The sequence below is a fragment of the Asticcacaulis sp. DW145 genome, assembly GCF_037101385.1.
In the GTDB taxonomy this organism is placed as follows: Bacteria; Pseudomonadota; Alphaproteobacteria; order Caulobacterales; family Caulobacteraceae; genus Asticcacaulis; species Asticcacaulis currens.
In genome coordinates this window covers 819403-875208 of sequence record NZ_AP029024.1, presented here as the reverse complement: position 1 = coordinate 875208, position 55806 = coordinate 819403, and the positions used below count along the sequence as shown (strand labels likewise).

Below are 55806 nucleotides of genomic sequence, written 5' to 3'. Positions count from 1 at the left end.
GCTCGACTGGGCGAAGGCAAATGACCTCTATGTGATACTCGATCTGCACGCCGCGCCGGGCGGTCAGGGTAACGACATCAACATTTCCGACCGTGACCCGACCAAACCGTCACTGTGGCAGGACCCGGCGCATCAGGCCAAGATGGTCTCCCTTTGGCGGAAGCTGGCCGATCGTTATAAGGATGAGCCATATATTGCCGGATACGACATTCTGAATGAGCCCAACTGGGGCTTTGCCGACGCGTCGGACCGGAATGGCTGTCAGGAAAAGGGCAACGCGCCTTTGCGTGAGCTCATGGTGCGCACGACAAAGGCCATCCGCGAGGTCGATCAGCGGCACATCATCATTATCGAAGGCAATTGCTGGGGCAACAATTATGCGGGCGTGCTCGATGGCGGCCTGTGGGATCCCAACATGGTGCTGAGCTTCCACAAATACTGGAACTTTACGACGCGCGATACCCTGACGACTATTCTGACCCTGCGCGACAGGTATCAAGTGCCCGTGTGGCTGGGAGAGTCCGGTGAAAACGCCAACACCTGGTTTTCCGAAACCATCCGGCTGGTTGAAAGCGAAGGGATAGGCTGGGCGTGGTGGCCGCTGAAAAAGATCGGCTACAACAACCCCCTGCAGATCAAACCGAACGCCGGCTATCTCAAGTTGCTCGACTACTGGGCGGGTAAGGGGTCAAAGCCTTCCGCCGCAGAGGCGGAGGCCGCGCTGATGCAACTGGCGACACAGGATGTGGCCTACGCCCATAACCTGCAACGTCCGGACGTTGTCGACGCCCTGTTCCGTGCCGCACATTCAGACGAAAGCGTGCCGTTCCGATCGCATTACCTGCTCGCAAAAGGCGGCAGCCTCCCCGCGGCAGATTTCGATATGGGCCGCAACGGCATCGCTTATTGGGACACCACCGCCGCCAACCTGTACGTCTCAACGGGTGGAAAAGGCGTAACTTGGAACCCGCTACAGGCCTATCGCAATGACGGCGTGCAACTGGGGCAGGACAAGACCGGGCTCTATGTCACGCAGATGGTCGCGGGCGAGTGGCTGAAATACAGCTTCGTGGCCCAGCAGAGCGGACGCTATACCCTTAGCCTTGACGCCGAAGGCGGTGTCTTTGACATTTCGGTCAATGGCGGCCCGGCGGTTAAGGCCCCCGTCACCGTACCGCTGAAGGCCGGGTCCAACAGCGTGGTGGTGCGCATCGTCAAACCTGGGTCTAGGCTGCGTCGTCTGGTGTTTACAAAACGGTGAGGCTGATGCGGATGGTTGCCCCCTAAGACGTCGCACCCCACTCGCACGCAAAACCGCGCCGCTTCGCTTGAAGTGGCGCGGTTTATTTTTGTCTATGGCGTGGTTCAGTCGCGGCGCGACAACAGAAGCCCGATGACCACACCGGCGGCGGCGGCAATGGCCACCGAGGTACCGGGATGACGGCGGATCTGACGCCGCACAACCTTGGTCTTGTCCTCGGCCTCATCACGCGCCTCTTCCAGAATAACCTGAAGGCGGTCGATGCTGCCATTGATCTTGTCGCGGGTGTCCTGTGACACCTTCAGCTTGTCTTCGAGATATTCCAGCGCGTCGGTGATCGAGCGCGTGGTCTTTTCGGCAAGGGCTTCTGCAGGGGCTTTGTCGGCCATGAGCGGTCTCCTGTGGCTGGACTATAGATATAGGCTTTCCGTCGAAATATTGCATCCCACAAGAGGGTGAAAATACGGCAACCAAGATAAGGCTTCGGCAAAAAATAAGGCCCCGGTTTGCCCCGGGACCTTAGTCTTTTCTGATCTGTAAATGGAGATCAGTATTTGACGCGCAGAGTCACGCCGTAGGTACGCGGCTGGCCCATAAAGGCGTCGTAGGTGTTGGAGTCCAGCGCCTGGTTATAATAGGTGCCGTTGGGCTGCACCGTGGACTGGAAGCCGTTGCCTTGCAGCGGGGCGTTGATGACGACCTGCTTATAGGTTTCGTCGGTCAGGTTCTGCGCCCAGAATTCCAGCGTCCAGGCCTGATCCGGTGCCCCGATGCCGAAGCGGGCATTGAGCAGTGTATAGCCGTCCTGCATCTTGTACGGGATCAGGTCAGAGCCGGTATTGTATTCCGAGGAATATTTCGCGGCGATATTACCCGAAGCTCGCAGGTTTTCGGCGATATTGCCCGACCAGGTGACGGCCAGCGAGCCCGTCAATTCCGGGGCGAAGGACATACGCGCCCCCGGCAGAAGCGACAGTTGCGGGAAGCGCGCCGGATTGGACAGATCGGACGCCTTGAAGCTGCCGTACTTGGTGTCGGCATAGGCGATACCGCCCTGCACCGACAGGCCACGGATCGGCGTGGACCAGTAGATGTCGGCATCGACGCCCTTCGACTTCAGTTCCGGGATCGACTCGACCACGAAGGCCGTACCGAGGAAGGTGTTGAGCTGGAAGTCCTGATAGGTTTGGTCAAAGGCGGTGATGTTGAACAGCAGCTTGTTGTTCATCATCGAGGTCTTCAGACCCAGTTCGTAGGAATCCACCGTCTCCGGCTTGAAGTAGAGCGTGGAATCCGGCGTGATACCGGTCTGGGCGCGGTCGAGGTTGTAGCCGCCGCCCTTATAGCCACGCGCATAAGAGGCGTAGGCCATGACATTTTCGTTGAAGCGATAGGCGCCCTTCAGCGTGCCCGACCACTCCTTCTCGGTCACTTCGTTGGAGACGCGACGGTTATTAAAGGCCGCATTGCCCCAGAAGGTACACATATTGCCGACCACGGTCGGACGGGCGGCCGCCGGGATGGTTGCCCAGGCCCCGACCGGGGCATTCCCCAGCAGGCCCGAGCGGCCCAGAGCCGACGCACAGCCGACGCCGCCATCGGAATTGGTGTAGATCGCCGTCATCTTCTTGGTTTCCTGCGTGTAGCGCAGGCCCAGAGTGACTTCAAACTGATCAGTAAACTTGTAGCCATTGTTGGTGAACAGGGCGAGCGACTTCGACTCCTGCGTATAGTAGTCGAGCGCGCCCTGACCCGGCGTGTAGGAGGTGCCCGGCGCACGGCCCGTCAGGACCGAGACGGTCGGCGTCGTGGTGGGCAGGCCCAGCGCCTGAGCCAGCAGGATCGACAGATAGGTTTCGTACTGCGTGCCATAGACGTAGGAGTCGGTACGCTTCAGGTCTTCATCGGCATAGAAGGCCCCGACCAGCCAGTTCAGCTTGTCCGTCGCCCCCGCCAGACGCAGTTCCTGCGAGAAGGTGTCGAAATTGGCTTTGAAGTCGCCATTGTCGCGGCGATAGAGGATGTCGGCACCCGAATAGTCGATGTCCTGACCATTGGTGTTCTTCCACTTGCGCACGCCCGTGACTGAGGTCAGGGTCGAGTCAAGCCAGGCCAGCTTGATATTGGCTTCAACCGAGACACCGCCATCGGTGATCTGCTGCGTCGTCGGGCGGTTGGAATAGGCCAGACGCGCCTCAGGATTGGCGGTCGCCGCCACGCCGTTACCGGCGGCCAGCGTGTTGAGGGCGGCACCGGTCGGACCGGTGCGGGTCTGCACCGTGGCGCAGCAGTTTTCGTCGCGCTTCGAATAGTCGGCGATCACGCGGATCTTGTGGGCGCCCGGCGTGAACAGCAACTGCCCCCGAACTGTGTAGAAGTTCTGATCGGCGTCTTCCTTCAGGGTGCGCGGCCCGATGCCGGTATTGACGTCGTAGAAACCACCGCGCTCGCGCTTGGCCACGAACAGACGACCGGCGACAAGGTCTTCGGACAGCGGGCCGGTGATCGAGGCCGACACGCCCTTACCGTCATAGTTCGACACCGTGGCTTCGCCATCCATGCCGAATACGAAGGCCGGTTCCTTGGTGATGATGTTGATGACCCCGGCGGAGGTGTTCTTGCCAAACAGGGTGCCCTGCGGCCCCTTCAGCACTTCGATACGGCCGATTTCACCCAGATCGCCGAAGCCGACGCCGTTACGCGGGCGATAGACACCGTCGATCACCACGCCGACCGAAGATTCCATGCCGGGGTTGTCACCCACCGTACCGACGCCGCGGATACGGGCGGTGGTCAGGCTTTCGTTCTGGGTCGAGGTGACGGTCAGCCCGGGCGTCAGGACCTGCATGTCCTTGATGTCCTTCACGCCCGCATCCTGCAACAGTTTGGCCGACAGGGTGGTGACGACGATCGGCACGTCCTGCAGCGACTGTTCGCGCTTCTGCGCGGTGACGGTGATGACCTGCGGCTCTTCCTCGGTCTGGGCCTGAGCGGTCTGGGCCTGCGCCGCCGGGGTCAGGGCCGCAGCCGCACCTAACGCCATGACCATACCGGAACAGGTTACCATCAGTGTGCGGTTGAGGGAGAAGCGATTGTGAGTGTGTGCCTTTACGCGCATGTGTTTCCCCTAGGTCAATCAGGCCGCCCCTTCCCTTAAGGAAGGTTATCGCAAGGTAAACGGCGGTCCCTGTATTTGCCGGTTTTGTTTTTGACGTTGTTTTACGCAGACTCGCCCGAAGGTTTACTTCGCACGCACTGCTGCCCGTAATGATATGACACAAGTGTCAACAAAGACAATTTCAATTTCATCTCGCAACCGCACATGAAAAAACCGCGTAAGCCTTGCCATACAAGGCTTACGCGGCGTTAGCACTAGCACCACAGGCGGCAAAAAGGCCTGTAAATATTGACGGTTACGCAAACGTCAACTTGCCACACGCCTGCGTGACAAAACTATTGCGCCTGCACAGGCCGAAAGTAACGATCCCGTAATTACGCCGAGCTTTATGGCATTTTGGGCACTTTCCGCATGGTCAGCAAAGGCAAGAGCCCCCAGAAACAGGCTCATGGTGAAGCCGATTCCGCACAAAAGGCTGACGCCATAGAGCGCGCCCCAGCCGCTGTTTTCCGGCGCACGGGCGATTTTCAGGCGGATCGCCAGCCAGGCCAGACCGAAGACACCGACCTGTTTGCCGACAAACAGACCGAGCGCCACCCCCAGCATCCGCGGGTCACCCAGCGAGGCGAAGCTCATCCCCGCGAACGAAAAGCCCGACGCCACGAAGGCAAAGAAGGGCACGATACCGTAGGAAACCGGCGTATGCAGGTCGTGCATGAGGGTTTTCAAGAGGCTTTCTTCGCCGCGCGCCGGAGCGTCCAGCGTCACCATGAAGGCCGCCGCCACCGCCGTCAGAGATGTGGCCAGACCCGCCTTCAGGCTGAACGCCCAGGTCGCGATAAACAACACCAGATAGACGGCTTTCAGACCGCGCGCCTGATTCCGCAGGGCGTATTTGGCCAGCCCCATGATCACCAACAGACCAGCGATCCACAGGCACAGCAGCAGGTCGATGCCCGATGAATAGAAAAGGCCGATGACCAGCACCGCCCCCAGATCATCGACGATGGCGAGCGTCAGCAGGAAGACGCGCAGGCTGTCCGGCAAGCCCCGCCCCACCACTGCGAACACGGCCAGCGCGAAGGCGATGTCGGTCGCCATCGGCACGGACCAGCCGCGCAGATCGCCGCCGGGCAGGCCCGCATTCAGCGCCACATAGACCAGGGCCGGGGCCGCCATACCGCCGATCGCCCCCAATACCGGCAGGGCCAGCTTCTTCGGGTTCGACAGTTCGCCACGGAAAATCTCGTACTTGATCTCCAGCCCGACCACGAAAAAGAAGATGGCCATCAGGCCTTCCTTGGTCCATTTGAGCACCGACTTGTCTTCGACAAATGTGCCGATCTGCACCGGAATATGGGCGTTGATGAAGTCGAAATAGACCGCCGCCCACGGCGAATTGGCCCAGATGACGGCGATCAGGGCCGACAGCCCCAGAATAAAGCCAGCACCGGCTTCGGTTTTGAGAAATTCGAGGGTGAACTTCATCGGCGGTCTCCTTTTCCGCGGGCATGGTCAAAGGCCATGCGAGGGTTAAGTCCGGTCCGGACGGGTAAAATTGAATCGACTATTGCGAAAAACCGTAGCAAACCGGACGCCCTGTCCCAAGCAAAACCGGTCTGTCTCATGCCGATTTCCGCCCGATATCGCCCCGATCCGCGCCTCGCGGCCTCTGGCCTGCCGCTGGTCGATGCGGTGCGCGCCGCCGACTTTCCGCGGACGGTTTTAAGATACCGCAATGACCGCGCGGCGGCCTCGGTCTGCCTTGAGGGTTTGAGCGACGACGAATGGATCGCGCACTTCGGGCGTTTCACGTCCCTGCCCGACAATCAGGCCGAACCGCTGGCCCTGCGCTATCACGGTCATCAGTTCCGCCACTACAATCCCGACCTCGGTGACGGGCGCGGCTTCCTGTTTGCCCAGATGCGCGATGCGCGCGACCGCCTGCTCGATCTTGGCACCAAGGGCTCCGGTACGACGCCGTGGTCGCGCGGTGGCGACGGCCGCCTGACTCTGAAAGGCGGCGTGCGCGAAGTGCTGGCCACCGCGCTTCTGGAAGCGCTGGGGGTCAACACGTCGAAGAGTTTTTCGCTGATAGAAACGGGCGAATCCCTGCGCCGTTATGATGAACCGTCTCCGACACGGGCGGCGGTTCTGGTGCGCCTGTCGCATTCGCATATCCGCTTCGGCACATTCGAGCGCTTGGCCTATCTCAATGAAACCGAGGCCATGACGGCCTTGGTGCGCTATGTGGCCGACGTCTATTACTCGGACCTCGGCGATCATCAGGGGCAGGACCTGACGCACGCCCTGTTCGATGCCGTGGTGACGAAGACCGCGCACCTGACGACCCAGTGGATGTGCGCGGGCTTTGTGCACGGCGTGCTCAATACCGACAATATGAATATCACGGGGGAGAGTTTCGACTACGGCCCCTATCGCTTCCTGCCGCACTATGAGCCGGGGCTGGTGGCCGCCTATTTCGACGAAGGCGGGCTCTATGCCTATGCGCGGCAACCCGATGCGGTGTTCTGGAACCTGACGCAACTGGCGCGCTGCCTCAGCCTGATCGGCGACAGCCAACCGCTGATCGACAGCCTCAACGCCTTTTCCGAGCGCTATCAGACGGTCATGGCCACGCAGTTCTGCCGCCGACTGAATATCGCCCCGCAAGGCATGGAAACGGAGACGCCTCTGATGCAGGCGGCCTTCCGCATGTTGAGCGCCGCAAAAACGCCGGGCAGTTTTGAAGGGTTCTTCTTCGACTGGTTCGGCGGCTCGCTCAGCGAAGCCCGCGCCCTCAATGGTCCGCGCGCGGAGGTCTATACGCACCCCGACGCCGCCGACTTCAGGAGGCTGATCGGCAGCTATACGCCCGCCGATGCGGCAAAGCTCTCACATCCGCTGTTCGCCCAAGCCACCCCGGCAACCCTGCTTTACGATGAGATCGAAGCCTTGTGGAAACCCATAGCGGAAGACGACGACTGGTCGCTGTTGTATGAAAAGCTGGCGGAAATCGAGCGTTATCGCGAGGGGTTGGGGTTAAACGCCGAATAGATCCGGTCCGATATCGCGGGCCCCGTGAAGTATGCGGTCAATCAGTACATCCTCACCGTCCAGCATGTAAAATATCGAATAGGGTTTATAAACAGCCCTCCGGATATCACCGCCAGGGTGTTCGATCAAAGGGTGACCACGCGGCGCATCGACAAGACGCAAACAGGCCCGATGAATCTCGGTGACAAAGCTGACGGCCCGTCGCGGGTTATCCTGCGCGATGAAATCGGCAATGCCTTCGAGATCGCGCAATGCCTGCTCTGAAAAGCGGACTTTCATATGTTGGCATCAGCCGGAATCATCGCCTGATACTTGGTGATCAATCTTGCAAACGCCTCTTCGGCGTCCACATACCCGCTGTTGCGGCCCTCGTCGATCAGCGCTTTCAACTCGGCGATCTGGCGTTCGCGGGCCTGCTGCTTGTACTTCCAATCGCGCAGGGCGTCGCGCACCACCTCACTGGCCGAGGTATATTCGCCGCTCTCGACGGCGTCGCGCACCATGGCCGCCATATCGGCAGTCAGGGCAATACTAACCTTTTCCACACGCGGCTTATCATCGGCCATGAGGCACCTCCGGTACGAATAAGTAGTAATTTATACCACCACTCACAGCACCGAACAATTGGTGATCTGGCTGAAGGCCTCCAGCGCGGCAAAGCCCACCACCGACGTGCCGTGACGATCCAGTTCCGGCGACCACACGGCAATGGCGGCCTGTCCCGGCACGATGGCGACGATGCCGCCGCCGACGCCGCTTTTGGCCGGCAAGCCGACGCGATAGGCAAACGACCCCACCGAATCGTACACGCCGCAGGTCAGCAGCAGGGCATTAAGTCGCCGCGCCTGCCGCGTCGGGAACACCGTCTCTTCGATGACCGGCGAAAACCCGCCCGCCGCCAGCGGCAGGGCCGCGCGTGCCAGATCGCGGCACGACAGGGTAATGGCGCATTGGCGGCAATAGGCCGCGATGACGGCTTCGACCTCATGATGCAGCGTGCCCGCCCCCTTCATCAGGTTGGCAATGGCGCGGTTCTTGTGCGCGGTGTCGATTTCCGAACGCGCCACGGCCTCATCTATGGTCAGGGCGCTCTGGCACAGGAAGCCCATATAGTCGCGCACCGTCAGGTCCGGCCGCCGCGTCCCTTTGAGCAGCATATCGACCACCGCCAGCGCCCCGGCATTGATAAACGGATTGCGCGGAAACCCCGCCTCGTGCTCAAGCTGCGACAGGTAGTTGAAGGGCGTCCCCGACGGCTCCTTGCCCACCCGCGTCCACACCTCATCGCCTATGCGATTGAGCGCAATCCCCAGCGCAAACAGCTTGGTGATCGACTGCGCCGAAAAGGGTTCATCGCCGTCGCCGACGACGTATTCCTGGCCATTTACAGTGCGCACCGCCATGCCGAACTTCTTCGGATCGACGCTCGCCAGTTCGGGGATATAGTCGGCCACCTGCCCCTTGCCGAATTGCGGCTTCACCGTCTTTTCGATCTGCGACAGGACTTCGGGCAGGGACAGTTCGTGTTTCATAAGCTCAACTTATGGCGAGTCGTAGGTTAGCCGCCCGTAAACACATAGTCCGCGACGCGACGCATCACTTCGCGCCTCTCGGCGTCCGATAAGCGCCCGCCACTTGTATAGATACAGACAATCTCAGGAGGCTCGTTCTCTGACCAGATAACGGCCACATCGTTGAGGGCCCCATTCGCTCCACGTCCTGTTTTGTCGGCTACGACGGCTTTGCGATTTTCGGGCACCCCGGCCCGAATGAGATCACGTCCGGTGGAAGCCTCAACCATCCAATGCTTGAGAAGCGAAACGGACGGCCCTGACAACACCTTCTCAAAAAAAACCTTTTGAAGCAGCAGAGCCATCGCCTTGGGGGTGGTGGTGTCGCGCAAATCATCCTTTTCATTGCTATTCAACCATGGCTCGTAGCGATCAAAGAGCGTCTCCGTGTCCCCCAAAGTACGGACAAAATCCGTCAACCCTTTTGGCCCGCCGATCAGTGGAAGGAGCAAATTCGCCGCTGAGTTGTCAGAGACAGACACAGCAGCGACGCAAAGCTCTGAGAGGGTCAGTTGCCCCTGCGCGAGATGGGCCTGAACCACGGGCGCATATTCCAGCACATCCTTTTTTGTGAATTTTACCAACTCGTCAAGTCGATGGAACCCACCGTCCACGGCTTTCAGAATGGCCGCCGCCAACACCCACTTAAAGGTCGAGCACATGGCAAAGTGCTCATCCCACCTGTACCCTCTTTCATTTTCAGCGGTATCTCGGTTGAGTTGGTAAACGCCAATGCGCTGTTTCGTCCGGGCCTCTAACTCTGCACACCATTCATCCAATGTTTTGAGACACGCGCACCCTTCGGAGGGAAAACTTACGCCACCGAAAAAGGTGAACCCCGCGCTTGCCGCAACGCCGATACTGCCAACACCGGCTAATCCTGCCAGAAGCTTTCGCCGATCACGCACAGCCCTTCCCCTCCCTAAAGGTTAGCCCCTCTCGGTCATACGAGAGGGGCCAATGAAGCCTATTGACCGGCCTTCGTATGTTCATCCAGCCAGTCAAACACCGTCCTGTGCCACTTCAGGGAGTTCTGCGGCTTCAGCACCCAGTGGTTTTCATCCGGGAAGCGCAGGAACTTTGACTTCACGCCATTCATCTGAAGCGCCGTGAAGGCACCGATCCCCTGTTCCGGGATGACGCGGAAGTCCTGATCGGAGTGGATGACCAGCATCGGCACCGACCAGTCCTTGGCGTGCAAAGCCGGGTTGAACTTGTCGTAGTTTTCTGGGTGATCGTAAACATTGCCGCCGTTTTCCCACTCCGAGAACCACAGTTCCTCAGTGGCGTAGCCCATCGAGCGGTTGTCAAACAGGCCGTCGTGATTGACGAGGCACTTCCACGGGGCCTTCCACTGCGAGGCGATCCAGTTGATCATGAAGCCGCCATAGGAAGCCCCCAGCGCACAGGCGCGGTCCTTATCGAGGAAGCTGTATTTCGACAGGGCATAGGCATAGCCCTTTTGCAGGTCTTCGAGGGGGCGGTCGCCCCAGTGCTGGCTGATGGCATCGGTAAAGGCCTGACCGTAGCCGGTCGAGCCGTGGAAGTCGATCATGATGACCGCATAGCCCGCGCCGGCATAGGCCTGCGGGTTCCAGCGATAGGACCAGCTTTCGCCAAACGAGCCCTGCGGCCCGCCATGGATCAGAAACGCCACAGGGTACTTTTTGCCTTCGACATAGTTGGCCGGCTTCAGGACGTACCCATGCACGGTTTCGTCATTCCACCCTTTGAACGCGAACTGTTCAAACGCCCCAAAGGCGCGGTTTTGCAGCACCGGGTCATTGAGGGTGGTCAGCGGGGTGGCCCCGTCATCAATCAACCTGGCCTTTGGTTTGGATACAAACAGTTGCGACGGATAATCCATGCCGCTTTTGATAAACACAAAGCGGTCCTTCAGCGGCGCGAAGGCATCCATGTGGCCGCCCTTCGACAAGGGCGTCACCTTGCCTGAGGCGATTTCGACGCGGAACAGTGGCGTCTTACCGACATCGCCGGCGACGACGTAGAGGCTCTTGCCATCCGCCGCCCATTTCAGGCTGTCGGCCGAGCGATCCCAGTCGGCAGCAATCTGCTTCGTCTCACCGGTCGCCAGATTGCGCAGGAAGATTTCGAACTGATCGGCCTCAAAGCCCGGACGCTTCATGGCGCGATAGGCCAGCCACTTGCCGTCAGGCGACACCTCGGCCCCCGTATCCCAGGCCTTATTGGCCTCGGTCAGGTTGGTTTGTGTGGACGGGGTGGCGAGATCGACCTTATAGATGTCGAAATTGGTCGAACGCGGCTCGTCCTTGCCGGCGATACGCACCGAATAATAGACGGTCTTCCCATCGGGAGAGAAGCTGTATTCCGCCTCGTCACCAAACGGTTTGGACGGCACGTCACCATCAACACCGGCGGTCAGCGATACCGCAGCCCCGCCGCTCAGCGGCACGTAAAACAGGTGGTTGCGCGTGCCGTCGGCCCAAGTGTCCCAGTGGCGCACGAACAGGCGGTCATAGATGACGCCGGTGGATTTGTCGGCCTTCTTTTCGGCCTGCACCTTCAGCGTGCAGTCGATCTCTTCGGTCTTGCACGCCTCCTCGATGGCCAGCGACAGGACCAGCCCCTTACCGTCCGGTGACAGCTTGTACGACCCGACATCGAGCGGCAGCTTGGTCACCTGCACCGCTTCGGCGTCGTTGAGATCGGTTTTCCACACCTGCATTGAGCCCGAACGCGCCGACAGGAAATAGAGCGCGCCATCGGCGCCCCATTGCGGCGACAAGGCCCCGCCCTTCGACGCGGTGGTCAGTTCCTTTGAGGTGCTGGTCTTGAGGTCGCTCAGCCACAGGGTATTGACCCCCTTGGTCTTTTCGGCGTTCAGCGTGCGCACCTGAAAGGCCGCGTGGGTTTCCGCCTTGTTCACCGTCAACCCCGACAAACGCTGCATAGCCACAAGGTCGTCATAGGTGAAAGGTTGCTTGCCCTGCGCCTGAGCCGAAAGAGCAGGGAAAAGAAGCGCGGCGGCCAGACCAGCCGTGGCGAGAAGACGAGACTTCATAGGAAACCCGTTGGTTACAACAGAAAGGAAGCGTTGTTAGACCGCGCTTTCGCTGACCTGTCGAGTCCGCCCGCCGGAGTCCGGGTTAAAAATTGGTAATATTCCGGTGAGGCCTATTTCGAGGCGACCAGCAGTCGCGGCCAGTAGTCGGCAAACATGTACTGGCGCGTCGCATCGGCCGGGATGTCGAACTCAGACCCCTTATACCAGGGTGTGCAGGTGCGTTGCGCCGGGTCGAGATTGCCCCATTGCAGCTTCGGGCACGGCTCGGTGGACGGATCGATCAGATTGTCAACCGCACGGATTTCACCGCGCGACGAGGCTAGTATGCCGGCTGTGCGAATCTTGGCGATCTGGTTGCCGCCGACAAAGCCCGTGCCGTCTTGGATATTGATGGCGATTTCGTTCGACAGGATCTTGTTGTCGATGACACGCAGGCGATTAAGGCTGGACGTCACCCCGTGTTCCGAATAGTCGATCAGTGACCGCGACAGCAGGGCCTCACCACCGCCCGACAGGTTCAGGGCCGACGCAAAAAATTCGATCCGCATATCATCCATGGACAGGATGGAGTCACCGGAGTCGAGCTTGACCTCCATGCCCACCGCGCCTTCGCCGCGCTCGAACCCGCGCCAATCCGCCAGTTGCTGTACCGTCACGCCCGACATCTGCGAGTCGCCGCTGAGCACCGCATAGACGCCACCCGCCGTCGAGGTGATCCCCGCCTGTTCGGCATAGAGCTGCGCCGAATTGACCGCCACGGCGACCGTGCGCGTCTTGGCCACCACAAAGGCCGACAAGAGATTGAGACGCCCGCCGGAGATATGCACCGCCGCCGAATCGCCTTCGTAACGCACCGTGGTGTTTTGCAGGGTCACTTCCGATCCGGAGCTGTAAATACAGGCCGACTGGCCCCCGCGGCGCGAGGCGATCAGCATGTTTTTCAGCACGACCTTGCTGGCCTGCGGGTTAATGCGCAGACAGGATTCGCCATCCGGGGCCACCAGCACCGGCATACGCGAGTCGGCGCTTTCGCCGATAATCGTCAGCGACTGATTGATCATCAGGCTGGCGACGCAGGAGCGGTTACGCGCCACAAGCTTCAGCACACCGCCCGGACGCATCCGGCGTACCGTATCTTCGACATAGGCCTGACGGGCCGTATCGCAATTGATGGTCGCGCTCCATTTCGAGCCGTAATAGCCGTACCGGTTGTACGGCTTATAATACTTGCCGTGGCAGGTCTTGAGCTGCGCATCCAGCAGCACGCCGAAACAGGGCCGGGTCAGGGCCTCGGTACGCGCGGCATTATAGCCCGGACCGTAGCTTGCCCCATAGCTGGTCGCCGTCTGCGCCGATGCGGCGGACGCGCCACCAAGCAGGGTCGCCAGAAGGAAGACGATCTGCGCGGTAAAGGTGACAAGAGAGCGCATGGTCATTTCCCTCACCGGCCCGGATTGGTCGAAATCTGGTTGAGAACGGCCTGCAGACGCGAGGCGGACGGACGGAACCCGGCAAGCGCCGAGTCGAGGCGCAGCACAACGGCCTGCGCCTTGTCCTGATCGGCAACGCCGCTCAGGCCCAGGGCGAAATAGGTGGACATGGCAAAACGCGCCTCGGCCGAGCCCTGCTTTTCAGCCTGCTGATACCAGTAGTAGGCGCGGGCGTAATCCGTCGGCACCCCCACCCCTTCGGAATACATGACCGCCAGCACCAGTTGCGCCTGCGATGAGCCATTGGTCGCCGCCAGTTGGATGGCGCGCACCTTATCCAGATTGGTCATACGCGACCCGTCGGGGCGGCCCAGAATGGCCCGCAGAGCCGACAGGGTCTGCGTCGGCACGCGACCCGCCGAATAGACCGCTTCGGTCGGACGTGAGGCACCCGAAACCTGAGCGATATCGGCATCGTTGGGGCCGACCGGATAGCGTTCCTGACCCGGATTGCCGTCACTGTCCGGCCCGGCCGCGACGCGCTGAACCGGGGCCGATCCCTGCGCCAGATCGAGATAGACCAGCGCGCGCCAGACGTGGATGAAGGGCAGTTCATCCATGCGCGACAGGGCGTATTCATAGGTATCGGTGCGCGGACGGCTCTCGTCGGAGTGCGGCACCCCCCCGGCGGGCGCTTCGGGCGGATAGAATTCGAACGGCGACACCCAGCGCTTGGCCTTGGCCTCGACAAAGGCCCCATAGCGGCTGCGTTCGGGCGCGGACTTCTCGAAGTCCTTAAGCATCACATAGGCCCCGACATCACCGGTTTCTGCCGCTTTATAATTATAAAGATAGGCATCGACATCGTTGCGCGGGAACAGGCTGATGACATTCGGACGGCCATCCACCGGATTGTGCATCATGGCGCGGACGGCTTCGCGGTTGTCAACGGGCTCGCCCATGGGGCCGTACTGATCGTCATAAAGACGACCCAGCGTGCGGAAGCCATCGGCCCCGAGTTGCGCCTGTATATAGATGACGCGGTCGCGCACCTTGTCGCGCTCGGAATTGTCCATGCGCGCCAACAGGGTTTCCAGCTTGCGATAGGCGACCGACCGTTCCACCGCCCGGCACTTGTCAAAGCGCGAGGCCATCTGACCGTTTTTGAGTGTGCGGTTGATCGGCGCGAAGCCTTCGGGATTGGTCAGGGCCATGACCAGCCACACGGAGGCTTCGATCGGGTCTTCGAGATTCTTGTCTGTGGCCCGCTCCGCCATGTAGCGGCTGGAGAGTTCAAGCTGCGAGAAGAAGTCATTGGCAAAGGCGTGCTTGCGGAAATAGCGGACCGCGCGTTCCTGCTCATTGAAACCGGCCCCGCCATTGTCGGCCATGGGCGGACGCGGGCAGCCGCTGATACCGCGCGGCCCTTCGCCACCACCGCCCAGCCAGTCCACGGAGACATCGCAGGCGCTCAGCGGCAGGCTCAGCGCCGCCGTCAGCATCACTGCTGCCGCTGCACGAAACGGCACGCGGTTCATCAGCTTCCGGCCGGTACGACGGGCGGTATGTTCACCGGCGCCGTTGCACCTCATGTCTTCGCTAATCGACATCACGCATCGCCCCGACATAAATGCCGGCAAAATTATGGTTAACAAATCTTGTGTTAGGGATCGTGCGACCTGTCAAGCGCCCCCATCCGGTCCATGTGCGATGCCGGCAAAGCGTTGCCGGATTGTCGCGGACCCTGACGATACCCAGATGGAAAACCCAACGACTGAGTGGTACGTCAACCCCCGTATAACGCCACGATGATAGCGTTAATTTCTACGCCTTGGCCAGAGAAAAGTGCTAAGAGCCGCCCATTCCGGGACACTTTTCCCTGCCCCGGAGACAAATTCCGCATCAGCCCTTTACGATTTCGCCCCTGAGGCGAAATTCAGTCGCTCACAGGTCGCCCATGCTTACCGCGTCACAGAAAAAAGAGATCTATCAGTCCCTTAAAAAAGAAATCCTGTCGGTGCTCGACAATGAGCCCAATCGGGTGGCGCGCATGGCGACCGTCGCCTGTCTGGGCGCTCAGGCCTTCGACACCTGGTTCTGGACCGGCTTCTATGTCGTGGATGAAACGAAGAAGGCGCAAGGCATAGATGAGCTGGTGGTGGGCCCTTATCAGGGCACACTCGGCTGTCTGCGCATTGATTTCAAACGCGGAGTCTGCGGCGCGGCGGCGCGCGAACGGACCACGCAGGTGGTGGCCGACGTGCACGCCTTTCCGGGGCACATCGCCTGCGACTCCCGCTCCAATTCCGAGATCGTCGTACCGGTCTTCGACGCGTCGGGCGCGCTGCTGGCGGTGTTCGATGTCGATTCGGAAAGCTATGGGGCTTTCGACGACACCGACCGCGAACAGCTCGAAGACCTGATGGCCGCCGTATTCGCGGTTTAAGGGACCACGCCAGAGCCTTCATCGGCCAAGTTGAACCCATGAGCCTTGTTTCGGAATGGCTCCAGGTTTTTGCTGTGATGCGCAGTTTTTCCGAAACGAAGCTCGGCAAAGCCAAAAGCAGTATCCGCCTTATCGGATTGCGCTTTAGAACCGATCCATCTGCCTCAGCCAGTCCGGCAACTGAGGGGCGCCGGTCTGCACCCGCCGCGCCACCGCTTCGGGCCCCAGTTCGCGCACCTCGCCCGGCGTCATCTGAAACCGGCTGCGGAACGCGCGGGCAAACACTGCCCAGCCGGTAAAGCCGTTATCCTGTGCCACCTGCCCCATCGTCTTGTGGCGCAGCGCCGGATCGGCCAGTTGCGTGAAGGCCTGCTGCAACCGCCGTTCGCGGATATAGTCGCTGACCCCGCCCAGAGGGGTAAACAGGCGATAGAGCGAAGCGCGCGACAAGCCGAAATCGCGGCACAGGCGCGCCGGCCCCAGGCCGCTATCCCCCAGACGCGCCTCGATATGACGACGCACCCGCATAAGCTGGACACTGTGCAGGTGGCCGTCCGGGCCGCCGGAACCGCGATAGGGCGCACTGAGAGCGGTCAGAAGCTCAAGGGTCGCGCGCGTCACGACCGGAATTTCGTCAGCAGACAAGCCCGACGCCAGCCCCCACAACAGTCGGATGTGCTGCGCCATCATCTGCCCGGCGACGGTGTGGCCGGGAAGCACGACACCATGCAGCCCGTCCAGTTCCTGCGCCGACAGCGGCAGCAGGTTGCGCGGCAGGGCGAGGTTGAGATTGGTGCAGTCCGAGGTTTCCGAACGGAAGGTCCGCATCATATCGACGAGACACACATCTCCCGGCCGCCCGGGCACCCCTTCGGCCCCGGCAAAGCGCAGGTCTCCGCCCTTTTCGATTACCTGCACCAGAATGACATCAAGCCCCAGCGCCGCGACCTTGCGCTGATCGCGGCTATAGACGAAATGGCCTCCGGTCATAAAGGCCTGTCCCACCAGCAGGCTGCCGATCTGGTAGGTCTTGATCCAGCCCTGAGTCCGCTCACCCGCCTGGGTAACGCCTACGTCGAAAATAGGGTCGATCGCCTCGGCATAGGCTTTAAGTCCGTCGTCGCCGGGGATCAGATGGGTCCCGGCTTCGTAATAGGTGACTGAGACAGGTTCGGTCATGGCTAGGTATCGGCAATACTCGGAGGCAGGATATAACTCACTGACTTGGCGTCAGTAAAGTCAGTCAGGCCTATCACCCTCATGTCTCTCATTTATGACCATGCGTCTCAAAAGATGGCACACCTCTTGTCACACGCCGCACGCTGTTCTTTATAAAGCGCGCTGGCGCAGGCTGGCTTAAATCCTTTTTATCGCGCCCGAGACGGGCGTAGCAGACTCATATTTCGAAGGCGGGCGGGGCCAGGCGCAAGTCAGGTCGCCGCCCTATTCTTTTTCTCTTCAACCTATCTCTGAACCCCGGCAGGCTGACCCTTCCGCCCGATTTTCAGGTTGTGATTTTGCCCCCCCTCGGCTAAACCCCCCGCACCATTCCATACAAGTGACACAAGGGTGCCTCCTCGCATGGCGCAGCAATATATTTTCCAGATGCAGGGCCTGACCAAGCATTACCCCGGCGGTAAGAAGGTCTTTGAAAACATCTGGCTCTCTTTCTATTCGGACGCCAAAATCGGCGTCGTCGGCGTCAACGGTTCGGGTAAGTCCACCCTGCTGAAGATCATGGCCGGCATCGACAAGGAATTTTCGGGCGAGGCGCGCGCCGCCGAAGGCACCAAGATGGGCTATCTGGAGCAGGAGCCCAAGCTGGACGAGACGAAGACCGTCTGGGAAAACGTCATCGACTGGTGCGAAGAAAAGAAGATCGTCGATCGCTTCAACGAAGTCGCGGCCCTGATGGGCGAAGAATATAGCGACGAACTGATGGAGGAGATGAACGCCCTTCAGGAGAAGATCGACGCCGGCGATTTGTGGGATATCGACAGCCGCATCGAAATGGCCATGGACGCCCTGCGCTGCCCGCCGAACGAGTCCGGTGTGACCAAGCTGTCGGGGGGTGAAAAGCGCCGCGTGGCGCTGGCCCGCCTGCTGCTGTCCAAGCCCGACATGCTGCTGCTCGACGAACCGACCAACCACCTCGATGCGGAATCGGTCGCCTGGCTTCAGCACCACCTCGAAAACTTCCCCGGCTGCGTCATCCTCGTCACCCACGATCGTTACTTCCTCGATCAGGTGACCAAGTGGACGCTGGAACTCGACCGCGGCAAGGGCGTGCCCTATGAAGGCAACTACTCCGGCTGGCTGGAGCAGAAGCAAAAGCGTGTCGTGCAGGAGCAGTCCGAATCCGAAGCCCGTCAGCGCGCGCTCACCCGCGAACTGGAATGGGTGCGTTCCGGTGCCAAGGCCCGTCAGGCCAAGTCGAAGGCCCGCCTCGCCGCCTATGAGCGCATGGTCGAGGAACAGGAACACGCCACCAAGGCCCAGACCTACGCCACCATCCAGATCCCGCCCGGCCCGCGCCTCGGCAACGTGGTCATTGAGGTCAACGGCCTCGAAAAGGAATTCGGCGACAAGGTGCTGTTCAAGGATTTGTCGTTCAAACTGCCGCCCAACGGCATTGTTGGCGTCATCGGGCCGAACGGTGCCGGTAAATCGACCCTGTTCAAGCTGATCACCGGTCAGGAAAAGCCCGACGCCGGCACGATCAAGCTGGGTGAAACCGTCAAGCTCGCCTATGTCGATCAGTCGCGCGACGACCTCAACCCCGATCACAATGTCTGGCAGGCCATTTCCGGCGGCACCGACGTGATGATCGTCGGCAAGCGCGAAATCAATTCGCGCGCCTATGTCGGGGGCTTCAACTTCAAGGGCGGCGATCAGCAAAAGAAGGTCGGCCTGCTGTCCGGCGGTGAGCGCAACCGCGTCCACCTCGCCAAGACGCTGGCGTCCGGCGGTAACGTCATTCTGCTCGACGAACCGACCAACGATCTCGACATCGAAACGCTTCAAGCCCTCGAAGAAGCCCTCGAAGACTTCGCGGGCTGCGCCGTGGTCATCAGCCACGACCGCTGGTTCCTCGACCGCCTGGCCACCCACATCCTCGCCTTCGAAGGCGACAGCCACGTGGAATGGTTCGAAGGCAACTTCGAAATGTACGAAGAAGACAAGAAGCGCCGCCTGGGCACCGACAGCCTGATCCCCAAGCGCATCAAGTTCCAGAAGTTCGCGCGGTAGGGCCACAGGCCCGACACCCGTTCGTTGGAACAGATTAAACCGCCGGAGTTTCACGCTCCGGCGGTTTTGCTTTTACATATCGTCCCGGCTTGCTGGGGCATAGCAGAGCGAAAGTATAGCTTCGCCAGCGTTCGGGCTGTCTCTCTCTTATACCTCCCCAGCTTGCTGGGGAGGGGTACCGCACGAGCCATGAAAGGGCGAGATGCGGTGGTGGGGGCTTACAACTTAGCTCACAAAGCCCTGTGGTCTTTGAAAGTTCGCAGCCCCCCCATCCGGCTCTGCCTTCGGCAGACCGGTTTCCCCCCGCCACAGGCAGGGGGATAGGCTTTTTCGCCAAGGCGTCTATGCCAGCATATTGCGCTTGTGCTTGGCCAGCTTACCCTTGGGGCGCGGTGCGGGCGGCGGCAAGTCGTCCGGGCCTATGGGTGTCGTTTCCGCCACTGTGAGCACAACCAGTTCGTCAGACTGGCGCGTCTTGGCCTTTATCTTTTCCGGCTTGGGCGTTTTTGGCGCAGGTGCGGGCGCGCCACCCCACGGATGGCGCGGGTCGATCAGACCACGGCTGAAGAAGAAGGCTGAGGTGACGCCCCGGCGACTCAACTCATCCTGCGCCCCTTCGAGCAGGTTGAGGATATGCGCCTCATCCTTCCACGCCTCGTGAAAGTCCTGCAAGGCGCGCCACACGGCCACCCGATGCTCGTCCGTGGTCATATCGACCTTGATCTTGGCCGGCGGGTCTTTTTTGGGATTTTCCGGATCGGGCTCCGGCTCAGACAGGGCTTTTTTGAGGTCGTCGAACGGCTTTCCCGTCTTGTCTTTGAGCGCCAGCAACGTTCCCAGCTTCGCCTCGATCACCGCCGACAATTCGCGCGCTCGCTCAAGCTGCAAAGCACCGGATGTGCTGACCGCCTGATGCAGGCTGAAACGGATGCTGTCATAAATGGCGCGGGCCGACGCGCGGTGCCGCGCCAGTTGCCCGGCCTTCGACAACTGGGCCGACAGCCACACGGTCAGGGCAAACAGTAGGACACCGGCAATCAGAAAACCCAGTATCAGGATCAGCGTATGACCATCCAGAACGATGGTCGCCACGGCACGCGGCCCCTCCCCGAACGGATCGCCGAAATCTTCGGGTGCGTCTGCGTATCTCATCGCCGCCACCTCGGACGCGCCGTTTCGGCACCGGGTTCCCCAGCCCCATAAAGCGTGCGCGGATCGCGCCATTCCGCCGTCGTCAACTGCCGGAAGACCGCTACATAGTGTTCGCGCATCAGCCCCAGATCACGCCACGGGGCGGCCAGTTTTTGCAGGGCCAGCCACACCTTGGTGGTGGTGTCAAAGCCCGGCTTGCCGCCCTTCTTGTCCTCGCCCTTGGGCAGGCCCACCACCTCGCCACCGACAGCCGCCACCGCGCCCGGTGCCGCCCCCGGCTCCGCCAGACCCGGCTGACCATTATTGACGGCGATATTGATGACCGTCCCACCGGACATGCCGTTCAATCCCTTGGCCCCTTCCGGCTTCTTTTCCGGTTCGACCTCCTTAACGGCGCTGTTGGCCTTATTCAGCGCGGCGTGGTGTTTGCCGACCAGAGACATCAACTCGGTCGTATGGCCGAAAACTTCCTGATTGGCGTCAATCGCCGCCTGGGATTTGTCGCGCACATCGGCCGCAGAGCCGCGCACGGCGTCACCGATCACCGCACCCAGGGCATCGACATTGCGATTGAGTACGCCCGGGACGCCGCTGCGCCGCCTTGCCCCGACGATCAGCCCGGCAATAACCATCAGTATGCAAAAGGCGATACCGACCATCCACAAGAGACCGCCGCTGTACCACAGACGGACCAGCGTGTCCCACAGGCTGGGGTCATAAAAGCCGTCCGGCGGCGTGGTATAATCGTCCCCGGTGTAGCGCATGAACCCTGAAAACCTCCCCCAAAGTGGTTAACCTGCCAAAGGGTTAACAGATTGCCACGCTTTGCACCAGCGGGGTAGATCGAATTCAGGCGGTCGCTGCAAAAAGGGCGCAACAAAAAGGCCCACCCTGACGGATGAGCCTTTGGTATGCACGCTGTGGCAGTTATCAGCGCGAGCCGCTGCGACCCTGTGTCTTCAAAGCGGCGTCTTCGATGCGGCGCAGCAGGTCCTTCATCAGTTCGATCTCCTCGGCGCTAAGATTGGCCAGCACTTCCTTTTCGAACTCGACCGCCGACGGGGCGACATCGTTGAACAGGCGCTGACCTTCCGGGGTCAGGATGAGGTGGTGGGAACGGCCATCGTGCTCATGCGGGGCGCGGGTGATCAGGCGACGCTTGGCCAGTGCCTGAGCGGCGCGCGAAATCGTCACCTTGTCCATGCCGGTCCGCTTGACGAGGGCCTGCTGGGTCGAAGGGCCGTCTTCGTTCAGCACCCAGATCAATCGCCATTCCGGGATCTTCAGACCATAAAGGCTGTCATAGGCCGTCGAAATGAGCCCGGAAACCGCGTTCGAGGCAACAGACAGACGATAGGGCAGGTAATTGTCCAGCGACAGCTTGCTATAGGGCATAGGGTGTCCTCACAAAAGGTAACTCTGCTATTGCCGCCATAATGTCATAAATACAAATGAGATTTTTTTAATTCGTCATAAACCCGGACTAATGCGCCCTTGCCTTGATTTCGACACGCTGGCGGCGCAGGTACCACACCTCGTCATTTATTTCGCACCGCAACAGGGTGTGAGGCGACAAGCGTCCCTCAAGCTGTTATGGCGAAAGGAATATCTTTAAGTCATGGATTTATACCTTGCTGCGCCCCTTATATGACTGGACCCTGAAACAGGCGGCCCGTCCCAATGCTGAAAAAGTTCTGGCAGCCATTTCTTTCGCCGAAAGCTCGTTCTTTCCGATTCCGCCGGACGTGATGCTGGCCCCCATGGCGCTGGCCAAACCGGAAAAGGCCTATCGACTGGCCTTCATCTGCACGGTGGCCTCGGTCATCGGCGGCCTGTTTGGCTACGCGATCGGCTATTATCTGGCCGATATCGGTCTGAAAATCCTCGGCCTGTTCGGGTATTCGGGCAATCTCGACAGCTTCCACGCCATCATTCAGGAATGGGGCGCCTGGGCTATCCTGATCAAGGGTCTGACGCCGATTCCGTTCAAGCTGGTGACCATTGCCTCAGGCATGGGCCAGCTCAATCTGGCTATCTTCTTTATCTGCTGCGTGATCACCCGTGGCGCGCGCTTCTATCTGACGGCCTTCCTGCTCAAGCGCTTCGGCCCGCAGGCACGCGAACTGATCGAAAAGCGCATCAATCTGGTGGCCATCGCCGGCGTCGCTGTGATCGTTCTGGGCATCGTGGCCGTAAAATTCATGCACTGAAGCGCGTTCCGAAACGTGCGGAGCGGTTTTCGAACCCAAATACGCGACCAGGCGAGGTTTCAAGAGTAAGTTTCGATCGAATTTGAACGAAACACACTCTGAACCCCTCACACAGCCGATTGCCCCTGTGGCGAGAAGTCTCTAAAGTGATGTGGCTTTGCGTAAACAGGGACGACCGATTGTGATGAAAGCTGTGCTGTTCTTTAGTCGCTGGTGGTCGGTCATTGCCCTGATCAGCGCCCTGAGTCTTTTGGGGGCGGCACACGCCTTTCAGACCTTTGCGCATCTCAATCCCTGCCATCTGTGCTTGAAACAGCGCGACATCTACTGGATTGCGGTCGGGGTTTCGCTGGCGGGAACGGTCTGGGCGCTATTTACCGGGGCCAAGGGCCCGCCGCGTGTCTTTTCCTTCGTCCTGTTTGCCATCTTCGCTACGGGCTGCGCCATTGCCATCTTCCACATGGGCGGCGAAGAAAAGTGGTGGGCGCTGCCCGCCACCTGCACCGGGGTGTCGGACGAGGTGTCGATTGATTCGATTGCCGCCATGCTGTCCGGCGGCAAGTTCAAGGCCCCGCAGTGCGACATTGTGGCGTGGCGCTTTCTGGGCCTGAGTATGGCAGGCTGGAACGCCATCATCTCCGGCGCACTGGCAATCCTCAGCCTGATCGCCTCCCTGCGCCTTCAACTCTATTACCGCCTGTCCCAGCGGCAGGCACGTCACGCCTGAGAGGCCTGAACATGACGGAAGCCGCCCTGCGATTAACGCCTCCCAAGCCCGGTGCGGGCGAGCGTCAGCGCCGCCTGCACGAAATCCTGCGCGTCGATCACGCCGGCGAACTGGCGGCTGTGCATATCTATCGCGCGCAGGCGGCTGTGTTTGCCGCGACGCCGCACGCCACCCTGAGCGATGACCTCAAACGCATGGAGGGCGAGGAGCAGGTGCATCTGGACCGCTTCGAAACCCTGATGCGCGACCATCAGGTGCGACCGACCGTGATGACGCCGGTGTGGCGTATGGCGGCGCTGGGTCTGGGTGCGGCGACGGCGCTTCTGGGCGAAAAGGCCGCTCACGCCTGCACCGAAGCGGTCGAAAGCGTTATCTCCGAACATTACCAAGGTCAGATTGCCGAGACGCAGGCGCGCGACCCGGAACTGGCGGCCGAGCTTAAGCAGTTTCGCGACGATGAATTGCGCCACCACGATCACGCCATCGAAGAAGGGGCGCACGAGGCCCCCTTCTATCCGCTGCTGTCGGCGGTAATCAAAGGCGGCTGCAAGCTGGCCATCAAGATCAGCGAGAAGATATGAGCCCCGTCCCGCTGCCGCCGCACCGCGCCGAAGACCTGCGCAATCTGGGGGCCAAGGCAGCCGACGGTATCGCCGCCATCGTCGGGTCGTGGCGCTTTATCATCATTCAGTCGATCCTGCTGTTCGGCTGGATCGCGGTCAACAGCGTGGCGTGGATTCGCGGCTGGGACCCCTACCCGTTCATCCTCCTCAATCTGGTCCTGTCGTTTCAGGCGGCCTTCACCGCGCCCATCATCATGATGTCGCAAAACCGGCAGGCCGAAGTGGATCGTCAGAAGGCAGAGGCCGATTACCACGTTAATATCAAGGCCGAAGAAGATATCTGCGGCCTGCACGAAAAGATGGACCTGCTGCGCGAACAGGACGTGGCGCGGCTGATTGGGCTGGTCGAAGCGCTGATCGAGGATAACCGCGCGCTGCGGGCCGAACTGGCGAAACGGGACTGATCGCCGCCCTCGCTATTGCAAGGGAGGCGGTTCATCAAAATTGCGCCGTGATGTTCTGACCGCCACGGCTGATGGTAATGGTGAAGCGGCGCGCCGACTTCATTACCGACTCCAGTTGCGCCGTCGAGGTGATGGCCTGTCCATTGACGTCCTTGACGATGTCACCCGGTCGGAAGCCGGCTGCCGCCGCGTAGGAACGCCCGGACAGCGAATAAATCATCACGCCCTTCGATGCGGCAAACGGATCAAGCCCGATCTCATCGGCGACAGCCGGCGACAGGTTGACGACGGTGGCCCCATTCAGCGGGAAGTTGCCGTTGAGGGCGCGCTGGTCCTTGGGTGCGCCGCTAGGCGGAGAGACGCGGGCCGTCAGGCTTAATTCCTTGCCCGCGCGCAACACCTTCAGCGCCGCCGCGTCATTGGGATTGAGCAGGCCGACGCGATAGTTCAGCGCCTTGGGGTCGTTAACGGCCTCGCCATTGATGCCCAGGATGACGTCGCCGGTCTTCAGGCCCGCCTTGTCCGCCGGACCGCCGGGGTAGACGTCGGAGACCAGAATACCGTCCGGACGCGACAGGCCCAGAGAGCGGGCGATTTCGGTGGTCATGCCGTCGCCTTTGGCCCCCAGCCACGGCCGCACCAGCGTCGATTTACCGCCCAGAGCCGTATCGACCGCGCGGCGCACCATGGCCGCAGGGATAGCAAAGCCGACGCCGGCTGACGAGCCTGAGCGCGACAGGATGAACGAGTTAATACCGATCAGGCGACCGTCCATATCGACCAGCGCCCCGCCCGAATTGCCGGGATTGATGGCCGCGTCGGTCTGAATAAAAGCCCCCTCGCCCTGCCCCACATCGGTGCGGTCCAAGGCCGAGATGATGCCGTTGGTGACGGTCTGCCCCACGCCGAACGGGTTGCCGATGGCCAGCACCAGATCACCGACCTCAAGATCGTGGCCTTCCTGAAGATTGATGGTCGGGAACTTCTGACCGGTGGTGTCGAGCTTGAGGATGGCGAGATCGCTGCGTTCATCGGCCAGCAGCACCTTGGCCGGAAATTCGCGGCGATCATTGAGCACCACCATGAATTCCTGACCGCCCTGCACCACGTGGTTGTTGGTGACCACAATGCCGTCGGCGCGCACGATGACGCCGGAACCCAGCGACTGCTCGACGCGGGCCTGCGGCACGCCGCCACCGAACAACTGCCAGAAGGGATCGACCTGCTGACGGGTCACGCGCCGCGCATAGACGTTGACCACGGCGGGCGCCGTCTGCTTGACCACGGGCGAGAAGGACGACTTCATGGCACCGGCATCGCCCGGCACCTTGCGCGTCGCCGGGGCCGGGGCCTGATTAAAGCCCTGATAGTCTTGCGACTTGCCCTCGCCCGGTGAACAGGCGGCCATTACGGCGCAAACGGACACCAGCAGGGCGGATTTCAAGGTCATGGTGATCTCTTTGGCTCTTATCGTCATAGGGACTAATGTAAAAACCAAAATGGCGACTTCAAGGCCGCAAGGTTTGGCCACGAAATCAGAACAGCGGTTCGTGGTCGTGGTGCACGGGCTTGGGCACCTCCGGTACCGGTTCGTCCTTTGAACGGTCGCGCACGCCCAGCGCCATCAGAAACGCCAGCAGCAGCACCACAGCCGCCGAGAAGAAGGCCGCCCCCGACCACACCTTATCCACGCCCGGTCGCGTCATCACCGACAGAATGTAGCCGAAAACAAACGGCGCGACGATGCCCGACAGCGACATCAGGCTGTTGACCGCCCCTTGCAGCAGGCCCTGATCGCCGGTGCCGACGCGCGTCGTCATCAGAGATTGCAGGGCGGCATTGGTCATGCCCCAGCAACTCATGACCGGAATGGTGATCAGAAACACGCGCCAGTCGGTATTGTAGCCATAGCTCATAAAGCCCACGACGCCGCACAAAAGGCCAATGACCAGAGTCGCCTTCTCGCCGATCCGCTTAACGACTATACCGGTCAGCCCGCCCTGCACGATCACCGCCCACACGGCGTAATAGGCCATGGCCAGACCGACCTCGCGCCCGCCCCAGCCCAGCCGGTAGCTGGCATACAGCACAAAAGTCGCCGGGATGACGTGGTGGGCGAAGTTCGACACCGTGCTGATCAGGGCCAGACGCATGACGCTTTTGGCCTGCCACAGGAAGAGGATTGAGCCGATCGGATTGGCGTTTTTCAGGCTGAAGGGTTTGCGGTGCGCCTTATCGAGCGATTCCGGCAGGACCAGCGCCCCATAGAGCGCGTTCAGCACGCTCAAGCCGCCCGCCACCCAGAAGGGCAATCTCAGGTCGATATGGCCAAGCAGCCCGCCCAGCGCCGGGCCCATGACGAAACCGACACCGAAGGCCGCACCGATATAGCCGTACATCTGCGCGCGTTCGTCTGGCTCGGAAATGTCGCTGATATAGGCATAGGCCGTGGTGATCGAGGACGAGGTCACGCCGTTGAGCAGTCGCCCGATCAGAAGCCACATCAGATTGCCGCTCAGCGCCATGATCAGATAGTCGAGCGCCAGCCCCAGATTGGACATCAGGATGATGGGGCGGCGGCCGAAGCGGTCGGACAGCGACCCCAATATGGGGGAGCAGACGAACTGCGTGAAGCCCCACAGCGAGTTGAACACCCCGCTCCACCAGCTGGCCGCCGTCACCGAGCCGACAAAGGTTTCGATCAGGCGCGGCAGGACCGGTATGGCGAGCCCCAGCGCCATCATGTCGAGACAGACGGTGATGAAGATGAACATCACCCCCGGTTTGAGATGTGCTTTCACGCCCCCCATGTCGCCTCGGTCAGTGTACGGGGCCGGACGGCGGCGCGCCGTTGCCGCTGTGGCGTATGGCGGCCTTGACGCCGGCGGCGATCAGCAGGGCCAGACCCAGAATGGCGGCCGCCAGCACAAAGGGCGCACCGGCGGTCACCGGCCCGTGGGTCGAGGCCACGGCAAACACCGCCCCGAAGGTCAGGGGCGCGAAGATGCCCGCCGCCGACATCAGGCTCATATTGGCCCCCTGCAAGGTGCCCTGTTCCTGCGGGGCGACCTTTGAGGTCATCAGGGCCTGCGCCGCCGGACCCGTCAGGCCCCACAGGCTCATCAACGGGATAAAGAGGACATAGGCCTGCCAGGTGGGCGCCAGTCCGTAGCCGAGGAAGCCGATAACACCGAAGCTCAGGCCCAACAGCATGGCCTTCTTTTCGCCGATGGCCTTGACCACACGCCCGGTCAGACCCGCCTGCACGATGGCGCTGCACACGCCGACCGCCGCCAGCGTCCAGCCCACCTCCTTGGGGCCCCAGCCGAAGCGCAGAGCGGCATAGAGGACGAAGGTGGTCGGCAGAACCTGATGGGCGAAATTGACCGTCAGATTGACAAGAGACAGGCGCATCAGGTCGCCATTGCGGCTGAGGAAGGTCAGAGCCCCCAGCGGATTGGCGGTGCGCAGCGAGAAGGGCTTGCGGTTTTGCAAGGGCAGGGATTCGGGCAGGACAAACAGGCCATAGCAGAAGTTCAGCAGGCTCAACCCCGCCGCCACATAAAACGGCAGACGCGGCTCAATATCGCCCAGCACCCCACCCAAGAGCGGCCCCAGAACGAAGCCCAGACCGAACGCGGCCCCCATCATGCCGAAATATTTGGCACGGTTTTCCGGCTGGGTCACATCGGAAATATAGGCATAGGCTGTCGAAATACTGGCCGAGGTGATGCCGTTGATCAGACGCCCCAGCAGCAGCCAGCCGAGCCCCGGCGCCATGGCCATCAGCAGATAGTCCATACCCAGGCCGAAATTGGAGAGCAGCACGATGGGCCGGCGACCGAAGCGGTCCGACAGGGCCCCCACGACCGGCGAGGAAATAAACTGCATCACGCCCCACAGCGAACCAAACAGGCCCACCCAGTAGCCCGCCGCCGACACATCACCGACAAAGTCCGCGATCAGGGCGGGCGTCACCGGAATGATCAGGCCCAGCGCCACGATATCGAGGCAGATGGTGACATAGATAAACGGGACCGCCGCCTTATGAGGGCGCGACAGTTCGGGTGTTCCGCTCACGTTCCAGCCTTGCAGACGAATTAAAACAGCGGACCTACATAGGTTAATTCGTCGGACTTGGCTAGTCCGCCCTGCGATTTCGGCACGGCAATTTATCGGAGCAACAAACTGTTTTTTCTACGTTTATTTCGTGAAATCCATTGCGTGCCATCCCAGACCTATCTGAGAGCAGGGGCCAGATCGCGCAGACGACCGTCCGATGGCTGCGCCTTGACATGCATCAGGTGCATGATCAGCGGATAGACATCGACATTGTCAAACGTCTTCAGCGTGACGCCCGGCCGGATATCGGGGCCAAAGACGATGAGGCGCGTAAACATCTCCGGATTATAGGGATCATAGCCGTGACTCCCGCCCTGTGGCTTCGGCATCCAGTCGTCGCGCGAGGGGGCCACGATGTAGCTGCCCGGATTGGCCAGACAGACGATCGGCGGCACGCGGCGGTGTGTGCCGTAGTGAAAGCGCGCCGGTATGTCCTGTTTGCGCCAGCATTGCATATGGGCGTGCGGTTTCAGCAGGGCGGCCTCAACCTGCTTTTCCCTGCCCGGATTGGGTATAAAGCCCGCCGCCTGACCGCCATAGACCGTCGCGCTGTCGGGGGGCAGTAGGTCCGCCACCTTGATAAAGGTTTCGGGCTTGTGCCGCGTCATGCCGTGGTCGCCGACAATGACGATATTGACCTTGCCCCAAAGACGCCGCGCCTTAAGGCCCGCGATCAGGTGGCCTATCCCCTCGTCCACGGCTTGCAAAGAGGCCGCCACCTCCGGGCTGTCAGGACCGAAGTCGTGCCCGGCATGATCGACGTCGCTGAAATAGAGGGTCAGGGCCTGCGGGCGTTCGGCCTCAGGTACATCGAACCAGGCCAGACCGCGCTCAACCACCGTAGCGGGCGGCACATGGTCTTCAAAGGTCGCGTATTTATAGGGGCGTGCGCCGTGGATCTCGGCTTCGGAACCGGGCCAGAACATGGTGGCCACCTTCACGCCCTGAGCCTGGGCCGTCACCCAGAAGGGCTCGGCATCGTTCCACCAAGAGCCGTCGGTCACCTGTTCGCGGTCCGACAGCCTGAAGGTTACGCCGGGGCGCTGCGGGTCGCGCATGGTGTTGCCGACAATACCGTGGTGGTCCGGACGCTTGCCCGTCACCAGCGTATAGTGGTTGGGGAAGGTCAGGGACGGAAAGCTGGGGCGCATCGGGCCGGTCGCCCCGTTTTCGGCCAGATAACTGAGATTGGGCGTCAGACCGCGCGTCTGATAGTCGGCGCGCCAGCCATCAATCGAGATAAGGATCAGGGTGTGGCGCGGGGACGAAGTCTCCGACGGCAGGCTGGCGCAGGCCGACAGGATAAGCGCGGCCAAACCGCAAAACCACAACCGCCACAAAGTCCGCATACGCAACGCCTTCTACAAAAATCCCTTTCCGTCGTAACTAGCGGGCATGACAGGTCGATGACAAGGGCTGTATCAACACCAAAAAGGCCCCCGGCGAAACCGGAGGCCTGTGTTCAGGATTATACAGGTGTCAATCGCAGGCGCGCACCGCGTCCAGCAGCGGTTGGTCGAACACTTCCGGTGCATCGACCGTTTCGCTGTGATCGGTATAGGCATATTCCGTCATCGCTTCGGACAGGGCGAGCACGCCGCCGACATCAATGGTCCGGGTATCACTCAGCATGTAAACCTCCTGTTGGCTTTTGGGGAACGCTGCCAATTTCATCACGGGGAGGGCGTTGGCCTTGAAAGGTCAGCCTAGACGTTTCAGACGCACTCTGACGAAATCTGCATCTGAACGATAGGGAATAAAGCCCCGCTAAGACAGTCACAGTTCTGCCCCAATTGTTCACAGGCGCGTTAACAGAGGTTGATGAAGTATGAAAAAGGCCTCCGGATCGCTCCGGAGGCCTTTTCTCAAAGGGCTATGGGCCCTGACTTATTCTTCGCCAGCGTCAGCGGTGAAGACCGGGCCCGAATCCTGACCCTTGGCCGACTCGTCACGATCGACGAATTCGATGACGGCCATGGCGGCGTTGTCGCCGTGGCGGAAGCCGGCCTTCATGATGCGGATATAGCCGCCGTTGCGATCGGCATAGCGCTTGGCCAGCACGTCGAACAGCTTGCCGACCTGGGTCACGTCACGGACGCGCGAGATGGCGATACGACGGTCGTGCAGTGTGCCCGACTTGGCGAGCGTGACCAGCTTTTCGACGAAAGGACGCAGTTCCTTGGCCTTCGGCAGGGTGGTGACGATCTGCTCGTGCTTGATGAGCGAGGCCGACATGTTGGCAAACATGGCGATGCGGTGCGAGGTGGTACGACCGAGTTTACGGTAACCGGAACCGTGACGCATAATAGTTCTCCATAAGACCACGCCGCACTCTGGCTGTGCGTGGCCCCAAAAACAGGCCCAAAGCTCAAGGTCGAAGGGCCTTCGTGACCCCTGCCCGCTCCGAACGTCCGCCGGACGACATGTCCTTTGGAAATTACCGGGACAAGGTTTTGGTCTTTCCCGGTAAGTCGAAAATGAATTTCGTAAAATTCACCTTCTATAAAAAGTGAAAGCCAGGCCCCAAGTACGAACTATGCCGACCCGAGCCTGGCTTTCGCCATCTTGATTACCACACCTCGATATCGCATACCGAGATCGAGATGTGAGAAAGTTAGATCTGGTCTTCGAACTTCTTGGCGAGGTCCTCGACATTCTCCGGCGGCCAATTCGGCACATCCATGCCGAGCGACAGACCCATCGATTGCAGAACTTCCTTGATTTCGTTCAGCGACTTGCGGCCGAAGTTCGGGGTACGGAGCATTTCCGATTCCGTCTTCTGGATCAGGTCGCCGATATAGACAATGTTGTCGTTCTTCAGGCAGTTCGCCGAACGGACGCTGAGTTCCAGTTCATCGACCTTCTTGAGGAGGGCCGGGTTGAACGGCAGCTCAGGCTTGCCTTCTTCGACGACAGCCGGCTTCGGCTCTTCGAAGGTGATGAAGATCTGAAGCTGATCCTGCAGGATGCGCGCGGCATAGGCCACGGCGTCCACCGGCGTCACCGCCGCATTGGTTTCAACGTCGAGCACCAGCTTATCATAGTCGAGCGACTGACCCTGACGGGTCGGCTCGACGCGGTAAGCCACTTTCTTGACCGGCGAATAGAGCGCATCGACGGCGATCAGGCCGATCGGCGCGTCTTCCGGACGCAGACGGTCGGCGGGGACGTAGCCCTTGCCGGTCTGAACCGTGAACTCCATACGCACCGAAGCGCCTTCGTCCAGCGTACAAATGACGTGGTCGGGGTTCAGCACTTCGATGTCCGACGGGACGTCGATCATGCCCGCGGTCACCGGTCCAGCCGACGATGCGCGCAGAACCATGCGCTTTGGGCCTTCGGCGTGCATACGCAGCGCCAGTTGTTTGATATTGAGGATGATATCGACCACGTCCTCACGAACACCCTCGATGGAGGAGAATTCGTGAACAACGCCGTCGATTTGTACCGCCGTCACCGCCGCCCCTTGCAGGGAGGACAGGAGCACGCGGCGCAGAGCATTGCCGAGCGTCACGCCAAAGCCGCGTTCCAGGGGTTCCGCAACAAGACGCATCTTGCGCTGGGAATCCTGACCGGACTCGATTTGGGGCTTCTCGGGACGAATAAGCTGCTGCCAGTTTCTTTCGATCATTGCGTCCCTCAGACGAGAAAGGTTGCCCTCAGCTTCACGCCGAGGGCAACGGAAAAGGGGTAGAAATCGGTATTAAACGCGACGACGCTTCGGCGGACGGCAACCGTTGTGCGGGATCGGGGTCACGTCACGGATGGTGGTGATCGTGAAGCCGACGGCTTGCAGTGCGCGCAGAGCCGACTCACGGCCCGAACCAGGACCGGCAACGCTGACTTCCAGCGTCTTCACACCGTGCTCGATCGCCTTCTTGCCGGCGTCTTCAGCGGCAACCTGAGCCGCGTAAGGGGTCGATTTACGCGAACCCTTGAAGCCCATGTGACCAGCCGACGACCACGAAATCGCATTACCCTGCGCATCCGTGATGGTGATCATGGTGTTGTTGAACGAGGCGTTGACGTGCGCCACGCCCGAAGTGATGTTTTTACGCTCGCGCTTTTTAACGCGGGAAGGTTCTTTGGCCATAAATCAGATCCCGATTACTTCTTCTTGCCGGCGATGGGCTTCGCCGGACCCTTGCGGGTGCGGGCGTTAGTGTGAGTGCGCTGACCACGGACCGGCAGGCCCTTACGGTGACGCAGGCCGCGGTAGCAGGCCAAGTCCATCAGGCGCTTGATGTTCATGGACGTTTCGCGACGCAGATCGCCTTCGACCAGATAGTCACGGTCGATGGTTTCGCGGATCTGCAGCACCTCGGCGTCCGAAAGCTGGTTGACACGGCGGGCGTCTTCGATGCCCACCTTTTCCACGATTTCCTTGGCCTTTTGCTGACCAATGCCGTGGATATACTGGAGCGCGATCACAACGCGCTTGTTGGTCGGTATGTTGACGCCTGCGATACGGGCCACGTCTGAATCTCCTGAACGTGCGTTGACACGTTAAAAGGCGAAAGGGACGCGCCTGCCACCCCATCCCTCAGGGATGGCGGGTGAGCGGGCACAAGCGCCTTTCGCGGAAGCTGCCCCTTATACAGAGGGTTTGGCTCCCGTCAATGGGTAGGATTGAGATATTGTCAAGATTCAAACTGAAACTGACAATGTCCCGGTGAGTTCCGTTGTCCGAAGCCGTTAACGGGAGGTGAAAGCCGTTGCAAGCCCCAAAAAGACGGTAGGGTTGGGTTCCGGCCTGAGCCGGAGGGGTGCCCCCGCCCCTGTTTTGGGGTGAAGGCATTGGAAACCAAGGTTTCCGAATCTCAATTAATTTACGTGTTCCGAAAGCGCGGCTTCGATACGGGCCGAAACCTCTTCGACCGAACCCATGCCATCGACCTCGACCAGCTTGCCCTGCGTCGCGTAGTAGGGCAGCAGCGGTGCGGTCTGGGCATTATAGGCCGCCAGGCGGACCTTATAGCTTTCCGGATTATCGTCCGAACGCCCCTGCTCGGCAAAACGCTTTTCGATGCGTTCGACCAGCGCATTGTCATCAACCTTGAGGCGGACGACGATGTCGATAGTCGCATCGCGTTCGGCCAGCATGGCGTCGAGCGCCTCGGCCTGAGCCACGGTACGCGGGAAGCCGTCAAAAATGGCGCCGCCCGCGGCTTCGGCTGCCGGCAGATTGGTCTTGATCAGGTCGATCACAATGTCATCGGACACCAGCCCGCCCGTGTCGATAATCGACTTGACCTTCTGGCCCAGCTCGGAACCCGATGCGATGGCGGCGCGCAGCATATCACCGGTCGAAAGCTGCACCATATTGTGCGCCACGACCAGACGCTTGGCCTGCGTGCCTTTTCCCGCTGCCGGAGGTCCGAAAAGAATCAGGTTCATCTGCCGCGCGCTCCCCGCATTTTTGATTTCTTGATCAGGCCATCATACTGGTGCGCCAGCAGATGCGATTGAATCTGAGCCACCGTATCCATGGTGACGGTCACGACGATCAGGATCGAGGTGCCGCCGAAATAGAAGCTGTTGCCCAGGTTCGAGATAAGGAATTCCGGCAGCAGACAGACGATGGTGATATAGGCCGCGCCGATAACCGTGATGCGGGTCAGCACGAAGTCAAGGTACTCCGCCGTGCGCTTGCCCGGACGGATGCCCGGCAGGAAGCCGCCATACTTGCGCAGGTTTTCGGCCGTTTCGTCGGGATTGAAGACCAGAGAGGTGTAGAGGAAGCAGAAGAAGATGATCATGGCCGCATAGAGCGCCATAAAGACCGGCTGACCGTGAGTCAGTTGCGCCGTCACGCCCGGCAGCCACGACAGCCATTCCGGCACCTTAGACGGGTCACGCGCCAGGAAGGCGGCGGCCGTCGTCGGCATCAGCAGAAGTGACGAGGCGAAGATCGGCGGAATGACACCCGCGGTGTTGACCTTGAGCGGCATGAAGGACGATTCGCCGCCCATGACGCGGTTGCCCACCTGACGCTTCGGATACTGCACGAGCAGACGACGCTGCGAGCGCTCCATGAACACGATGAAGACGATAGCCGCGACCAGCACCAGCACGATCAGCAGCAGGACGCCAGCATTGATCTGCCCTTCCTTGGCGAGCGCCAGCAGGTTGCCGATGGTGCGCGGCAGGACCGCGACGATACCGGCGAAAATAATCAGTGAGGTGCCGTTACCGACGCCGCGCGCCGTGATCTGCTCACCCAGCCACATCAGGAACATGGTGCCGCCCGTCAGGGTAACAACTGAGGAAATCAGGAACATCGGCCCGGGATCGAGCGCCAGACCCGACGCCTGCATACCAGCCGCGATGGAGAAGGACTGCACAAGTGCCAGAATAAGAGCCAGATAGCGGGTATATTGATTGAGCTGCTTGCGCCCCGCTTCGCCGCCTTCCTTGCGCAGCTTTTCCCACGGCGCATAGACCGACCCCATAAGCTGAACGATGATCGACGCCGAGATATAAGGCATGATGTTCAGGGCGAAGATGGCCATACGTTCAACGGCACCGCCGGAGAACATGTTGAACATGCCCAGAATGCCCTGAGACTGGCCGGAGAAGGCCCGCTCGAAAGCCGCCAGATCAATGCCAGGAATGGGGATATAGGTCCCCAGACGATAGACGATCAGCGCGCCCAGAGTGAAAAGAAGACGCTTATGAAGCTCCGTCGCCTTGGCAAAGGCGCTGAAGTTCAGATTGGCCGCTAATTGTTCAGCCGCAGATGCCATGAAAACCTCAAGTCGCGGACGAAACGCATGATTCCGTCCTGTCTATACCACCCTTACGGGCCCCGTAAGCCGTTGTCAAAGCGAGTGACGCCCGGCTTTGGTCGCATATGGGGAAGCGAAAACGAAAATGCCGCACCCTGATCCTTAAAGATCAGGGTGCGTGACATTTTTGACTTAGGCTTCGGTCTTGGCGGGACGGGCCTGAGCGACCGAACCACCCGCGGCTTCGACCGCCTTGACCGCCGAAGCGGTGGCCGAATAGACCGACAGGGTCAGCTTGGCCTTCAGTTCGCCTTCGCCTAGGAGGCGCACGCCGTCGAGTTCACGACGGATCACACCGGCGGCCTTCAGAGCGGCGGCGTCGATGGTGGCGGTGGCGTCGAGCTTGCCCGCGTCAACGGCCTGTTGCAGACGCCACAGGTTGACTTCGGCGTATTCAGCGCGGTTGTGCTTGTTGAAGCCACGCTTCGGCATACGCATGTACAGCGGCATTTGGCCGCCTTCGAAGCCCAGCAGCGATACGCCGGTACGCGACTTCTGACCCTTTACACCACGACCCGACGTCTTGCCCTTGCCCGAACCGGGACCACGGCCAACGCGCATACGGCCCTTGGTGGCGCCTTCATTGTCACGGATTTCATTCAGCTTGGTCATCTGGGATGCCTTTCTTGATAAGATGCGCTGGCGCTAAGGCCAACTCGGCTGGAAAAACGGAAACCGTTAAGAAACACGGCTCTCATAAATAGCAAAACGCCCCGACACGGAGGCCGGGGCGTCTTTGTTTTAATCTCGGCGGAGCCGCTTACTCAACGATTTCGATAAGGTGAGCGACCTTGGCGATCATGCCGCGGACCGAAGGGGTGTCCTCCAGAGTCGAGACACGGCCCATCTTGTTGAGACCCAGACCGGCGAGCGTAGCACGCTGGTCCTTGGTGCGGCGGATGGGGCTGCCGGTTTGCTTGACAGTGACTTGAGCCATGATGATTAGCCCTCGATCGATTCAGGCGACGAAGCGCCATCGTTGCGACGCGTCAGGATGTCGCCAACCTTCTTACCGCGCTTGGCGGCGATCTGACGGGGCGAAGACTGCACCTTCAGAGCTTCAAAGGTGGCGCGCACCATGTTGTAAGGGTTCGACGAACCGAGCGACTTGCCCACGACGTCAGAAACGCCCAGGGTTTCGAGCACGGCACGCATCGGACCACCCGCGATCACGCCGGTGCCCGGAGGGGCCGCGCGGAGCTGGATCTTGCCGGCGCCCCAACGGCCGTAACCGTCGTGGTGCAGGGTGCGGGATTCACGCAGCGGGATGCGAACCATCGACTTCTTGGCTTCTTCGGTCGCCTTGCGGATGGCTTCCGGCACTTCGCGCGCCTTGCCATGACCGAAGCCGACGCGGCCCTTCTGGTCACCAACGACCATCAGAGCAGCGAAGCTGAAGCGACGGCCACCCTTCACGGTGGCGGCGACGCGGTTGATGTGAACGAGCTTTTCGACAAACTCCGAAGGTTCTTCGGTGCGTTCGCGACGATCGTTGCGGTTTTCGCTGGGACGAGCCATTGAACGTACCCCTTAGAAGTTGAGACCGGCTTCACGCGCGGCATCTGCCAACGCCTTCACCCGGCCGTGATAGATGTAACCGCCACGGTCAAAGACAACGTCCTTGATACCGGCTTCGATGGCGCGCTGGGCGACCAGCTTGCCCACTTCGGTGGCGGAAGCGGCGTTCGATCCACGCTTGGCAGCCGTTTCGAGCGACGAAGCGGCAGCAACCGTAACGCCCTTCGAATCGTCGATGACCTGAGCGTAGATGTTCTTGTCCGAACGGAAGACCGACAGACGCGGGCGGCCGTTGGAGAGGCTCTTGAGGCGGGTGCGGTTGCGCTGCGCCCGACGAGCCATTTGTTCACGAGGAGAGAGAGCCATGGCTTACTTCTTCTTCCCTTCCTTGCGGCGAACCTTCTCGCCGGCGTAACGGACACCCTTGGCCTTGTACGGCTCAGGCGGACGGATCTTGCGGATCTTGGCGGCGAGTTCGCCGACGACCTGCTTGTCGATGCCCTGGATCTTGATTTCGGTCTGCTTCGGCACGACGAAGGTGACGCCGGCAGGCGGAGCCACTTCGACCGGGTGCGAGAAACCGAGCGACAGTTCGAGGTTGTTGCCCTTCATGGCAGCGCGGTAACCGACGCCGACCAGTTCGAGGTTCGACTCGAAGCCCTCGGTAACGCCCTTCACCATGTTGGCGATGAGCGTGCGCGACAGACCCCACATCGCACGGTGGCGAGCGGTTTCACCACGCGGCGCAACCGACAGGTTGTCGGCTTCGTGCGTGACTTCAATTTCTTCAACCACGGTCCAGTTGAGCTGGCCCTTGGGCCCCTTAACCGTGATGGCCTGACCGTCGAGCGTGATGGTCACGCCCTTCGGTACTGCAATGGCCTTTTTCCCAATACGAGACATTGTGTGTTCCTATGGTCTTAAGCAAGTCCCGCCGGTCTTAGTAGACGCGGCAGAGGACTTCGCCACCAACGTTCAGTTCGCGGGCAGCGGTGTCAGACAGGACGCCCTTGGGCGTGGACAGGATCGCGATACCGAGGCCGTTTTTGATCGGCTTCAGATCTTTGATCGACGAATAGACGCGACGGCCGGGCTTGGACACGCGGGCAATTTCCGCGATGACCGGCTGACCGTCGAAGTACTTCAGTTCGATTTCGAACTGCGGGAATTCTCCCGGCACTTCAAGCAGTTCGTAACCGCGGATGTAGCCTTCGTCCTTGAGGACGTCGAGCACGCGGGCGCGCAGCTTGGACGCGGGGGTGAGCACCTTAGAACGCTGGCGCTGGGCGGCGTTCTTGATGCGGGCGATCATATCGCTCAGGGGATCAGAGATGAACATGTTGTGTGATCTTCCCTTACCAGCTGGCCTTGGTCATGCCGGGGATCTGGCCTTCATTGGCCAGCTTGCGCAGGCTGACGCGGCTCATCTTGAGCTTGCGATAGAAGGCGCGCGGACGTCCGGTGACTTCGCAGCGGTTGCGGATGCGGGTGGGCGCCGAGTTGCGGGGCAGCTTGGCGAGGGCGAGGCGGGCTTCGAAGCGCTCTTCCAGGGGAAGGGATTCGTCAACAGCCGCAGCCTTGAGCGCAGCGCGCTTGGCAGCGTATTTGTCAACGAGCTTCTTGACCATCTCGTTACGGTTTACAGCCGATTTCTTAGCCATTGTTCTGTACCTTTCCCCTTACGAAACGAACGGGAACTGGAAGTGCTTCAGGAGAGCCTTGGCTTCCTTGTCGCTCTTCGCCGTGGTGCAGACAACAATGTCCATGCCCCACATCTGGTCGATCTGATCGTAGTTGATTTCCGGGAACACGATGTGTTCCTTCAGGCCCATGGCGTAGTTGCCACGACCGTCGAAGGAGTTACCGTTCAGGCCGCGGAAGTCCTTCACGCGCGGCAGCGCGATCGTGATCAGGCGATCCAGGAATTCATACATACGATGCTTGCGCAGCGTCACCTTGGCGCCGATCACCATGCCTTCGCGCAGCTTGAAGCCAGCGATAGACTTACGGGCCTTGGTTTCAGCCGGCTTCTGACCGGTGATAGCGGCCAGGTCCGCAATCGCGGCCTTGACCTTCTTGGAGTCGGCAACGGCTTCGCCGATACCCATGTTCACGACGATCTTGTCGAGCTTGGGGACCTGCATTTCGTTGGTGTAGCCGAACTCTTCCTTCAGCGCCGCGCGGATCTTGTCCTGATAGACGGCCTTGAGGCGCGGGGTATAAGCTTGATCAGCCATTGATGACCTCACCGGTGCTCTTGGCGAAGCGCACCTTCTTGTCGCCTTCGACGCGGAAACCGACGCGGGTCGGCTTGCCGTTGGCATCAGCCACGGCGACGTTCGAAAGGTGAAGCGAGGCTTCCTTGTTGATGATACCGCCTTGCGGGTTCGTTTGCGAAGCGCGCGTGTGGCGCTGAACGATATTGATACCCTGAACAACGACGCGGTTCTCGGTCGGGAGAACCTTCAGGACGGTGCCGGTGCGGCCTTTGTCCTTACCCGTCAGGACGACGACTTTGTCGCCCTTCTTAACCTTCGCAGCCATTAGAGGACCTCCGGCGCCAGCGAGATGATCTTCATGTGGTTCTTGGCGCGCAGCTCGCGCGGAACCGGCCCGAAGATACGGGTGCCGATGGGCTCACCCGACTTGTTCACGATCACAGCGGCGTTGGTGTCGAAACGGATCACCGAACCGTCCTTGCGCTGGATGTCTTTCGAGGTGCGCACGACGATGGCGCGCAGAACGTCACCCTTCTTCACGCGGCCACGGGGGATCGCTTCCTTAACCGAGACGACGATCAGGTCACCCACCGAGGCGTAACGGCGCTTGGAGCCGCCCAACACCTTGATGCACATGACCCGGCGCGCGCCCGAATTATCGGCAACGTCCAGATTAGTTTGCATCTGAATCATAATTCAAACTTTCCAAAATCTCGCAAAAGGCCCCCACCCTTTCGGGCGCAGACTTCCGCGAAGACGACTGAGGATTCCGAGGAAGCGGGCCTTAAACCCTATTTCCTCCGAATAAGCAAACGGAAAAATGCTCAACGAAGCCGTTCCGCCCGTTTGGGGTGGAGGTTCCGTGAGCATCTCTCCGGTTCAACGTCTGCGAAGGGTTTTCCGCGAAATCCCGAAGGCAGGCGGAACCTGATCGCAAATGTCAAAAGACCGAAACCAGGAAGGCTGAATAGCCTTCCGGGCCTCTGATGTCTTAGGCTGCGTCCTTGGGAAGCACTTCCCAGGTCTTCAGCTTGGACTTCGGCGCGCACTCGATGATACGAGCGACTTCGCCGGCCTTGTAGGTGTTGTTTTCATCGTGAGCGTGGTAGCGCTTTGAAACGCGCACCGGCTTCTTCAGAACCGGGTGCAGAACGGTACGCTCGACCTTCACGACGATGGTCTTGTTGCCCTTGTCAGAAACAACCAGACCTTCAAGAATGCGCTTGGGCATGGTCTATTCCTTTAGGCAGACTTCTGAGTGGTCAGAAGCGACTTGATGCGCGCGATGTCCTTGCGGACTTCGTTCACACGGTGGGTCTTCTCCAGTTGGCCGGTGGCCTTCTGGAAACGAAGGTTGAACTGTTCCTTCTTGAGGTTCAGCAGTTCTTCCTGAAGCTGATCGGGGGTCTTGCCCCGCAGGTCGGCAATCTTGGTCATGGTCCTTACTCCGCCGCAATGCCGGCGTCGAGACGGGTCACGACGCGGGTACGAACCGGCAGCTTGGCCGCGCCGAGGCGCAGAGCTTCACGGGCGATGTCGTCCGCGACGCCGTCGATTTCAAACAGGATACGGCCGGGGGCCACGCGGGCCGCCCAGTAATCCACGGAACCCTTACCGGAACCCATCCGGACTTCGGCGGGCTTGCCCGTGACGGGCAGGTCCGGGAAGATACGGATCCAGACGCGGCCCTGACGCTTCATTTGACGCGTGATGGCCCGACGGGCGGCTTCGATCTGACGGGCGGTCAGGCGCTCAGGCTCGACCGTCTTCAGACCATAGGAACCAAAGTTCAGCGTGTAGCCGCCCTTGGCATTACCGTGGATGCGGCCCTTGAAGGCCTTACGGTATTTTGTGCGCTTAGGAAGCAGCATAGCGATCAGGCCTCCTTATTGTTGCGATCGCGGCGCGGGCCACGGTTGTTACGCTCGCCGCGCTCCGGACGCTCGTTCGACGACGGGCCCGAAGCTTCCTGCGACCAGCGCTTGTCCTGGGCCATCGGATCGTGCTCAAGGACTTCGCCCTTGAAGATCCACACCTTGACGCCGATGATGCCGTAGGTGGTCAGGGCTTCGGCAAAGCCGAAGTCGATGTCCGCACGCAGGGTGTGCAGCGGCACGCGACCTTCACGGTACCATTCCATACGGGCGATTTCCGCACCGCCGAGACGACCCGACAGGTTCATACGGATGCCCTTGGCGCCCAGACGCATGGCCGACTGGATCGAACGCTTCATGGCGCGGCGGAAAGCCACGCGGCGTTCCAGCTGCTGAGCGATGGATTCGGCGACCAGTTGCGAATCGACTTCCGGCTTGCGGACTTCGACCAGGTTCAGGAACACTTCGCCTTCGGTGAGGGCAGAGATGTCCTTACGCAGCTTGTCGATGTCAGCACCCTTCTTGCCGATCACCACGCCCGGCCGGGCGGCATAGATGGTGATGCGGCACTTCTTGTGCGGACGCTCGATGATGATGCGCGACACGCCGGCGGCGTTCAGCTTTTCCTTCAGTTCCTTACGGATCTTCAGGTCCTGGTGCAGCAGCTTCGCGTATTCCTGACGGGCGGCGAACCAGCGCGAGTCCCAGGTACGGTTGACGCCGAGGCGCAGACCGATCGGATTGACTTTCTGACCCATTAGGCAGCCTCTTGACCAAGTTCACGGACGACGATGGTCAGTTCCGAGAAGGGCTTCAGGATACGCGACGAGCGACCGCGGGCGCGGGACGCAAAGCGCTTCATGACGATGTTCTTGCCCACATAGGCCTCGGCGACAAACAGGTTGTCGATGTCGAGGTTGTGGTTGTTTTCGGCGTTGGAGATCGCCGAATACAGGGCCTTGCGAACGTCGCCGGCGATGCGCTTGTGCGAGAACTCAAGCTCGTTGAGCGCGCGCTGGACCTTCAGGCCGCGGATCGACTGGGCCACCAGGTTCAGCTTGTAAGGGCTGATGCGGATGGAGACCAGCTTGGCGCGGGCTTCGGTCGGCTTTACGCGGCGAGGATTGGACGTTTGCGACATGGCTTACTTCCTCTTCGCCTTCTTGTCAGCGGCGTGACCCGGGAAGTTCCGCGTGGGCGAAAATTCACCGAGCTTCATGCCGACCATGTCTTCCGACACCAGCACCGGCACGTGCTTCTGACCGTTATAAACACCAAAGGTGAGCCCCACAAACTGGGGCATGATGACAGAGCGGCGCGACCACGTCTTGATGACGTCCTTGCGACCGCCGGCCTGAGCCGCTTCCGCCTTCTTAAGAAGGTGGCCATCGACAAAGGGACCTTTCCATACGGAGCGAGCCATGGATTAGCGAGCCTTCTTGAGGTGACGCGAGCGGATGATGAACTTATCCGTCGCTTTGTTGGTACGGGTCTTGCGGCCCTTGGTGGGCTTGCCCCACGGGGTGACCGGGTTACGACCGCCCGATGTGCGGCCTTCACCACCACCGTGCGGGTGGTCGATCGGGTTCATGGCCACACCACGAACGTGCGGACGCCAGCCCTTGTGACGGGCGCGACCAGCCTTACCCAGGCTTTCGTTCATGTGGTCCGGGTTGGACACGGCACCGACGGTGGCCATGCAGGTGTCGAGCACCATGCGCAGTTCACCCGAACCCAGACGGATCTGGGCGTAACCGGCGTCGCGGCCAACGAGCTGAGCATAGGCCCCAGCCGAACGGGCCAGCTGACCACCCTTCATGGGCTTCAGCTCGACATTGTGGATGATCGTACCGACCGGCAGCGAACGCAGCGGCGCGGCGTTACCCGGCTTCACGTCCACCTTTTCCGAGGCGATGATGGTGTCACCGGCCTTGAGGCGTTGCGGAGCCAGGATGTAGGCCTTTTCGCCGTCGGCATAGTTGATCAGCGCGATGAAGGCGGTGCGGTTCGGGTCATACTCCAGACGCTCCACCGTACCGGCCACGTCGAACTTGCGACGCTTGAAGTCGATGATGCGATAGAGCTTCTTGGCGCCGCCGCCACGGAAGCGGACGGCCACACGACCGCCGGCACCACGGCCGCCGGACTTGGTGAGACCTTCGACCAGAGCCTTCTCAGGACGGCCCTTGTGCAGCTCGGAACGGTCAACGAGAACCAGTTCGCGACGACCGGGCGAGGTGGGGTTGAATTGCTTCAAAGCCATTGTTCAATCCTCTCCTTACAGACCGGTGGTGATGTCGATGGATTGGCCCTCTTCGAGGGTGACAATCGCCTTCTTGACATCGTTGCGACGGCCCATGATGCCCTTGAAGCGCTTGGTCTTGCCCTTCGTGACAACCGTGTTCACCTTGACAACCTTGACGTTGAACAGAGCTTCAACGGCCGAGGCGATCTCGTCCTTCGAGGAGTCGAGCGACACCTTGAAGACCACCTTGTTCTGTTCAGACAGAACGGTCGCCTTTTCGGTGATGTGCGGCGCCAGGATGACGTCGTAATTGCGGATAGTAGCAGCCATAACTTAGGCCTCCACTTTGAAGCGGGCTTCGATCGCTTCCACCGCCGACTTCGTCAGAACTAGCGTCTGGCGGCGCAGAACGTCATAAACGTTCAGACCGGCCGACGGCAGGACGTCGATATTCGGGATGTTGCGCGAAGCAAGCGCGAAGTTGGTGTCAACTTCCGGGCCCGCGATGATGAGAGCGTTCTTCAGGCCCAGCGTTTCGAACTTAGCACGAAGCGCGGCGGTCTTGGCCGAGTCGAGCGTGGCCTGATCGAGGACGATCAGCGCACCGGCCTTGGCCTTCGAGGACAGGGCGTGACGCAGACCCAGGGCGCGGACCTTCTTTTGCAGGTCGAAGGCGTGCGAGCGAACGACCGGACCGAAGGCGCGCGAACCGCCGACGAATTGCGGTGCACGGCGAGAACCGTGACGGGCGCCGCCGGAGCCCTTTTGCTTGTACATCTTCTTACCCGTGCGAGAATTCTCGTTGCGGGTCTGAACCTTGTGCGTACCGGCGCGGCGCTTGGCCAGTTGCCAGTTGACGACGCGGGCCAGGATGTCGTTGCGGATCTCTTCGAGGCCGAAAACGGCGTCAGAGACGTCAACCGAACCGGCCTTGCCGTTGTCGAGAGTGATAACGTCGAGTTTCATGATTATTCAGCACCCTCTTCTTGAGCGGGCGCTTCCTCAGCTTGAGCCGGAGCGGCAGCAGCCTTCTTGAGGCCGGCCGGGAACGGCAGGGCCTGCGGGGCCGACTTCTTCACGGCGTCGCGGATCTTGACGAACGAGCCTTCCGCACCGGGCACAGCGCCACGGATGAAGATCAGGCCGCGCTCGGCGTCGATGCGAACGACTTCGAGGTTGAGCGTTGTGACGGTTTCCACACCATAGTGACCGGCCATCTTCTTGCCGGGGAAGGTGCGGCCCGGATCCTGACGGTTACCCGTCGAACCGTGGGCGCGGTGCGAGACCGACACGCCGTGGGTGGCGCGCATACCGCCGAAGTTCCAGCGCTTCATGGCACCGGCAAAACCCTTACCGATGGTCGTGCCCTGAATGTCAACGCGCTGACCTTCGACGAAGTGATCGGCCGAAAATTCGGCGCCAACTTCTACGAGGGCGTCTTCGGAGACGCGGAACTCGGACAGGATGGCCTTGGGCTCAACCTGAGCCTTGGCGAAGCGTTCACGCTCAGGCTTGGAGACGTTCTTGGCCTTGCGGGTACCGGCACCCAGTTGCAGGGCGGTGTAGCCGTCCTTGTCCTTGGTACGCTGAGCCACAACCTGGCAGCCTTCGAGCGAGAGGACGGTGACGGGGACGTGCTGGCCTTGCGCGTCGAAATAACGCGTCATGCCGAGCTTTTTTGCGAGGAGACCTGTTCTCATGACCGGGCCCCTTAAATCTTGATCTCGACGTCCACACCAGCGGACAGGTCGAGCTTCATCAGCGCGTCGACGGTCTGCGGGGTGGGATCGACGATGTCCAGCACGCGCTTGTGCGTGCGGATTTCGAACTGTTCACGGGACTTCTTATCGACGTGCGGCGAACGGTTCACGGTGAAGCGCTCAATCAGCGTCGGCAGGGGGATCGGCCCCCGGACGGTAGCACCGGTGCGCTTGGCCGTGTTCACGATTTCACGTGTGGAATGGTCCAGCACGCGGTGATCGAAGGCCTTGAGCCTGATGCGGATATTCTGACGATCCATATCGCTCTTATTCCAAGTTAAGGGGTTGCGTATCCCGCGTCCGTTGAACCATTTCAAAGACCAGCTTCGATCCAAAAACAGAGACCGACGCGTTATCCGCAAAAACAAAGCCGCGCAGCGTGAGCTGCGTGGCCATTCGGAAAGTCTGGAAGCGTCACCTTATATAAAGACGAGGCCGCCGACTTAATTTCGTAATATGCGGACCGCGTATGAAGCCTGAACCTCACGGCCGATCCAACAGAGGTCGCGTATATGCCGAAGGAGTCGGCCCGCGTCAACCCCCGCCCTCATAATTCTTTGGAAGTTAAGCGGCTATATCGTTTGGGGCCGGCGCCTGGGACGGCGCATTGGCCCTCAGGCGGCTGATCCCCCGCCGGAAGAGGGCCTGAATCGCGTCGCGTTTGCCTTTTGGGCAGGTTTCGCAGGCCCGAATGGTGCGCAGACGCCGTTGCAGGCTCAGTCTTATACCCCGCAGCTTCTCCCGCGCAACCGGAGACAGGGCAACCACTGCATCAAACACGACCGTCATCAGGCTGGCGCGCGCCTCGACCGTCCCTTCAAGACAGACGCGCGCCGGGCTGGTCATGGTGTGCTTGTAACACTCTCCGCCCGCCCCGAAGTCCACCTGGGTGATGCCTCGTTCGGCCACGTGCTGCATGATGCGCAACGACAGAAGAATACCGGGGCTATAGCGGTGATAGGCTTCAGCATAGGCCGGAAACCAGAAATGCATATAGGTGCCGCGGATCAGGCAAATTTCCGCCGCCACCAGCACCGGCTCCGGACCACGCGTGTCACGGAAGACCCCTACCCTCAGACCGAAGCCCTCGTCCTGACGCTTGGCCAACTCACTCAGCAGGTTGAGTGTCCAGCCACAGCCGAAGACATCGTGCATCCCCGAACGGCTATACTGCTCACGCTTCTGGTCGATCACCCATTGCAGCAGGTCGGGCGTGACGCGCTCAAACGTAAAGGCGAAACCACCAAAGTCCTTTTCGACATTGCGCTGACAGCGGCCGACATTCTTATAGAATTTGTGATGCTGCGCCTTTTGTCGCGCCAGGTAGGCCTCATAGCCGCCGCTCAGATCGGCAATCTGCGTCACCGCTTCGATGGTGCGGGCGCGGGCATTGCCGGCGGACATATCCCCTACCCAGCCCATGAATTCGAGGCGGTGGGCCTTGAGGCTGCGCAGCAGCAGCGGATAGTCCATGACGAAGGACGCATCGGCAATGACACCGTGATAGTCGGTCAGCGGCGCGCCTAGCGGCTGAATGGTGCGGCCACGCAACTGATAGGGCAGGAAACCAGCGATGTTGGCGTGTTCGTCATAAAGCCGCGCAATATGAGCGTCCGGCACGCTCTGCCCGATGTCCATGACATAGCGCACATCGAAATAGGGCCCGATCAGATCGGGGCGCCGCGATATAAACCCCTCCCAGGCTGCAATATCTTCGGCGGTCAGCGCCTCGGGCGCGACGCTTTCGATGCGAGTCAGTCTGGCCATCCGGCTCTCCTGCGTAACTTTGCAACCAGATGTACAGTGGCAAGGTTTATATTGCCCTAAGTCGAACGGTTAACTCGACCTGTCTGGCGTGATGGCCGGGCAGGCAAGAAGCTGCACTCAGTAATACGGATAGGCTGTGTCTTGCCCCCGGCAGGGGGCATCGTCAGGTGGTGATAGACCATGGCCAGTCCGGTTTCCGTCAGATCGCAGTTCAACAGATTGTCTCTGCGCGCAGCGCTACGCATCCAAGCGCACATGACCGCTTCCGCATCCGGATAGTCGACAGGCAGATTTTCCGCCACGAGGGTCCAGCGATAGCCGGTTTGACTTACACGTTGCGCAGGATTGGCTTTGTCGGGTGCACATGGTTGAAGAAATTGCGTTCGGCCATAGAATGTGCCTGATCGTCTGCAGCGGTGTCCAGACGGTGATTGGGCACCAGCGGCGCACAGCCCTTCGCCTCTCGCTCTAGATTAACGGGATCAATCCGCCTGTTGCGCCGAAGCCGGGGCGACCATCAAGGACCAACACACAGCCATCAGGGGAAGCCTCTCCCCCTCATCCTTGTCTCTTGCGCTGGATCAGGGCGTCCAGCACCTGCCCGTCTATATCGGTATTGATCTGCATCCACAACGGCAGGTGGTCGGACAACTGATAGGTGAAGGCGTCCTTGTCCATGTCCGGATAGGTGTCCGCCGGGAACAGCGGGCGATGATCGCCGGCATAGAAGTCCAGCACGCCACCGGCATTGGTGAAGCTTTCGGTGAACTGGGTGAAGTGCAGCATCTGGTCGTAACGTTTGTCGCGGGCCAGATTGGAGCCGAACTCATCCTTGGCCAGAGCTGTCGGTATCTTCAGGCCGCATTCGAGCAGGGCCTTGAGCATCGGGCTGTCGCGGGTCGGAATGTTGAAGTCCCCCATGACGATGATGTCCTTGTCTTCTGCGGTCTTTTCCTTCGTCTTAGCGCCGATCCACGCCGCCAGACTTTCGATCTCCTTCAGGCGCGCGGCTTCTGTATCGCCCCAGCGCACGTGGGTGGTGAAGGCGAGAAAGTCGAAATTACCGGATTTGAACGAGGCCAGATACGGCGACCGCCACCAGCTTTGATCCGTCAGATATTCGCTGCCGCGCTTACTGCGCGGGGGAGATGGCTCGGCGGCCAGACCGTTGAACACGACCGCGCGTGTATCGAACAGGTAACAGATGCGTTCGTAATTGCCGCCCTGATCACGCACCGCGTCGGAATAGACCACATCCCAATAGGGTCCCAATATGGGCAGGACCCGTTGCAGGTCGGACAGATTGTCGCGCAGTTCGACCACACCGATCAGATCAAACTGCCCCAGTATCTCGGCAATATAATGTATGGCCGCCTGGGTCCGGCGTTTCTTGCCGAATTCCCGTATGTTCCAGGTAGCGATGTTGAGCGTTTCATCCAGTTTCGACGGCGGAATCTTCGCCGCTTCGATCCGCTTGCGCAGGGTCTTCAGCCCTTCTGCAATCTCCAGACTGACATTGCCGTGAAACATCGCACCCTCCCCGTTTCAACCCACAGGAGAATGCACACTTTTCGTGTCGCTGTCGATAAGGGGAGGCTTTTTCAATGGAGATCAAGACGGCCCGGAAGGCACACAAAAAACCCCCTGAGACAAGCTCAGGGGGTTTCTTTAGTCTGATCGGTGTGGACGGCCCGCTTAGGAGCAGAAACCGAGACCTTTGCAATTAAGCAAGGATCTTCGCCACAACGCCGGCGCCGACGGTGCGGCCACCTTCACGGATAGCGAAGCGGAGCTTCTCTTCCATGGCGATCGGGGTGATCAGTTCGACGTTCAGCTCGGCGTTGTCGCCCGGCATGATCATCTCAACGCCTTCCTTCAGCGTCACGATGCCGGTCACGTCGGTCGTGCGGAAGTAGAACTGCGGACGATAGTTGGTGAAGAACGGCGTGTGACGGCCGCCTTCTTCCTTCGTCAGGATGTAGGCTTCGGCAACGAACTTGGTGTGCGGGGTGATCGAGCCCGGCTTGCAGAGAACCTGACCGCGCTCAACGTCTTCACGCTTCGTGCCGCGCAGCAGAACGCCTACGTTGTCACCGGCTTCACCCTGGTCGAGCAGCTTGCGGAACATTTCGACGCCCGTGCAGGTCGTCTTCTGAACCGGACGGATGCCGACGATTTCGACTTCTTCACCGACCTTCACGATACCGCGCTCGACGCGGCCCGTCACAACCGTACCACGGCCCGAGATCGAGAACACGTCTTCGACCGGCATCAAGAAGGGCTGGTCGACCGGGCGAGCCGGCTGCGGGATGTACTCGTCCACGGTCTTCATCAGAGCGAGGATCTGGGTTTCGCCGATTTCCGGGTTCACGCCATCGGTAGCGGCCTTGGCCGAGCCTTTGGTGATGGGGATATCGTCGCCCGGGAACTGGTAGGACGACAGAAGTTCACGAACTTCCATTTCGACGAGCTCGAGCAGCTCTTCGTCGTCGACCAGGTCAACCTTGTTCATGAACACGACCAGAGCCGGCACGCCAACCTGACGGGCGAGCAGGATGTGTTCACGGGTTTGCGGCATCGGGCCGTCAGCAGCCGACACGACCAGGATAGCGCCGTCCATCTGAGCGGCACCGGTGATCATGTTCTTCACGTAGTCGGCGTGACCCGGGCAGTCAACGTGAGCGTAGTGACGGTTTTCCGTCTCATACTCAACGTGGGCGGTGTTGATGGTGATGCCGCGGGCCTTTTCTTCCGGAGCGGCGTCGATATCTTCGTACTTCTTGGCGGTAGCGCCGCCCGACTTGGCCAGCGTCATCGTGATCGCGGCGGTCAGGGTGGTCTTGCCGTGGTCAACGTGACCAATGGTGCCGATGTTGCAGTGCGGCTTTGTACGGTTAAATTTTTCCTTGGCCATTTCAAATCCCCGCAAATATGCGGGCCTTCACTCGGTTAGGGGTTGGAAACTGGGGGCACTCCGCCCCGGAAATCCGTGTCGTCATCCTTGCGGATTTCCGGTTCGGGGCGCAGTGGGGATGGCCCGTAGCATAGTCTTTGCTACGGGCCAAATGGTTTTTAGGCATACTTCTTGATCACTTCGTCGGCCACGTGCTGCGGCACGGGCTCGTAGTGGTCGTACACCATGGTGAACTGCGCACGGCCTTGCGACATACCGCGCAGGGTATTCACGTAACCGAACATGTTCGCCAGCGGAACGAAGGCGTCAACGACGATGGCGTTACCGCGCATGTCCTGACCCTGGATCATGCCGCGACGACCGTTGAGGTCGCCGATGACCGAACCCAGATACTCTTCCGGAGTCACGACTTCGACCTTCATGATCGGCTCAAGCAGCTTCGGGCCGCCCTTTTCGCGCAGTTCCTTAAAGGCGGCGCGAGAGGCGATTTCGAAGGCCAGGACCGACGAGTCAACGTCGTGGAAAGCGCCGTCGATCAGTGTGGCCTTGAAGTCGATCAGCGGGAAGCCGGCCAGAAGACCGTTTTCCTTGGCCGATTCGAGGCCCTTGGTGACGCCCGGAATATATTCCTTCGGCACCGCGCCGCCGACGATGGCCGACTCGAACACGAAGCCCGTGCCCGGCTCGCCCGGTTCGAACACCAGCTTGACGCGGGCGAACTGGCCGGTACCACCGGTTTGCTTTTTGTGCGTGTAGTCGATTTCCGCCTTGCGGGTGATCGATTCGCGGTAGGCCACCTGCGGCGCGCCGATATTGGCTTCGACCTTATAGGTGCGCTTCAGGATGTCGATTTTGATGTCGAGGTGCAGTTCGCCCATGCCCTTCAGGATCGTCTGACCCGACTCGTGGTCGGTCGAAACGGTGAAGGACGGGTCTTCGGCGGCCAGCTTCGACAGGGCGACGCCCAGCTTTTCCTGGTCGGCCTTCGACTTGGGCTCGACGGCGATTTCGATAACCGGGGCCGGGAACTCCATGCGCTCCAGGATGACCGGCGACTTCAGCGGATCGCAGAGCGTGTCGCCCGTGCGGGTGTCCTTGAGGCCCGCCAGAGCGACGATGTCGCCAGCGAAGGCTTCCTTGATGTCTTCACGGTTGTTGGAGTGCATGAGCAACATGCGGCCAACGCGTTCACGCTTGTCGCGCGTCGAGTTCAGCAGGCCCATACCGGCTTCGAGCTTGCCCGAATAGATACGGCAGAAGGTCAGCGAGCCGACGAAGGGGTCGTCCATGATCTTGAACGCCAGAACCGACAGGGGTTCATCGTCCGAGGCCTTGCGGGTGACTTCTTCTTCGGTCTTGTAGTCGATGCCCTTGGTCGCGGGAATATCGACCGGCGACGGCAGATAATCCACAACGGCGTCGAGGAGCGTCTGAACGCCCTTGTTCTTGAACGCCGAACCGCAGAGGATCGGGAAGAAGGCCGAGGTCAGAACCGCCTTACGGATGCACTTCTTCAGGGTCTCTTCCGACGGCTCGTTGCCTTCGAGATAGGCTTCCATCGCCTCGTCGTCGAGTTCGACGGCGTTGTCGATGAGGTACTGACGGGCTTCGTTGGCCTTTTCGACCAGATCAGCCGGGATCTCTTCGTCGTGGTACGACGCGCCCAGACCGTCATTGTCCCACACCACGGCCTTCATGCGGACGACGTCCACAAGGCCCTTCAGCGAGGATTCGGCACCGATCGGGAACTGGATCGGCACAGCCTTGGCACCCAGACGGTCGCGGATCGACTCGACCGACTTGTCGAAGTCGGCGCCGATCTTGTCCATCTTGTTGACGAAGACGATACGCGGCACGTTGTACTTGTCGGCCTGACGCCAGACGGTTTCGGTTTGCGGCTCAACACCGGCGTTACCGTCGAGCACGGCCACAGCGCCGTCGAGGACGCGGAGCGAACGCTCGACTTCGATGGTGAAGTCCACGTGGCCCGGCGTGTCGATGATGTTCAGGCGCTTGCCTTGCCAGAAGGCGGTCGTCGCGGCGGACGTGATGGTGATGCCGCGCTCCTGCTCCTGCTCCATCCAGTCCATGGTGGCAGCGCCATCGTGGACTTCGCCGATCTTGTGGCTCTTGCCGGTGTAGTAGAGGATACGTTCCGTAGTCGTGGTCTTGCCGGCGTCGATGTGCGCCATGATACCAAAGTTACGGTAGTCCTCGATTTTGTGACTGCGGGGCATGTACGGGCCTCAGACAAAAAGGGGAATTAAAAAAAGTTCGTAGGAACTATGCGCAGACGCGGGAGACTTGCCGAAGGAAGTCGCCCGCGCCTTATAGAGCTTTTTTGACAGGACCATGACAGCCCTGTCCCGCAAGCCGTTACCAGCGGTAGTGCGCGAACGCGCGGTTGGCTTCGGCCATCTTGTGCGTGTCTTCGCGCTTCTTCACCGCGGTGCCGCGGTTGTTGGAAGCGTCGAGCAGCTCGCCGGCCAGCTTTTCGGTCATGGTGTTTTCACCACGCTTGCGCGCGGCGTTGACCAGCCAGCGGATGGCGAGGGCCCGGCGGCGGTCCGGACGGACTTCGACGGGCACCTGATAGGTGGCACCGCCGACGCGGCGGGAACGCACTTCGATGGACGGGGCGACGTTGTCGAGGGCCGCATGGAAGGTCTCGACCGCAGTCGCGTCCTTCTTCTTGGCTTCGAGGATGTCGAAGGCACCGTAAACGATGTTTTCGGCGACGGCCTTCTTACCTTCGTACATGACGTAGTTCATGAACTTGGTGACAACGAGATCCCCGAACTTGGGATCGGGCAGAACTTCACGCTTCTCTGCGCGGTGACGACGGGACATATGAGTCTATCCTTACTTCGGACGCTTCGCACCGTAGTGCGAACGGCGCTGCTTACGGTTCTTGACGCCTTGCGTGTCGAGCACGCCGCGCAGGATGTGGTAACGGACACCCGGAAGGTCCTTCACGCGGCCGCCGCGGATCAGAACCACGGAGTGTTCCTGAAGGTTGTGGCCGACGCCGGGGATGTAGCACACCGATTCGATGCCGGAGGTCAGACGGACCTTGGCAACCTTACGCAGAGCCGAGTTCGGCTTCTTCGGGGTCGTAGTGTAAACGCGCGTACACACGCCGCGACGCTGGGGCGAGCCCTTCAGGGCCGGCACCTTGTTGCGCTTCGGGTTCGGCTTGCGCGGCTTGCGGATAAGCTGGTTAATCGTGGGCATTTAATCTCTTGCCTTAGATGGGGAGGCCTGTGCCGTTTGGCCGGGCGACCTCGGTTGGGATGTAGCCTTCAGAAGCATCGGAAACGACAAACACAAAAGCCGCAACCCGCGCTTTGGGGGTTACGGCGGGCACGCAGGCCCTTGTCTCAATCGCTCTGAAAACGGACCCTTGCAGGTCCCGCCTCAAAAAAGATTGCGGGGCTATACAGGAGCCCCCCCTGCGGGTCAAGCAGGATTCGCTCAGGCGCTCTTGCGCGTAGTCACGGCGTGCTGGCGCAATGTGTCAAAGAAGGTCTGCACCTGCTGGCTCAGCTGCGCCGCGTCGCTGTTGAGTGACGCCGCCGCGCTGCCGACAACAGTTGAGGTCCCCGCCGTATGGTCGATGGCCTGGGTGACACGCGCGACATTTTCCGACAGGGCCTGCGCCCCGCTTGAGGTGCGCATGACGCTTCGGGCGATTTCCTGCGTTGCCGCCCCCTGCTGTTCAGCCGTGGCAGCGATGGCGGTGGCAATCTGTTCCACCTCGCTCATAGAAGCGGAAATACGTTCGATGGCCGACACAGCGTTGCGGGTGGCCCCCTGTATCTCATTGATCTGGCGCGTGATGTTATCGGTGGCGCGTGAGGTCTGGGTGGCCAGTTGCTTGACCTCGGTGGCCACCACGGCGAAACCGCGTCCGGCCTCCCCTGCCCGGGCCGCCTCGATCGTGGCATTGAGCGCCAGCAGATTGGTCTGAGACGCGATAGTCTGGATCAGGTTGACCACCTCACCGACCTGACGCGCCGAATCGAGCAGGTTGTTGATATCGCTGCGTGAGGCATCCATCAGGCGCACCGTATCTGAGATCGAAGCCGCCGCATTGGCGATCTGCGACGAGACCTCATTGATAGATTTCGACAATTCTTCCGCCGCCGCGGCCACAGAGGACACGCTGTCGGCGGTGTCGCGCGAAGCGGTAGCGATACCGCGCGCGTGGTCGGAGGCGCCGGTCACGACCGACGCCATGTCTTCGGCGGCGTCGCTGAGTCCGCTGCCGGACTGACGCAGCTTATTGAGAATACCAAAGGCCGCCGACTGAAACGTACCGATGGCGGTTTCTGTCTGCTCGGCCTGACGGCGGCGCTCTTCCAGCAGGACTGTCTGATAGGTGGAGATAGCCAGGTCCAGATCAAGCAGTATGGCCTTGTTGACCGCCTCGATCTGCGCCTGCGCCTTTTTCGGTGCAAAGCGGCTGCGCACCAGAATGAGGCCCGTCAATTCATTGAGGACAAAGCGATAGGCCCCGATATACCAGCGCGGTTCCAGCCCGATCCGCTCATGGGCCCGGCCGATCTTCTGGGTTTCGCACAGATAGGCCTCATCGAAGGCGCCGGAGAAGATACGTTCCCAGTGGCGGAATTGCGCGCCTTCCAGCGCCGCCTGACGATCGCCGGCCATGGCCTTCAGGTGCGGATATTGGAACAGATGGGCGTAGAAGCGGCGTAATATGTCCGGCAGTTGCGGGGCAATCAACGGCCAAAGGGCGCGAAGGGCGGCGCGGTCCGCAGGCGTAATCTGAGCAAATTCAAGCCTTTGATTCAGGTCAATCTGAAGATTAGACTGAAAACGGGTTTCAATACCGGGCTGAAGATCGGTCATTACGCTACTCCCTACACGCGACACCAGGAAAAAGGACTAACGTCCGGTAGTCGCGCGCCGAAGACTGCACGTAAAGCGGTTAATGAAGCCTGAAGCTTCAGACCCGCCCAAACAGCGACAAAGGGTCACACTGCGCGCCGCCTTTGACCTACTTCTCGCCTTTCGCGACGTAGGCGGCTACGCCCTTGGGCGGCAGGATAAGGCGCAGATTACCTTCCTCTGCCGTTAGCTGCGCCGGTGCGCCGAGGTCCAAGGCCGAGGTCCACACCCCGTCGCCCTTCGTCTGAAAGGTCTGCGCAGTGGCAGACAGGTTGATGAATACCAGCGCCTTTTGCCCCTCCCTCTGACGCGCAAAGACGAGCGCCTCCTCCCCGGCCTTCGACAGAAGCGTAAGCGTTCCATCTGCCAGTACCGGATGCGCCTGCCGCGCCAGATAGAGGGCGCGGTAATACTCCAATAGACTGCCCCCTTCGCCGGACTGGGCCTTTACATTATGGGTAGCCGCATTGGTCGCATAGGCGCGATAGGGCCTGGCCGCCTTGGTGAAGCCGTGCCCGGCCGAGCCGTCCCAGCTCATCGGGGCGCGCAGTCCGGGATCGTCATACTTGCCATTATTGGCCAGTCCGATCTCTTCGCCGTAGTAGGAAAACGGCGTATCAGACGCCAGCACCGAGACAGCCGCCGCTACACGGTAACTGCCGGCATCGAGATCGTGGATCAGGCGGTCGCCGACATAGGAATCGTGGCTTTGCAGGACCAGCGGCATCAGGGAGCGCTTGTCCGACGCCAGTTGCGTCGCCAGCTTTGATGACAGCTTGCCCTCGCGCGCGCTGGACTTGATTTCCTTTTGCGTGCCGAAGGCGAAGGAGTTCGTACAGGCCTCACCCGCATAGAGGGCGGGCTGTTCGGAAGCTTCGCAGATCAGGTAGCGGTTGGGATAGGCTTTGACGACCGCATTGACCTGTTTAAGGACCTCAAGGTTTTCCGGCTGATCCATATAGGCGGTGGGGCCATTTTCGACCAGCATGGTCACGGCGTCGATACGGAAGCCATCAACGCCCTTGTTCAGCCAAAAGCGGAAATTGTCGGCGTGATAGTCAATCACCCGCTGATTTTTCAGGTTGAAGTCCGGCATCTGATCGTCGAACAGGCCATAGAAATAACCTTTGCCGACCTTGTTTTGGCGCCACGGCCCCCAGGAAAAGCCCGCCCAATTCGGGTCCTTGTCGGCGAAGATGTACCAGTCGCGATAAGGCGAGGTTTTCGATTTCGCGGCGCTGATGAAGATCGGGTTGTCACTGGCCGAATGGTTCATCACATAGTCGATGATGACGCCGATACCGCGCTTGTGCGCCTCGGCCACGAAGCGCTCGAAATCCGCCATCGTCCCATAGGCCGGATTGACGGCGCGATAGTCGCTGACGGCGTAGCCA

General features: G+C 60.6%; 62 protein-coding genes (2 of these 62 cut by a window edge). 8 read left to right on the top strand and 54 right to left on the bottom strand.

Annotated features, from left to right (window positions below; all coding sequences use genetic code 11):
• Positions 1-1261, top strand: the 3' portion of a protein-coding gene (locus AACH73_RS04075) for a cellulase family glycosylhydrolase (protein ID WP_338735497.1). It extends 431 nt beyond the left edge of the window; 1261 of the gene's 1692 nt are visible here — the last part of the coding sequence; its start codon lies beyond the left edge, outside the window; its stop codon occupies positions 1259-1261.
• A gap of 104 nt (positions 1262-1365) precedes the next feature.
• On the opposite strand, the gene AACH73_RS04070 is transcribed toward AACH73_RS04075, so the two are convergent.
• The 3 genes from AACH73_RS04070 to nhaA all read right to left on the bottom strand — a co-directional run bounded on the left by AACH73_RS04070 (position 1366) and on the right by nhaA (position 5867).
• Positions 1366-1650 carry a hypothetical protein gene (locus AACH73_RS04070; protein WP_272740497.1) on the bottom strand — a complete coding sequence of 95 codons (285 nt, stop codon included), beginning with the start codon at positions 1648-1650 and terminating at the stop codon, positions 1366-1368.
• A gap of 158 nt (positions 1651-1808) precedes the next feature.
• The gene (locus AACH73_RS04065; protein WP_338735496.1) at positions 1809-4379 is read right to left on the bottom strand and encodes a TonB-dependent receptor; all 2571 of its coding nucleotides are present in this window, start codon (positions 4377-4379) and stop codon (positions 1809-1811) included.
• Positions 4380-4685: 306 nt separating this feature from the next.
• The gene (gene nhaA / locus AACH73_RS04060) at positions 4686-5867 is read right to left on the bottom strand and encodes a Na+/H+ antiporter NhaA (RefSeq protein ID WP_272740499.1); all 1182 of its coding nucleotides are present in this window, start codon (positions 5865-5867) and stop codon (positions 4686-4688) included.
• A 138-nt stretch (positions 5868-6005) separates the two neighbouring features.
• Here nhaA and AACH73_RS04055 point away from each other — a divergent pair, with 138 nt between their 5' ends.
• The gene (locus AACH73_RS04055; protein ID WP_338735495.1) at positions 6006-7436 is read left to right on the top strand and encodes a YdiU family protein; all 1431 of its coding nucleotides are present in this window, start codon (positions 6006-6008) and stop codon (positions 7434-7436) included.
• On the opposite strand, the gene AACH73_RS04050 is transcribed toward AACH73_RS04055, so the two are convergent.
• From AACH73_RS04050 to AACH73_RS04020, 7 genes are all read right to left on the bottom strand, one after another.
• A complete protein-coding gene (locus AACH73_RS04050; RefSeq protein ID WP_272740501.1) occupies positions 7422-7715 on the bottom strand; it encodes a type II toxin-antitoxin system RelE/ParE family toxin in 294 nt (97 codons plus the stop codon). The genes AACH73_RS04055 and AACH73_RS04050 overlap by 15 nt on opposite strands.
• Entirely contained in the window at positions 7712-8002 is a 291-nt protein-coding gene (locus AACH73_RS04045; RefSeq protein ID WP_338735494.1) for a type II toxin-antitoxin system ParD family antitoxin, read from the bottom strand. The genes AACH73_RS04050 and AACH73_RS04045 overlap by 4 nt, the downstream gene beginning before the upstream one ends.
• A 42-nt stretch (positions 8003-8044) precedes the next feature.
• Entirely contained in the window at positions 8045-8968 is a 924-nt protein-coding gene (locus tag AACH73_RS04040; protein WP_272740503.1) for a glutaminase, read from the bottom strand.
• Positions 8969-8994: 26 nt separating this feature from the next.
• Complete coding sequence (bla, locus tag AACH73_RS04035) at positions 8995-9915, bottom strand: class A beta-lactamase (protein ID WP_272740504.1); 921 nt, start codon at positions 9913-9915, stop codon at positions 8995-8997.
• A gap of 59 nt (positions 9916-9974) precedes the next feature.
• On the bottom strand, positions 9975-12050 hold the full coding sequence (locus AACH73_RS04030; RefSeq protein WP_338735493.1) for a S9 family peptidase: 2076 nt from the start codon (positions 12048-12050) through the stop codon (positions 9975-9977).
• A gap of 113 nt (positions 12051-12163) precedes the next feature.
• On the bottom strand, positions 12164-13483 hold the full coding sequence (locus AACH73_RS04025; RefSeq protein ID WP_272740506.1) for a hypothetical protein: 1320 nt from the start codon (positions 13481-13483) through the stop codon (positions 12164-12166).
• An 11-nt stretch (positions 13484-13494) separates the two neighbouring features.
• The gene (locus tag AACH73_RS04020; RefSeq protein WP_272740507.1) at positions 13495-15093 is read right to left on the bottom strand and encodes a tetratricopeptide repeat protein; all 1599 of its coding nucleotides are present in this window, start codon (positions 15091-15093) and stop codon (positions 13495-13497) included.
• 347 nt (positions 15094-15440) lie between these two features.
• On the opposite strand from AACH73_RS04020, the gene AACH73_RS04015 reads away from it, so the two are divergent.
• The gene (locus AACH73_RS04015; protein WP_272740508.1) at positions 15441-15929 is read left to right on the top strand and encodes a GAF domain-containing protein; all 489 of its coding nucleotides are present in this window, start codon (positions 15441-15443) and stop codon (positions 15927-15929) included.
• A gap of 144 nt (positions 15930-16073) precedes the next feature.
• Here the strand turns inward: AACH73_RS04015 and AACH73_RS04010 are convergent, their stop codons facing one another.
• On the bottom strand, positions 16074-17108 hold the full coding sequence (locus AACH73_RS04010) for an AraC family transcriptional regulator (RefSeq protein WP_338735492.1): 1035 nt from the start codon (positions 17106-17108) through the stop codon (positions 16074-16076).
• A 402-nt stretch (positions 17109-17510) separates the two neighbouring features.
• Between AACH73_RS04010 and ettA the strand changes: the two genes are divergently transcribed.
• Positions 17511-19178: an energy-dependent translational throttle protein EttA gene (ettA, locus tag AACH73_RS04005; RefSeq protein WP_338735491.1), complete on the top strand. Its 1668-nt coding sequence runs from the start codon at positions 17511-17513 to the stop codon at positions 19176-19178.
• 342 nt (positions 19179-19520) lie between these two features.
• Here the strand turns inward: ettA and AACH73_RS04000 are convergent, their stop codons facing one another.
• From AACH73_RS04000 to AACH73_RS03990, 3 genes are all read right to left on the bottom strand, one after another.
• Positions 19521-20330, bottom strand: coding sequence for a hypothetical protein (locus AACH73_RS04000; protein ID WP_272740511.1), 810 nt, complete (start codon positions 20328-20330; stop codon positions 19521-19523).
• On the bottom strand, positions 20327-21094 hold the full coding sequence (locus tag AACH73_RS03995; protein ID WP_272740512.1) for a hypothetical protein: 768 nt from the start codon (positions 21092-21094) through the stop codon (positions 20327-20329). Before AACH73_RS03995 ends, AACH73_RS04000 begins: the two co-directional genes overlap by 4 nt.
• A gap of 166 nt (positions 21095-21260) precedes the next feature.
• Entirely contained in the window at positions 21261-21725 is a 465-nt protein-coding gene (locus AACH73_RS03990) for a MarR family winged helix-turn-helix transcriptional regulator (RefSeq protein WP_272740513.1), read from the bottom strand.
• Between the two features lie 236 nt (positions 21726-21961).
• On the opposite strand from AACH73_RS03990, the gene AACH73_RS03985 reads away from it, so the two are divergent.
• The 4 genes from AACH73_RS03985 (at position 21962) to AACH73_RS03970 (ending at position 24294) form a co-directional block, all read left to right on the top strand.
• Positions 21962-22540, top strand: a complete 579-nt coding sequence (locus tag AACH73_RS03985; protein ID WP_272740514.1) for a YqaA family protein — start codon at positions 21962-21964, stop codon at positions 22538-22540.
• 184 nt (positions 22541-22724) lie between these two features.
• Entirely contained in the window at positions 22725-23267 is a 543-nt protein-coding gene (locus AACH73_RS03980) for a disulfide bond formation protein B (RefSeq protein ID WP_338735490.1), read from the top strand.
• A gap of 11 nt (positions 23268-23278) precedes the next feature.
• Complete coding sequence (locus AACH73_RS03975) at positions 23279-23848, top strand: demethoxyubiquinone hydroxylase family protein (RefSeq protein WP_272740516.1); 570 nt, start codon at positions 23279-23281, stop codon at positions 23846-23848.
• Positions 23845-24294 carry a DUF1003 domain-containing protein gene (locus AACH73_RS03970; protein WP_272740517.1) on the top strand — a complete coding sequence of 150 codons (450 nt, stop codon included), beginning with the start codon at positions 23845-23847 and terminating at the stop codon, positions 24292-24294. The genes AACH73_RS03975 and AACH73_RS03970 overlap by 4 nt, the downstream gene beginning before the upstream one ends.
• A gap of 34 nt (positions 24295-24328) precedes the next feature.
• Here the strand turns inward: AACH73_RS03970 and AACH73_RS03965 are convergent, their stop codons facing one another.
• The 40 genes from AACH73_RS03965 to AACH73_RS03770 form a co-directional block, all read right to left on the bottom strand.
• Complete coding sequence (locus AACH73_RS03965) at positions 24329-25744, bottom strand: Do family serine endopeptidase (RefSeq protein WP_338735489.1); 1416 nt, start codon at positions 25742-25744, stop codon at positions 24329-24331.
• A gap of 85 nt (positions 25745-25829) precedes the next feature.
• Positions 25830-27104 (bottom strand): TCR/Tet family MFS transporter, encoded by a 1275-nt coding sequence (locus tag AACH73_RS03960; RefSeq protein WP_272740519.1) that lies wholly within the window; start codon positions 27102-27104, stop codon positions 25830-25832.
• Between the two features lie 10 nt (positions 27105-27114).
• Positions 27115-28374, bottom strand: a complete 1260-nt coding sequence (locus AACH73_RS03955; protein WP_338735488.1) for a TCR/Tet family MFS transporter — start codon at positions 28372-28374, stop codon at positions 27115-27117.
• A gap of 158 nt (positions 28375-28532) precedes the next feature.
• Positions 28533-29732 (bottom strand): ectonucleotide pyrophosphatase/phosphodiesterase, encoded by a 1200-nt coding sequence (locus tag AACH73_RS03950; RefSeq protein ID WP_338735487.1) that lies wholly within the window; start codon positions 29730-29732, stop codon positions 28533-28535.
• Between the two features lie 163 nt (positions 29733-29895).
• The gene (locus tag AACH73_RS03945; protein WP_272740522.1) at positions 29896-30048 is read right to left on the bottom strand and encodes a hypothetical protein; all 153 of its coding nucleotides are present in this window, start codon (positions 30046-30048) and stop codon (positions 29896-29898) included.
• Positions 30049-30303: 255 nt separating this feature from the next.
• Positions 30304-30720, bottom strand: a complete 417-nt coding sequence (gene rplQ, locus AACH73_RS03940; protein ID WP_272740523.1) for a 50S ribosomal protein L17 — start codon at positions 30718-30720, stop codon at positions 30304-30306.
• A gap of 310 nt (positions 30721-31030) precedes the next feature.
• Positions 31031-32047 carry a DNA-directed RNA polymerase subunit alpha gene (locus AACH73_RS03935; RefSeq protein WP_226745006.1) on the bottom strand — a complete coding sequence of 339 codons (1017 nt, stop codon included), beginning with the start codon at positions 32045-32047 and terminating at the stop codon, positions 31031-31033.
• Between the two features lie 72 nt (positions 32048-32119).
• Positions 32120-32509: a 30S ribosomal protein S11 gene (gene rpsK, locus AACH73_RS03930; RefSeq protein WP_013478481.1), complete on the bottom strand. Its 390-nt coding sequence runs from the start codon at positions 32507-32509 to the stop codon at positions 32120-32122.
• A gap of 14 nt (positions 32510-32523) precedes the next feature.
• On the bottom strand, positions 32524-32892 hold the full coding sequence (gene rpsM, locus AACH73_RS03925; RefSeq protein ID WP_126420968.1) for a 30S ribosomal protein S13: 369 nt from the start codon (positions 32890-32892) through the stop codon (positions 32524-32526).
• A 348-nt stretch (positions 32893-33240) separates the two neighbouring features.
• Complete coding sequence (locus tag AACH73_RS03920; protein ID WP_272740524.1) at positions 33241-33813, bottom strand: adenylate kinase; 573 nt, start codon at positions 33811-33813, stop codon at positions 33241-33243.
• Entirely contained in the window at positions 33810-35162 is a 1353-nt protein-coding gene (gene secY, locus AACH73_RS03915; protein WP_272740525.1) for a preprotein translocase subunit SecY, read from the bottom strand. The genes AACH73_RS03920 and secY overlap by 4 nt, the downstream gene beginning before the upstream one ends.
• A 174-nt stretch (positions 35163-35336) precedes the next feature.
• A complete protein-coding gene (rplO, locus tag AACH73_RS03910; protein ID WP_272740526.1) occupies positions 35337-35816 on the bottom strand; it encodes a 50S ribosomal protein L15 in 480 nt (159 codons plus the stop codon).
• A gap of 148 nt (positions 35817-35964) precedes the next feature.
• Positions 35965-36141, bottom strand: a complete 177-nt coding sequence (rpmD, locus tag AACH73_RS03905) for a 50S ribosomal protein L30 (RefSeq protein WP_013478476.1) — start codon at positions 36139-36141, stop codon at positions 35965-35967.
• Positions 36142-36146: 5 nt separating this feature from the next.
• Complete coding sequence (rpsE, locus tag AACH73_RS03900) at positions 36147-36722, bottom strand: 30S ribosomal protein S5 (RefSeq protein WP_013478475.1); 576 nt, start codon at positions 36720-36722, stop codon at positions 36147-36149.
• A gap of 12 nt (positions 36723-36734) precedes the next feature.
• A complete protein-coding gene (gene rplR, locus AACH73_RS03895; RefSeq protein ID WP_013478474.1) occupies positions 36735-37088 on the bottom strand; it encodes a 50S ribosomal protein L18 in 354 nt (117 codons plus the stop codon).
• A 3-nt stretch (positions 37089-37091) separates the two neighbouring features.
• Positions 37092-37625: a 50S ribosomal protein L6 gene (gene rplF, locus AACH73_RS03890; RefSeq protein ID WP_013478473.1), complete on the bottom strand. Its 534-nt coding sequence runs from the start codon at positions 37623-37625 to the stop codon at positions 37092-37094.
• Between the two features lie 37 nt (positions 37626-37662).
• Positions 37663-38061: a 30S ribosomal protein S8 gene (gene rpsH / locus AACH73_RS03885; RefSeq protein ID WP_126420976.1), complete on the bottom strand. Its 399-nt coding sequence runs from the start codon at positions 38059-38061 to the stop codon at positions 37663-37665.
• 16 nt (positions 38062-38077) lie between these two features.
• The gene (gene rpsN / locus AACH73_RS03880) at positions 38078-38383 is read right to left on the bottom strand and encodes a 30S ribosomal protein S14 (RefSeq protein ID WP_013478471.1); all 306 of its coding nucleotides are present in this window, start codon (positions 38381-38383) and stop codon (positions 38078-38080) included.
• Between the two features lie 18 nt (positions 38384-38401).
• Positions 38402-38959, bottom strand: a complete 558-nt coding sequence (gene rplE / locus AACH73_RS03875; RefSeq protein ID WP_013478470.1) for a 50S ribosomal protein L5 — start codon at positions 38957-38959, stop codon at positions 38402-38404.
• Positions 38952-39266: a 50S ribosomal protein L24 gene (gene rplX, locus AACH73_RS03870; RefSeq protein WP_126420980.1), complete on the bottom strand. Its 315-nt coding sequence runs from the start codon at positions 39264-39266 to the stop codon at positions 38952-38954. The genes rplE and rplX overlap by 8 nt, the downstream gene beginning before the upstream one ends.
• On the bottom strand, positions 39266-39634 hold the full coding sequence (gene rplN / locus AACH73_RS03865; RefSeq protein WP_013478468.1) for a 50S ribosomal protein L14: 369 nt from the start codon (positions 39632-39634) through the stop codon (positions 39266-39268). The genes rplX and rplN overlap by 1 nt, the downstream gene beginning before the upstream one ends.
• A gap of 298 nt (positions 39635-39932) precedes the next feature.
• Positions 39933-40172, bottom strand: a complete 240-nt coding sequence (rpsQ, locus tag AACH73_RS03860; protein ID WP_013478467.1) for a 30S ribosomal protein S17 — start codon at positions 40170-40172, stop codon at positions 39933-39935.
• An 11-nt stretch (positions 40173-40183) separates the two neighbouring features.
• Positions 40184-40378, bottom strand: a complete 195-nt coding sequence (rpmC, locus tag AACH73_RS03855; protein ID WP_013478466.1) for a 50S ribosomal protein L29 — start codon at positions 40376-40378, stop codon at positions 40184-40186.
• A 5-nt stretch (positions 40379-40383) separates the two neighbouring features.
• Positions 40384-40812: a 50S ribosomal protein L16 gene (rplP, locus tag AACH73_RS03850; RefSeq protein ID WP_013478465.1), complete on the bottom strand. Its 429-nt coding sequence runs from the start codon at positions 40810-40812 to the stop codon at positions 40384-40386.
• A 5-nt stretch (positions 40813-40817) separates the two neighbouring features.
• Positions 40818-41573: a 30S ribosomal protein S3 gene (rpsC, locus tag AACH73_RS03845; RefSeq protein WP_013478464.1), complete on the bottom strand. Its 756-nt coding sequence runs from the start codon at positions 41571-41573 to the stop codon at positions 40818-40820.
• Positions 41573-41956: a 50S ribosomal protein L22 gene (gene rplV, locus AACH73_RS03840; protein WP_013478463.1), complete on the bottom strand. Its 384-nt coding sequence runs from the start codon at positions 41954-41956 to the stop codon at positions 41573-41575. The genes rpsC and rplV overlap by 1 nt, the downstream gene beginning before the upstream one ends.
• A gap of 3 nt (positions 41957-41959) precedes the next feature.
• Positions 41960-42238 (bottom strand): 30S ribosomal protein S19, encoded by a 279-nt coding sequence (gene rpsS / locus AACH73_RS03835; protein ID WP_013478462.1) that lies wholly within the window; start codon positions 42236-42238, stop codon positions 41960-41962.
• 3 nt (positions 42239-42241) lie between these two features.
• A complete protein-coding gene (gene rplB, locus AACH73_RS03830; RefSeq protein ID WP_013478461.1) occupies positions 42242-43078 on the bottom strand; it encodes a 50S ribosomal protein L2 in 837 nt (278 codons plus the stop codon).
• Between the two features lie 15 nt (positions 43079-43093).
• Positions 43094-43390: a 50S ribosomal protein L23 gene (locus AACH73_RS03825; protein ID WP_107874122.1), complete on the bottom strand. Its 297-nt coding sequence runs from the start codon at positions 43388-43390 to the stop codon at positions 43094-43096.
• Positions 43391-43393: 3 nt separating this feature from the next.
• Complete coding sequence (gene rplD / locus AACH73_RS03820; RefSeq protein WP_272740527.1) at positions 43394-44026, bottom strand: 50S ribosomal protein L4; 633 nt, start codon at positions 44024-44026, stop codon at positions 43394-43396.
• Between the two features lie 2 nt (positions 44027-44028).
• Positions 44029-44760: a 50S ribosomal protein L3 gene (gene rplC, locus AACH73_RS03815; RefSeq protein ID WP_013478458.1), complete on the bottom strand. Its 732-nt coding sequence runs from the start codon at positions 44758-44760 to the stop codon at positions 44029-44031.
• Positions 44761-44771: 11 nt separating this feature from the next.
• The gene (gene rpsJ, locus AACH73_RS03810) at positions 44772-45080 is read right to left on the bottom strand and encodes a 30S ribosomal protein S10 (protein ID WP_006273890.1); all 309 of its coding nucleotides are present in this window, start codon (positions 45078-45080) and stop codon (positions 44772-44774) included.
• A gap of 304 nt (positions 45081-45384) precedes the next feature.
• Positions 45385-46587 (bottom strand): GNAT family N-acetyltransferase, encoded by a 1203-nt coding sequence (locus AACH73_RS03805; protein ID WP_338735486.1) that lies wholly within the window; start codon positions 46585-46587, stop codon positions 45385-45387.
• A 558-nt stretch (positions 46588-47145) separates the two neighbouring features.
• The gene (locus AACH73_RS03800) at positions 47146-48117 is read right to left on the bottom strand and encodes an endonuclease/exonuclease/phosphatase family protein (RefSeq protein WP_272740529.1); all 972 of its coding nucleotides are present in this window, start codon (positions 48115-48117) and stop codon (positions 47146-47148) included.
• Positions 48118-48310: 193 nt separating this feature from the next.
• The gene (tuf, locus tag AACH73_RS03795) at positions 48311-49501 is read right to left on the bottom strand and encodes an elongation factor Tu (protein ID WP_013478455.1); all 1191 of its coding nucleotides are present in this window, start codon (positions 49499-49501) and stop codon (positions 48311-48313) included.
• A 158-nt stretch (positions 49502-49659) separates the two neighbouring features.
• On the bottom strand, positions 49660-51738 hold the full coding sequence (gene fusA / locus AACH73_RS03790; protein ID WP_272740530.1) for an elongation factor G: 2079 nt from the start codon (positions 51736-51738) through the stop codon (positions 49660-49662).
• A gap of 139 nt (positions 51739-51877) precedes the next feature.
• A complete protein-coding gene (gene rpsG / locus AACH73_RS03785) occupies positions 51878-52351 on the bottom strand; it encodes a 30S ribosomal protein S7 (protein ID WP_013478453.1) in 474 nt (157 codons plus the stop codon).
• Positions 52352-52363: 12 nt separating this feature from the next.
• Positions 52364-52735, bottom strand: a complete 372-nt coding sequence (gene rpsL / locus AACH73_RS03780) for a 30S ribosomal protein S12 (protein ID WP_013478452.1) — start codon at positions 52733-52735, stop codon at positions 52364-52366.
• A gap of 240 nt (positions 52736-52975) precedes the next feature.
• A complete protein-coding gene (locus AACH73_RS03775) occupies positions 52976-54373 on the bottom strand; it encodes a globin-coupled sensor protein (RefSeq protein WP_272740531.1) in 1398 nt (465 codons plus the stop codon).
• 148 nt (positions 54374-54521) lie between these two features.
• Positions 54522-55806 carry the 3' portion of an alpha-amylase family glycosyl hydrolase gene (locus AACH73_RS03770; RefSeq protein ID WP_338735485.1) on the bottom strand. 404 nt of this gene lie beyond the right edge of the window, so the window shows 1285 of its 1689 coding nt (coding positions 405-1689); its start codon lies off the right edge, out of view — the gene reads right to left on this strand; the stop codon is at positions 54522-54524.

Coding starts and splice junctions, on each gene's coding strand:
- AACH73_RS04070 (WP_272740497.1), bottom strand. CDS start 1,650: ATGGCCGACAAAGCCCCTGCAGAAGCCCTTGCCGAAAAGACCACGCGC.
- AACH73_RS04065 (WP_338735496.1), bottom strand. CDS start 4,379: ATGCGCGTAAAGGCACACACTCACAATCGCTTCTCCCTCAACCGCACA.
- nhaA (WP_272740499.1), bottom strand. CDS start 5,867: ATGAAGTTCACCCTCGAATTTCTCAAAACCGAAGCCGGTGCTGGCTTT.
- AACH73_RS04055 (WP_338735495.1), top strand. CDS start 6,006: ATGCCGATTTCCGCCCGATATCGCCCCGATCCGCGCCTCGCGGCCTCT.
- AACH73_RS04050 (WP_272740501.1), bottom strand. CDS start 7,715: ATGAAAGTCCGCTTTTCAGAGCAGGCATTGCGCGATCTCGAAGGCATT.
- AACH73_RS04045 (WP_338735494.1), bottom strand. CDS start 8,002: ATGGCCGATGATAAGCCGCGTGTGGAAAAGGTTAGTATTGCCCTGACT.
- AACH73_RS04040 (WP_272740503.1), bottom strand. CDS start 8,968: ATGAAACACGAACTGTCCCTGCCCGAAGTCCTGTCGCAGATCGAAAAG.
- AACH73_RS04030 (WP_338735493.1), bottom strand. CDS start 12,050: ATGAAGTCTCGTCTTCTCGCCACGGCTGGTCTGGCCGCCGCGCTTCTT.
- AACH73_RS04025 (WP_272740506.1), bottom strand. CDS start 13,483: ATGCGCTCTCTTGTCACCTTTACCGCGCAGATCGTCTTCCTTCTGGCG.
- AACH73_RS04020 (WP_272740507.1), bottom strand. CDS start 15,093: ATGTCGATTAGCGAAGACATGAGGTGCAACGGCGCCGGTGAACATACC.
- AACH73_RS04015 (WP_272740508.1), top strand. CDS start 15,441: ATGCTTACCGCGTCACAGAAAAAAGAGATCTATCAGTCCCTTAAAAAA.
- AACH73_RS04010 (WP_338735492.1), bottom strand. CDS start 17,108: ATGACCGAACCTGTCTCAGTCACCTATTACGAAGCCGGGACCCATCTG.
- ettA (WP_338735491.1), top strand. CDS start 17,511: ATGGCGCAGCAATATATTTTCCAGATGCAGGGCCTGACCAAGCATTAC.
- AACH73_RS04000 (WP_272740511.1), bottom strand. CDS start 20,330: ATGAGATACGCAGACGCACCCGAAGATTTCGGCGATCCGTTCGGGGAG.
- AACH73_RS03995 (WP_272740512.1), bottom strand. CDS start 21,094: ATGCGCTACACCGGGGACGATTATACCACGCCGCCGGACGGCTTTTAT.
- AACH73_RS03990 (WP_272740513.1), bottom strand. CDS start 21,725: ATGCCCTATAGCAAGCTGTCGCTGGACAATTACCTGCCCTATCGTCTG.
- AACH73_RS03980 (WP_338735490.1), top strand. CDS start 22,725: ATGAAAGCTGTGCTGTTCTTTAGTCGCTGGTGGTCGGTCATTGCCCTG.
- AACH73_RS03975 (WP_272740516.1), top strand. CDS start 23,279: ATGACGGAAGCCGCCCTGCGATTAACGCCTCCCAAGCCCGGTGCGGGC.
- AACH73_RS03970 (WP_272740517.1), top strand. CDS start 23,845: ATGAGCCCCGTCCCGCTGCCGCCGCACCGCGCCGAAGACCTGCGCAAT.
- AACH73_RS03965 (WP_338735489.1), bottom strand. CDS start 25,744: ATGACCTTGAAATCCGCCCTGCTGGTGTCCGTTTGCGCCGTAATGGCC.
- AACH73_RS03960 (WP_272740519.1), bottom strand. CDS start 27,104: ATGGGGGGCGTGAAAGCACATCTCAAACCGGGGGTGATGTTCATCTTC.
- AACH73_RS03945 (WP_272740522.1), bottom strand. CDS start 30,048: ATGCTGAGTGATACCCGGACCATTGATGTCGGCGGCGTGCTCGCCCTG.
- rplQ (WP_272740523.1), bottom strand. CDS start 30,720: ATGCGTCACGGTTCCGGTTACCGTAAACTCGGTCGTACCACCTCGCAC.
- AACH73_RS03935 (WP_226745006.1), bottom strand. CDS start 32,047: ATGATCGAAAGAAACTGGCAGCAGCTTATTCGTCCCGAGAAGCCCCAA.
- rpsK (WP_013478481.1), bottom strand. CDS start 32,509: ATGGCCAAAGAACCTTCCCGCGTTAAAAAGCGCGAGCGTAAAAACATC.
- AACH73_RS03920 (WP_272740524.1), bottom strand. CDS start 33,813: ATGAACCTGATTCTTTTCGGACCTCCGGCAGCGGGAAAAGGCACGCAG.
- secY (WP_272740525.1), bottom strand. CDS start 35,162: ATGGCATCTGCGGCTGAACAATTAGCGGCCAATCTGAACTTCAGCGCC.
- rplO (WP_272740526.1), bottom strand. CDS start 35,816: ATGACCAAGCTGAATGAAATCCGTGACAATGAAGGCGCCACCAAGGGC.
- rpmD (WP_013478476.1), bottom strand. CDS start 36,141: ATGGCTCAAGTCACTGTCAAGCAAACCGGCAGCCCCATCCGCCGCACC.
- rpsE (WP_013478475.1), bottom strand. CDS start 36,722: ATGGCTCGTCCCAGCGAAAACCGCAACGATCGTCGCGAACGCACCGAA.
- rplR (WP_013478474.1), bottom strand. CDS start 37,088: ATGGCTCTCTCTCCTCGTGAACAAATGGCTCGTCGGGCGCAGCGCAAC.
- rplF (WP_013478473.1), bottom strand. CDS start 37,625: ATGTCTCGTATTGGGAAAAAGGCCATTGCAGTACCGAAGGGCGTGACC.
- rpsH (WP_126420976.1), bottom strand. CDS start 38,061: ATGTTCATCTCTGATCCCCTGAGCGATATGATCGCCCGCATCAAGAAC.
- rpsN (WP_013478471.1), bottom strand. CDS start 38,383: ATGGCTAAGAAATCGGCTGTAAACCGTAACGAGATGGTCAAGAAGCTC.
- rplE (WP_013478470.1), bottom strand. CDS start 38,959: ATGGCTGATCAAGCTTATACCCCGCGCCTCAAGGCCGTCTATCAGGAC.
- rplX (WP_126420980.1), bottom strand. CDS start 39,266: ATGGCTGCGAAGGTTAAGAAGGGCGACAAAGTCGTCGTCCTGACGGGT.
- rplN (WP_013478468.1), bottom strand. CDS start 39,634: ATGATTCAGATGCAAACTAATCTGGACGTTGCCGATAATTCGGGCGCG.
- rpsQ (WP_013478467.1), bottom strand. CDS start 40,172: ATGCCCAAGCGCATTCTTGAAGGTCTGGTTGTTTCTGACAAGGGCAAC.
- rpmC (WP_013478466.1), bottom strand. CDS start 40,378: ATGACCAAGATTGCCGACCTGCGGGGCAAGACCCCCGATCAGCTTCAG.
- rplP (WP_013478465.1), bottom strand. CDS start 40,812: ATGCTGCTTCCTAAGCGCACAAAATACCGTAAGGCCTTCAAGGGCCGC.
- rpsC (WP_013478464.1), bottom strand. CDS start 41,573: ATGGGTCAGAAAGTCAATCCGATCGGTCTGCGCCTCGGCGTCAACCGT.
- rplV (WP_013478463.1), bottom strand. CDS start 41,956: ATGTCGCAAACGTCCAATCCTCGCCGCGTAAAGCCGACCGAAGCCCGC.
- rpsS (WP_013478462.1), bottom strand. CDS start 42,238: ATGGCTCGCTCCGTATGGAAAGGTCCCTTTGTCGATGGCCACCTTCTT.
- rplB (WP_013478461.1), bottom strand. CDS start 43,078: ATGGCTTTGAAGCAATTCAACCCCACCTCGCCCGGTCGTCGCGAACTG.
- AACH73_RS03825 (WP_107874122.1), bottom strand. CDS start 43,390: ATGGCTGCTACTATCCGCAATTACGACGTCATCCTGGCGCCGCACATC.
- rplD (WP_272740527.1), bottom strand. CDS start 44,026: ATGAAACTCGACGTTATCACTCTCGACAACGGCAAGGCCGGTTCGGTT.
- rplC (WP_013478458.1), bottom strand. CDS start 44,760: ATGAGAACAGGTCTCCTCGCAAAAAAGCTCGGCATGACGCGTTATTTC.
- rpsJ (WP_006273890.1), bottom strand. CDS start 45,080: ATGGATCGTCAGAATATCCGCATCAGGCTCAAGGCCTTCGATCACCGC.
- AACH73_RS03805 (WP_338735486.1), bottom strand. CDS start 46,587: ATGGCCAGACTGACTCGCATCGAAAGCGTCGCGCCCGAGGCGCTGACC.
- AACH73_RS03800 (WP_272740529.1), bottom strand. CDS start 48,117: ATGTTTCACGGCAATGTCAGTCTGGAGATTGCAGAAGGGCTGAAGACC.
- tuf (WP_013478455.1), bottom strand. CDS start 49,501: ATGGCCAAGGAAAAATTTAACCGTACAAAGCCGCACTGCAACATCGGC.
- fusA (WP_272740530.1), bottom strand. CDS start 51,738: ATGCCCCGCAGTCACAAAATCGAGGACTACCGTAACTTTGGTATCATG.
- rpsG (WP_013478453.1), bottom strand. CDS start 52,351: ATGTCCCGTCGTCACCGCGCAGAGAAGCGTGAAGTTCTGCCCGATCCC.
- rpsL (WP_013478452.1), bottom strand. CDS start 52,735: ATGCCCACGATTAACCAGCTTATCCGCAAGCCGCGCAAGCCGAACCCG.
- AACH73_RS03775 (WP_272740531.1), bottom strand. CDS start 54,373: ATGACCGATCTTCAGCCCGGTATTGAAACCCGTTTTCAGTCTAATCTT.